Source organism: Aequorivita iocasae (assembly GCF_016757735.1).
GTDB lineage: Bacteria > Bacteroidota > Bacteroidia > Flavobacteriales > Flavobacteriaceae > Aequorivita > Aequorivita iocasae.
Map to the genome: position 1 here is coordinate 3,149,042 of NZ_CP068439.1, position 57,671 is coordinate 3,206,712.

At 43.3% G+C, this 57,671-nt stretch carries 37 protein-coding genes and 1 riboswitch (2 of these 38 running past the window's edge); of the genes, 24 read left to right on the plus strand and 13 right to left on the minus strand.

Translation table 11 applies throughout. From position 1 onward, the window contains the following. From JK629_RS14480 to JK629_RS14525, 10 genes are all read left to right on the plus strand, one after another. Positions 1-773, plus strand: the 3' portion of a protein-coding gene (locus tag JK629_RS14480) for a phage tail protein (protein WP_202336315.1). It extends 190 nt beyond the left edge of the window; only the last 773 of its 963 coding nucleotides appear in the window; its start codon lies beyond the left edge, outside the window; the stop codon is at positions 771-773. Further along, entirely contained in the window at positions 766-1,242 is a 477-nt protein-coding gene (locus JK629_RS14485) for a hypothetical protein (protein WP_202336316.1), read from the plus strand. Before JK629_RS14480 ends, JK629_RS14485 begins: the two co-directional genes overlap by 8 nt. A gap of 383 nt (positions 1,243-1,625) precedes the next feature. Further along, positions 1,626-1,982, plus strand: a complete 357-nt coding sequence (locus tag JK629_RS14490) for an OmpH family outer membrane protein (protein WP_202336317.1) — start codon at positions 1,626-1,628, stop codon at positions 1,980-1,982. Beyond that, positions 1,969-2,559 carry a hypothetical protein gene (locus JK629_RS14495; RefSeq protein ID WP_202336318.1) on the plus strand — a complete coding sequence of 197 codons (591 nt, stop codon included), beginning with the start codon at positions 1,969-1,971 and terminating at the stop codon, positions 2,557-2,559. Before JK629_RS14490 ends, JK629_RS14495 begins: the two co-directional genes overlap by 14 nt. A 12-nt stretch (positions 2,560-2,571) precedes the next feature. Beyond that, the gene (locus JK629_RS14500) at positions 2,572-8,517 is read left to right on the plus strand and encodes a hypothetical protein (RefSeq protein WP_202336319.1); all 5,946 of its coding nucleotides are present in this window, start codon (positions 2,572-2,574) and stop codon (positions 8,515-8,517) included. Between the two features lie 110 nt (positions 8,518-8,627). Further along, positions 8,628-9,101 (plus strand): hypothetical protein, encoded by a 474-nt coding sequence (locus tag JK629_RS14505; RefSeq protein WP_202336320.1) that lies wholly within the window; start codon positions 8,628-8,630, stop codon positions 9,099-9,101. Then, positions 9,098-9,820, plus strand: coding sequence for a hypothetical protein (locus JK629_RS14510; protein WP_202336321.1), 723 nt, complete (start codon positions 9,098-9,100; stop codon positions 9,818-9,820). Before JK629_RS14505 ends, JK629_RS14510 begins: the two co-directional genes overlap by 4 nt. Positions 9,821-9,822: 2 nt before the next feature. Continuing rightward, complete coding sequence (locus tag JK629_RS14515) at positions 9,823-19,563, plus strand: RHS repeat-associated core domain-containing protein (protein ID WP_202336322.1); 9,741 nt, start codon at positions 9,823-9,825, stop codon at positions 19,561-19,563. A gap of 20 nt (positions 19,564-19,583) precedes the next feature. Continuing rightward, complete coding sequence (locus tag JK629_RS14520; protein WP_202336323.1) at positions 19,584-20,267, plus strand: hypothetical protein; 684 nt, start codon at positions 19,584-19,586, stop codon at positions 20,265-20,267. 168 nt (positions 20,268-20,435) lie between these two features. Continuing rightward, the gene (locus JK629_RS14525) at positions 20,436-30,782 is read left to right on the plus strand and encodes an RHS repeat domain-containing protein (RefSeq protein WP_202336324.1); all 10,347 of its coding nucleotides are present in this window, start codon (positions 20,436-20,438) and stop codon (positions 30,780-30,782) included. Here the strand turns inward: JK629_RS14525 and JK629_RS14530 are convergent. Both JK629_RS14530 and JK629_RS14535 read right to left on the minus strand, forming a co-directional pair. After that, a complete protein-coding gene (locus tag JK629_RS14530) occupies positions 30,779-31,285 on the minus strand; it encodes a hypothetical protein (protein WP_202336325.1) in 507 nt (168 codons plus the stop codon). The genes JK629_RS14525 and JK629_RS14530 overlap by 4 nt on opposite strands. Before the next feature lie 39 nt (positions 31,286-31,324). Further along, entirely contained in the window at positions 31,325-31,579 is a 255-nt protein-coding gene (locus JK629_RS14535; RefSeq protein WP_225626057.1) for a hypothetical protein, read from the minus strand. 1,094 nt (positions 31,580-32,673) lie between these two features. Here JK629_RS14535 and JK629_RS14545 point away from each other — a divergent pair. The 5 genes from JK629_RS14545 (at position 32,674) to JK629_RS14570 (ending at position 37,282) form a co-directional block, all read left to right on the plus strand. Then, positions 32,674-32,838, plus strand: a complete 165-nt coding sequence (locus tag JK629_RS14545) for a Lacal_2735 family protein (RefSeq protein ID WP_202336328.1) — start codon at positions 32,674-32,676, stop codon at positions 32,836-32,838. 7 nt (positions 32,839-32,845) lie between these two features. After that, positions 32,846-33,256 carry a DUF2452 domain-containing protein gene (locus JK629_RS14550; RefSeq protein WP_202336329.1) on the plus strand — a complete coding sequence of 137 codons (411 nt, stop codon included), beginning with the start codon at positions 32,846-32,848 and terminating at the stop codon, positions 33,254-33,256. Further along, positions 33,253-33,537 carry a TIGR03643 family protein gene (locus tag JK629_RS14555; RefSeq protein WP_202336330.1) on the plus strand — a complete coding sequence of 95 codons (285 nt, stop codon included), beginning with the start codon at positions 33,253-33,255 and terminating at the stop codon, positions 33,535-33,537. Before JK629_RS14550 ends, JK629_RS14555 begins: the two co-directional genes overlap by 4 nt. 223 nt (positions 33,538-33,760) lie before the next feature. Beyond that, the gene (acs, locus tag JK629_RS14560; RefSeq protein WP_202336331.1) at positions 33,761-35,668 is read left to right on the plus strand and encodes an acetate--CoA ligase; all 1,908 of its coding nucleotides are present in this window, start codon (positions 33,761-33,763) and stop codon (positions 35,666-35,668) included. 594 nt (positions 35,669-36,262) lie between these two features. Then, the gene (locus JK629_RS14570; protein WP_202336333.1) at positions 36,263-37,282 is read left to right on the plus strand and encodes a helix-turn-helix domain-containing protein; all 1,020 of its coding nucleotides are present in this window, start codon (positions 36,263-36,265) and stop codon (positions 37,280-37,282) included. A gap of 212 nt (positions 37,283-37,494) precedes the next feature. Here the strand turns inward: JK629_RS14570 and JK629_RS14575 are convergent, their stop codons facing one another. Continuing rightward, the gene (locus JK629_RS14575; RefSeq protein WP_202336334.1) at positions 37,495-37,806 is read right to left on the minus strand and encodes a hypothetical protein; all 312 of its coding nucleotides are present in this window, start codon (positions 37,804-37,806) and stop codon (positions 37,495-37,497) included. A gap of 592 nt (positions 37,807-38,398) precedes the next feature. Between JK629_RS14575 and purB the strand changes: the two genes are divergently transcribed. Then, positions 38,399-39,742, plus strand: coding sequence for an adenylosuccinate lyase (gene purB, locus JK629_RS14580; protein WP_202336335.1), 1,344 nt, complete (start codon positions 38,399-38,401; stop codon positions 39,740-39,742). A gap of 70 nt (positions 39,743-39,812) precedes the next feature. On the opposite strand, the gene JK629_RS14585 is transcribed toward purB, so the two are convergent. The 4 genes from JK629_RS14585 to JK629_RS14600 are packed head-to-tail and all read right to left on the minus strand — an operon-like array spanning position 39,813 to position 41,871. Then, positions 39,813-40,352 carry a DUF4252 domain-containing protein gene (locus tag JK629_RS14585; RefSeq protein WP_202336336.1) on the minus strand — a complete coding sequence of 180 codons (540 nt, stop codon included), beginning with the start codon at positions 40,350-40,352 and terminating at the stop codon, positions 39,813-39,815. A gap of 2 nt (positions 40,353-40,354) precedes the next feature. After that, positions 40,355-40,894 carry a DUF4252 domain-containing protein gene (locus tag JK629_RS14590; protein WP_202336337.1) on the minus strand — a complete coding sequence of 180 codons (540 nt, stop codon included), beginning with the start codon at positions 40,892-40,894 and terminating at the stop codon, positions 40,355-40,357. Positions 40,895-40,937: 43 nt separating this feature from the next. Then, on the minus strand, positions 40,938-41,378 hold the full coding sequence (locus tag JK629_RS14595) for a hypothetical protein (protein ID WP_202336338.1): 441 nt from the start codon (positions 41,376-41,378) through the stop codon (positions 40,938-40,940). Further along, positions 41,365-41,871, minus strand: coding sequence for an RNA polymerase sigma factor (locus tag JK629_RS14600; RefSeq protein WP_202336339.1), 507 nt, complete (start codon positions 41,869-41,871; stop codon positions 41,365-41,367). Before JK629_RS14600 ends, JK629_RS14595 begins: the two co-directional genes overlap by 14 nt. A 208-nt stretch (positions 41,872-42,079) precedes the next feature. On the opposite strand from JK629_RS14600, the gene JK629_RS14605 reads away from it, so the two are divergent. Beyond that, positions 42,080-43,477 carry a S41 family peptidase gene (locus JK629_RS14605; protein WP_202336340.1) on the plus strand — a complete coding sequence of 466 codons (1,398 nt, stop codon included), beginning with the start codon at positions 42,080-42,082 and terminating at the stop codon, positions 43,475-43,477. A gap of 71 nt (positions 43,478-43,548) precedes the next feature. On the opposite strand, the gene JK629_RS14610 is transcribed toward JK629_RS14605, so the two are convergent. Both JK629_RS14610 and JK629_RS14615 read right to left on the minus strand, forming a co-directional pair. Then, complete coding sequence (locus JK629_RS14610) at positions 43,549-44,598, minus strand: YncE family protein (protein WP_202336341.1); 1,050 nt, start codon at positions 44,596-44,598, stop codon at positions 43,549-43,551. Positions 44,599-44,609: 11 nt separating this feature from the next. Further along, positions 44,610-46,442: a TonB-dependent receptor gene (locus tag JK629_RS14615; protein ID WP_202336342.1), complete on the minus strand. Its 1,833-nt coding sequence runs from the start codon at positions 46,440-46,442 to the stop codon at positions 44,610-44,612. Positions 46,443-46,471: 29 nt separating this feature from the next. Further along, positions 46,472-46,684, minus strand: a riboswitch (cobalamin riboswitch). A 150-nt stretch (positions 46,685-46,834) separates the two neighbouring features. Between JK629_RS14615 and JK629_RS14620 the strand changes: the two genes are divergently transcribed. From JK629_RS14620 to JK629_RS14640, 5 genes are read left to right on the plus strand one after another with little or no spacing between them, the layout of a single operon-like run. After that, positions 46,835-47,875 (plus strand): ABC transporter substrate-binding protein, encoded by a 1,041-nt coding sequence (locus tag JK629_RS14620; protein ID WP_317193647.1) that lies wholly within the window; start codon positions 46,835-46,837, stop codon positions 47,873-47,875. Further along, on the plus strand, positions 47,875-48,906 hold the full coding sequence (locus tag JK629_RS14625; protein ID WP_202336344.1) for a FecCD family ABC transporter permease: 1,032 nt from the start codon (positions 47,875-47,877) through the stop codon (positions 48,904-48,906). Before JK629_RS14620 ends, JK629_RS14625 begins: the two co-directional genes overlap by 1 nt. Next, positions 48,907-49,701 carry an ABC transporter ATP-binding protein gene (locus tag JK629_RS14630; RefSeq protein WP_202336345.1) on the plus strand — a complete coding sequence of 265 codons (795 nt, stop codon included), beginning with the start codon at positions 48,907-48,909 and terminating at the stop codon, positions 49,699-49,701. 26 nt (positions 49,702-49,727) lie between these two features. Then, positions 49,728-51,056 carry a DNA recombination protein RmuC gene (rmuC, locus tag JK629_RS14635; RefSeq protein ID WP_202336346.1) on the plus strand — a complete coding sequence of 443 codons (1,329 nt, stop codon included), beginning with the start codon at positions 49,728-49,730 and terminating at the stop codon, positions 51,054-51,056. Between the two features lie 3 nt (positions 51,057-51,059). Next, the gene (locus JK629_RS14640) at positions 51,060-51,428 is read left to right on the plus strand and encodes a 6-phosphogluconate dehydrogenase (protein WP_202336347.1); all 369 of its coding nucleotides are present in this window, start codon (positions 51,060-51,062) and stop codon (positions 51,426-51,428) included. A gap of 11 nt (positions 51,429-51,439) precedes the next feature. Here the strand turns inward: JK629_RS14640 and JK629_RS14645 are convergent, their stop codons facing one another. The 3 genes from JK629_RS14645 to rpmH form a co-directional block, all read right to left on the minus strand. Beyond that, on the minus strand, positions 51,440-52,021 hold the full coding sequence (locus JK629_RS14645) for a T9SS type A sorting domain-containing protein (RefSeq protein ID WP_202336348.1): 582 nt from the start codon (positions 52,019-52,021) through the stop codon (positions 51,440-51,442). Between the two features lie 81 nt (positions 52,022-52,102). Next, positions 52,103-54,955: a carbamoyl-phosphate synthase large subunit gene (gene carB, locus JK629_RS14650; RefSeq protein WP_202336349.1), complete on the minus strand. Its 2,853-nt coding sequence runs from the start codon at positions 54,953-54,955 to the stop codon at positions 52,103-52,105. 99 nt (positions 54,956-55,054) lie between these two features. Continuing rightward, positions 55,055-55,216 (minus strand): 50S ribosomal protein L34, encoded by a 162-nt coding sequence (gene rpmH, locus JK629_RS14655; RefSeq protein ID WP_202336350.1) that lies wholly within the window; start codon positions 55,214-55,216, stop codon positions 55,055-55,057. Between the two features lie 252 nt (positions 55,217-55,468). On the opposite strand from rpmH, the gene JK629_RS14660 reads away from it, so the two are divergent. Both JK629_RS14660 and JK629_RS14665 read left to right on the plus strand, forming a co-directional pair. Next, on the plus strand, positions 55,469-56,035 hold the full coding sequence (locus JK629_RS14660; RefSeq protein ID WP_202336351.1) for a DUF2892 domain-containing protein: 567 nt from the start codon (positions 55,469-55,471) through the stop codon (positions 56,033-56,035). A 118-nt stretch (positions 56,036-56,153) separates the two neighbouring features. Continuing rightward, positions 56,154-56,855, plus strand: coding sequence for a TlpA family protein disulfide reductase (locus tag JK629_RS14665; RefSeq protein ID WP_202336352.1), 702 nt, complete (start codon positions 56,154-56,156; stop codon positions 56,853-56,855). Between the two features lie 46 nt (positions 56,856-56,901). Here the strand turns inward: JK629_RS14665 and JK629_RS14670 are convergent, their stop codons facing one another. Further along, positions 56,902-57,671 carry the 3' portion of a lytic transglycosylase domain-containing protein gene (locus JK629_RS14670; protein WP_202336353.1) on the minus strand. 151 nt of this gene lie beyond the right edge of the window, so only the last 770 of its 921 coding nucleotides appear in the window; its start codon lies beyond the right edge, outside the window; it ends in the stop codon at positions 56,902-56,904.

Genomic DNA, 57,671 nt, shown 5'->3' on the forward strand with positions numbered 1-57,671 from the left:
TTCAGATCTACAATAATAATTTATTGGTGATGGACACGTTAATAAGCGCTCCACCATATATTGATGTTCTTGCCAGCGATTCATATCAATGGCGGATAAAAGGCGAAAATGAGGCCTATGAAACCCAATATAATTTCCCTATAAATTTTGAGGTGATTTCCTCAACGGATCTCACCAATCAAGCAGTAATTCTCAACAGCCCATCCGACAATGTTTACACGAATGAATCCTCGATAATATTCTCTTGGAGTTCAGTACCGTCCGCGGATTCTTATACTTTTGAACTATTGCGGAAATCATCTTCTGGAACCGTAACCGTAGATTTACAAGAAGGGCTCTTCACAACGACCGTTACATTGGACGAGAATGTGCTTGACCGCGATTCGGAGTATATTTGGCGCGTAAAGGCCGTAAATGAAACCAGCCAAACTATTTTTTTTTCCAGAACATTTTTTATCGATACTGTTCCCCCTCCCGTCCCCTCCCTTATCTCGCCCAAATTTGAGGAAGAATTTGATCTGACGGAGATAATAACCTTTTCTTGGGATTTTGGAAATGATCCTGGTATTATAGATTCAGCTATCAATAGCGTTTATGAAATTGCGACGAATTCGACCTTTTCGAATGTTATAGAGAGCGGCGTTTCCTTTCCTACGACTATTACCTATACATTTAATGAAAGTGGAACCTATTACTGGAGAGTTAGAGGTGAGGACGCTGCAGGTAATGTGGGTTCATTTAACTCAAACGGAAAATTGATTGTAAATGAATAAACAGTTACTCAATAAAATTTTGATTTTTTTCCTGATATTGATATGGTCGATCCTAGGATATAAACTCATTTCAAATTTTGTTGGGAAGGAAAAAGTAGTTGGCAAAACCATAAAATTAGCCAACTATGGTTCAGAAAAGCATGAAGAAAAAAAGAAGATTTTTGTATTTACTGAAATTGTGCGTGATCCTTTCTTGGGGAATATTATAGTTACGGACAATAAAAAACAGCCTTTGGTGATAAACAAAGAAAAATCTCCAAAACAAATAAATATTTGGCCTTCAATACAGTATTTTGGATTCGTCAGAGGAGAAATGAGCGACAATCCCTTGGCGCTGTTAAAGATTAATAACCAACTTGAACGTATTCGCCAAGGCAGCAGAATCGACGGACTGTATATTAAGGACATTTACAGCGATTCAATTCAGCTAGTTTTTGGGAAAGAAAAAAAAATATTCGTCAAAGAATAAGTTTAACCCCTTCAAATGCAATAAGTTAAAAGTGAAAAGATATTTTAAGTTAAAATTTTATTAAAAATATTTTTGAATTGTTAAATTAATTTTTTAATTTAGTCACTCCCCCAGTTAATTAGAAAATAATCAATTATAAATTTTATATAAAAAATTCCGAAGAAAACAACGTTTGTTGTCAATCTGTTGGATTCCATAAAATAAAGTAAATAATAATATTAACTAACTAACCAATACTCTTGACATTCAAACCATCAATGTTAGGAATAGCCAATTCGGTTATTCTTACTGCCATCGTCATTTTTTTATTTTTTGCTTTTCTCCATAAAAAAGAACCCCAAATTGTTTATGTAGACAATGTTAAGGTGTTCTCAACCTTTAATATGTCCAGGGATCTGAATAGAATTCATCAAGGAGATCTTAAAAAACAAAAGACCACCGTTGATAGCTTAATTGGAATTCTACAGAAGACCAATGCTCCATCCGAAAACCCTGAACTCCAGCAACTTTTTATCTACGAAAACAATCGCCTAAAAGAAATGGGCGACTACTTTTCCAATGAAGTGAGTCAGCAAGTATGGAGCCGCATAAATAGTTACATGGATAATTTTGGAAAAGAGAATGACTATCACATAATTCTTGGCACCCAAGGCAATGGCAATATTATGTATGCGAAAAAAGAAATAGACATCACCGAGGAATTCATAGAATATGCAAATAAAAAATATGAAGGGGAATAGAATCATACTGATCATATTTGCGCTTTCATTCCTAATGGCTTGCGAATCTGGTAATGGAAGTTCCACCACGGCATTTTCCCAAAAGCTGTTTGAATATGAAAATCAAGGATGGAAATCACAGCGCATAACACAGTTTGCCGATGGCATTCATTATAGGGCAACAGAAGTTCCCAACGAATACTATCTATTAAAGAGTGAGGGTAAAAATAATCTACACTTACTCGATTCCCTCTCCCGTAATTTTGAGCGTGAAAGAATTATCGAATTCGAATTTGAAGAAATCAATGAAGAGGATCTTTTAAAGGAGGAATTTACCCGAATGAATTACGATGAATCCGTCACCTATATGGCTTCGAGAATTCAAGGGGATTTTATCGCTGTCACTTCTGGAAATGATACAATTGCCTGTTCCGGCGTCCAATTTGAACGCCACTTTAAGGTAAGCCCCTTCAAGAGAATACTCATATATTTCAATAATATAGATCCTTCAGAAAATTTACAGCTTATATACAGGGACCGACTATTTGACAACGGTATCTTCAAATTTAAATTTAATGAACTGCCATTTAAGACATAAACCTATCCATTTATGATACAAAAAATAAGATCCAGTCGTATTTCGAAGATTGTTGCCAGCTATTTGGCGGTTCAGATGATAATCTCCATTGTCCAACCCAATAATCTATATGCTTTGACCGGGGGCCCCTCCCAACCGGAATTCAATGCATTTACACCTATCGGAACCTCCGATATGGTAAATCTTTCCTCGGGTGACTTTAATTACAACATTCCCATAATGGATGTTGGGGGGTATCCCCTAAACCTTGCATATGACTCGGGCGTTACGATGGATCAGGAGTCCTCATGGGTAGGACTGGGCTGGAACCTGAACGTGGGACAGATCGCAAGACAGGTTCGTGGAATTCCCGATGATTTTAATGGGGATATGATGGTATATGAGAATGATATGAAACAGAACATAACCGTAGGCACCAACGTTAGTGTTGGAGCAGCATTGGCAGGTTTCCCGGTAGATTTAGGGTTGTCAATGGGAATGGGTGTTCAATATAACAATTATGAAGGTATAACCTTCCATCCATCATTTGGAGCATCTTTTGGGATTAGTGATAATGTTCAGGTAGGTATGAATGTTTCTTCATCAACAGCCGAGGGTGCAACTGTTTCCCCTTCAGTAAGTTTTACTGCCCAAAAAGATAATGAAACTAAACAACATATAACAGAAATCACAGGGGGCGTTGGTTTAAGCTTAAATTCTAGAAGGGGACTAGAAAATTTAAGTTTATCTGTTTCAGCAAAAAGAACAGAGTATGCCAATATAAGATTATTTTTTCTTCCGTCCTTTAAAGTCCCTACCGGATCAAGTTCATTAGGAGGCGCAAGCGGCGTTCTTTCTTTCAATAACAATAATATTTATACTCCCACAAAGCGAGCTGGAACCGTGAGCGGCAATTTTTCATTTAATGCCTCTATTGGTGTTGAAGTTGTAAGTGTTGAACTCGACGGACACATTATGGGATATGGTTCTTACCAACAAATTAGGAACAGTGAGAAAATTAAGAATATTCCCTCATTCGGATATGACTTTACAGAATATGCAGACAAAGGCAATAGTGTACTTGATTTTAATAGAGAAAACGACAAATCCTTTAATAAAAATACGACTGTACTGCCTATAGCAAATCATACTTATGATATTTATTCCATGCAAGGACAGGGCCTATCGGGAATGTTCCGGCCACATCGTGGTCAAGTAAGTTACCTAATGGACAATAAGGTTTCTGATTTTGGTGATGGTTTTAATGTGGGCTTGGAGTTGGGAGTTGTATGGAATGTCCATGCTGGTGTCGACGTTAAGGTATCCCCATCTTATAGCTATACCGGAGGATGGGAAGATGGTAATTATGCCCGAAACCTTTTCAATGAAAGCAATACCGATAACAACCCCCTTCCCTACGAAAATGTATTTTATAAAACCGTTGGGGAGCTCAATGTGGATCCACAGCCAGAAATATTCGAAGATATGGTGCATGCCGACAACCCACTGCGGTTTTCTGTTGGCGGAAATAAATATAATAGAACTCTGTTACCAAAGTTTGACGTAAAGGAACCTTCAACTGGGATCCCTAACTATGAATATAATTCCTATAGTATCCCCCGAAAAATAAAAAGGAACACCAGGGATAAAAGAAACAGTGCAATACAAAAAGTAAACCATGCAGAGGCAGCAAATGATCCAATGGTCGAGGCTCGGATTAGTTCCCAGATTAAGCCACATCATACAGCGGGTATAAAGGTGCTAAAACCGGATGGGGCTACTTATATCTATGGGGCAACTGCCTATAATTGGACGAAAGATGAGATTACGGTGGATGTTTCTGGGGCGGAGGGAGATTGTGGGACGGGGTTGGTACCAAATAACGGACAGGTCGATGCCGAGAAAAGTGATGAATTTAAAAATATCATCAGAACTCCTGCCTATGCCCACACCTACCTGCTCAGTTCCGTACTATCTTCAGATTATGAGGACATTTCCCAGGATGGTCCTTCATTTGATGATTTAGGCTCCTATACTGTTTTTAATTATGGTGAGAGTGGTGATACAGAACATTATCTAAGTTCTTATAAATGGCGTACCCCATACCAAGGCGGTATGGCCAATTATAACGAAGGCTTGAAATCTGTAAATAATGATCAGAAGGGAAGCATTATACAGGGAACTAAGGAACTTCGCTATATCCGTACCATTGAAACTAAAACTCATGTTGCATATTTTGAACTATCCAATCGCAGGGATGGTAAGGAGGCTGGTGGCAATCAAGCCATGAAAAAAATTAACAGAATTTATCTTTTTACACAACCTGAGTTTGCACCAATAAAAGAAGCCTGGGAAAACAGCGACCCAAATGATGATCCCACACCCGAAGAGCTTCAGGCGGCGGCAATCAAGACAACACATTTCATATATAATTATGATTTATGTAAGGATATTCCCAACAACGGTGGAGGTTTCTCAGATAATGAATTGAGCAACGAGGGTGGTAAATTGACACTTAAGGAATTGTTCTTTACATATAGAGGATCAAATATGGGAAGGTATACGCCTTATCGATTTAATTATGACACTTTCAATCCTGATTATAACATTAAAGGTTATGACATTTGGGGTAACTATAAAGAAAATTTAGCTACGGATTGTACTATAAACAGCCCTCTTACAACTTCGGAATTTTCATTTGTAGAGCAGGATAAAACAACCGCCGATATAAATACCGCTGCCTGGACTTTAAGTTCCATAGATCTACCTTCAGGAGGCAAAATGGAAATTGAGACCGAATCAGATGATTATCAATTTGTACAGGATCGAAAGGCTATGCAGATGTTTAAAATACACGGATTTACTGATGGCGAGAATGGACCTCCAAATCCCAAGGATAGTGATGATATACTATACACTGGAGGAAATCACAAAGAATATATGAACATAAAAATTAGTGAAGATGAAATGGCGGGATATAACGGTTACAGGTTCGTGAATGACTATTTAAAGGAGAATGCAGAAAAACCCATATATTTTAGAGCCTTGTTGAATATGGTAAAGAATACGTCAACTAAGTATGATTTTGTAGAAGGCTACTTTGAAATTGAAGGAGGTAGTGATGGTGTGGATGGAGCTGATTTTCCCGTTGTCTCCGATGGAAGTGGAACGTACGTTTCCATTCCCTTACGTATGTTGGAAGCAGAGGGCGGTTGGGTTTCCGGCGGAGGTGATGTAAACCCAATAACCAAAGCTGGCTGGTATTTTGGTCGAAGTTATCTCAATCGGGTTGTTTATAGCATAAGCGGAGATAATACAAATGATGATTTCGGACCGATAGTCAATGACCTAGTATCAAGTATTGGTGCCGTATTCGAAATTTTTACTGGACCTAATATAAAATTACAGGAAAAGCAATGTGCCCGAAACATTAAGTTGGCCAAATCTTGGATCAGACTTGAAAACCCTAATGGCAGAAAATATGGTGGAGGATCAAGGGTTAAAAAGATACAGCTTCACGACAATTGGGCACTTATGGATCAAGACCCCTCAAATGATGAAAACCCTTTATATAAACAATTTTATGGACAAGAGTATAGCTATACCTTAGCGGATGAAGAAAGTACATCAAGCGGCGTTGCTGCCTTCGAGCCGAACGGAAGTAAGGAAAATCCGTTCGTGGAACCGTTTTATGACAATAAAGGATCAAAAAAGGATCAGTTAGTTGCCCCACAAGAGTCAAATTATACGGAAAGACCTTTGGGGGAATCATTTTTCCCAGCGGCTACTGTTACCTATAGTAGGGTTTCTGTTAAGAATCTTGAACGAAGAGATGGCGATGTTTTATTGACCAAGCATGCGACCGGAAAGGTAGTCACAGAGTTTTATACGACGAAAGATTTTCCGACAAAGACCAACCATACAGAAATAACCTCCCAATTTGATCCGCCGGGGAAACTGGCAAGTATTTTAAATATCTCAGTGAGAAATCATTTGACTTTTTCACAGGGTTTTGTTGTCGAGACCAACGACATGAATGGAAGAGAAAAGTCCCAGCGCGTATACCCCGAAGGTCAGGAGGCATTTATCTCTGGAGTGGATTACATCTATAATACCACTGGTGAGGGAGGACTTTCGAGCGAAGTGACAACAATTGACAAGGAAGGAGTAGTTACCCAGAATCAGGTAGGACTAACTTATGATGTCTATAATGATTTTAGGGAGAACTATTCAGAATCTACCACTTTTGGTTTTGACTTTAATGTGGCCGGTTTTGTAATATTTATTATACCAATAGTAATACCGATGCCTATCCCGGATTACGCCTATCACGAGACCAAACTTCGAACGGCATCTTCAACTAAGGTAGTTCACAGATCTGCGATCTTGAAAGAAAAAATTGCCTACGATGTCGGATCACGGGTTTCTACCAAAAATGTTGCCTGGGATGCGCATACGGGCCAAGTGATATTAACAGAGACAGTTAATGAATATGATGACCACTATTTCAATTTTACCTACCCTACCCATTGGTACTATAAGGGAATGGATATGGCCTCAAAAAATTTAGGGATCCAAGGTATATTGAGCAAGAGCATTAATCAGCATGATTTTGACATAGAGGGAGTCGATCTCAAAGAAATATTTGCACTCGGTGATGAGATTCAAACACCTGAGGGGCATTTTTGGGTTGTAAAGATACTAGAAAATAACGTGGTACTTATGGATAAGGATGGCGTATTGCTCAACGATGGGTGTGAGGAAATCGATCTGAATTTCAAAATAGTCCGGTCTGGTTACAGAAATCAACAGATGGCCTCCATGGGCTCCGTCACCAGCATGATAAACCCAATTGACATTGACGGCGTTGGAAGCTATAACAATATCGATGAGTTAACGTATTTGTATACAAATGGACAAGGAACTGATCACAGAATAGTAAATGCAAGTGCGGTATTATATAAAGAGGTGTGGCTTCCGCAATGGGAAAATGGTCTTCCCGGCTTCCCCGTTGCTCTTACCGAAAAATTCGCATTCACGGATTATGAGGTTACCGATTTAATCGAACCTTTTGATTATGGATTCAACCCATATCTGTATAATGTAATAGGTGAATGGCGCGCCAAACGTTCCTATGCATATCTTACTAGCAGGGTCTCCAATGTCACGAATTCCTCCTCACCAAGATATGAAGGGTTCTTTGGGCAATTCAGCCCCTTTTATATACTGGATGACACGGAAGGATGGCAAATAGATATTACCACCTATAGTTCTGAAAACCCTTGGACTTTTGCCAATGAAGTCTCCCAATATAGTCCTTATGGAGCGGAGCTTGAGAATATGGATGCATTGGGAAGACATTCCGCCGCCCAATACGGTTATAACTATACCCTCCCTACGGCAGTAGCATCGAATAGTCAATATAGGGAAATAGGGTTTGATGGCTTTGAAGACTATGATTATCATGGTAGCCAGAATGACAATGAACATTTTAGCCTATATGATACTACAAATAATAGTATAGAGATAGTCGAATCTACATCGCATACAGGGAGAAATAGTTTAAAAGTCCAAGGAACTAATACTATGAATGTTTCCTATATAGAGGACTGTCTTGAGATAGATCATACTATTGATCCTTGCGGTACAGGAGGTGGAGGAAATGAATGTGAAATAGGAGTTGGATTAGGTTTTAACGGTGTTGATGATCCACATTGGGTTTATACATATAATCTATTTTTTGCTGATTTAGGGGTCCCTCCACCGCCTGCAACACAATTCGAAATAATTAGTGTAACCCCGGTAGGAGCAAATTGTTTAATATTTGATTCTTTTAATAATTCTACTCAAATAATAGAATTCGATTTTAACTGTAGTAGTGGTGTTTTTGATAATACTTTCCACGTGGAGTTAACAGAAAGTTCTTTACCTGAAGATTGTTCTAATCCAATTATTGTTCAAATTTGCACTAGATGTTGATAAATTAACTAATCATAAATTTATATATGAAAAATTTTATTTGGCTATTCTTTTTATTGTTTTGCTGTAAATTAAGCGCACAGAATTGTATCACTAACTCCTTCGCTCCTTTGCCTGGAGAAAAATATGTTCTCAGTGCCTGGGTAAAAGATGAAACTTCCCCCCAACCTATAACATATACGGGGAAAATCCTTTTTAGCGATATTAGTGCGTCAGGAACTACGGTATATGAATTTTTACCCACAGGCCCCATTATAGATGGTTGGCAGCGAATTGTCGGGGAATTTAAGCTTCAACAGTTACCTGAGAGCATTCAAATACAGCTCATTTCTGCTAATGGGGGGAATGGTATCTCTTATTTTGACGATTTTCGAATCTTTCCCTATAATGGTAATCTAAAATCATTTGTCTACGATCCCGTTACCCAGCGTCTTATGGCGGAGCTGGATGAAAATAACTACGCTACATTATATGAATATGACAAAGAAGGTGGACTTATCAGAGTTAAAAAAGAAACTGAACGTGGAATCTATACGATACAGGAAACGAGATCAGGAAATTCTAAATTATATGCGCCTCAATGATGTTTAAAAAGCTCCTACTTGTTTTAATAATTTTTCAAACCTTTGCTTCAGGACTTTGTTGGGGACAAGAAGACCTCTCAGAGTTTAAGGAGATATTCTTTAAAACTGAAAAATTTTATAAAGAGCGCGATAACTATTCCTTTAATGTTACCTATGAATTTTATGATCCCCAAAGTCCCAAAATTGCAGCGGAAACCATGAACGGGAGAATTGAGAAAAAAGGAAGTAACTACTACACCCAAATCGGCCCGACGGAAATAATCTATTTAGATGAAATTTTTCTTAAAATAAACCATCAGGAAAAAGCGGTGCTATATTCAAAAGTACCCAACAAAAAAATGACAACTCCCGTCGACATCACTGCATTGGTCGATTATTTCCAAACGGTTAAAATCTCCGAAAAAGAGAATATTATTATTTGTGAAATGGTATTTAAAGAAAAATCAAATATTCCCTATACCCGAATGACAATGATCCTTGATTCAAAAAATTATTCAATCATTCGACAGGAACTTTATATGCGTCAAGGGGTAAACTATCCTTCGATGGCAGCTGGGAACAAAAAAACAACAGAAGGCAAAATGGCAATTAGCTTTTCACAGGATATCCAAATGCCAAAATCCGATGTCTTTAACAAGTTAAAATATTTAAGTAAGACCTCAAAGATATCCCTTTCAAAAGAGCTCTCTTCATACGACCTGTACAATCAAACCCAATAGATATGGAAAACGCCCGCCTCCCGAAGTCCCGTCCCCTTCGCCCGCTCCTCTCGCTGGCCCTTTTGCTGTGCCTGTGGCCCTGCCGCTCGCAGGAGTTCTCCACGGAGGTTGGCAAGACCTCTGTCCAGATCGATGCCGCGGTGGGGTCCCCCGCCCTGTTGATCGACCTCTACGACGACGACCAGATCGCGCTTCCCACACACGACGTCGGCCCGTTGGTGCTCATAACCGCGCAGTTCGACACGGACGCCGCCCCCTACGAGTGGCTCGCCTACCAGATCGTGCTTAACGTGGTCCCGGTGGACGCCAACGGGACCGGCGGGACTCCCTATAACGTGACCCTCAACATCGAGAACAACCCCCTTGCGGCCGGCGGCAACTACGTCGACAGGGCGGGCCATAAAATTTTGGGGAGCTACGGGGCAAAGATAAGGGTGGTCTCCAGGACCATCACAAGGCCGGGGGGCGGGATCCCGCCCGCAGCCACGCCCCCGAACGTCTCCCTTACCGCCAGGTTCGTGACCGACAGGTACTATGGGATACCCACCGCCGCCCCCACGGGCCTTACCGCCAGCATTCCCATGACCGGGGACAGCGGGGGCAACAGCGCCCCCAAGAGCGTGCTGATCGAATGGGACGCGGTCGAGGGCGCCCTGGGCTACGAGCTCGAGTATACCTGGGCCGACAACTATTCGCCCGATACCCAGAACCCGGCCCTCCCCGCCTCGGCGGTGCCCCTGGCCCTGCGGGAGTTCGAGCTCAACAACACGAGGATCTCGACGGGCGGCACCAGTTTCGAGGTGCCCGCCATCTATTCCGCGGGTTTCTTGGTCTATCGGGTCCGTGCCCTCAACAGGAACCTGGCCGCCATCTCCCAGAACTACTACACCGACTGGACCTCCGGCGACGGGAGCGAGGCCCATGTAAGCGACTGGGACCATATCGCGGTCGCCCCCCACGAGAATCTAATGAACTGGCAGTTCCAGGCCTCCTTTGCCGAGGACGGGAAGAAAAAGGAGGTGGCCAGCTATTTCGACGGCACCCTGCGCAACCGGCAGACCGTCACCAGCATCAACAGCGACGCCCACGCCATCGTGGGCGAGGTGGTCTACGACAACCAGGGGAGGCCCGCCATCGAGGCCCTGCCCGCGCCCGTCCTGGACAGCGATGCCATAAAGTACTACCCCGACTTCAACAACAATACCCTCAATGCGGCCTATACCCACCTCGATTTCGATTGGGAGGACCCCAGTGCGGACTGTGAGGTACTGGTCAACGGGATGTCCACGGGCACCGGGGCCAGCGGTTATTACGGGCCGATAGGCACGGCCACGGGCACCACGCGAGACCTGGTGCCCGATGCCCAGCTCTACCCGTTCTCCCAGGTGGAATATACCCCCGACAATACCGGGCGCATACGCCGCAAGGGCGGCGTGGGGCCCGCGCACCAGCTCGGGACGGGCCACGAGATGGAATACTTCTATACCGTGCCCACACAGGAGGAGCTCAACAGGCTCTTCGGGTACAGGGTGGGCAACGTGCAGCACTACAAGAAGAACATGGTCGTCGACCCCAACGGACAGGTGAGCATCAGCTACCTTGACCCGCAGGGAAGGACCATCGCGACCGCCCTGGCCGGGGACGCCCCCACGAACCTGGAGGGGCTCGACGACGAGGGCGCCGGTTCGGGGCTCCATAGCACCGTGACGGTCGACCTGTTGAACAAGGTGCCCCCTACCCAGACCGATACCGACCTGGACAACAACGACAGGTACAGCAGCGGCCGCTACGGACCGCTCGAGGACGGCCTCCGGGTGGCACGGCAGGTCTCGGTGTCCTCCAGCGGGACCAGCCTCGAGTTTGACTATACCGCCGGCCTGGGCAACTCCTTCACCGCCTGCAACGGCTTCCAGTACCCCTATGTGCTCGACCTTTCCTTCGACCTGCGGGACGACTGCGGCAACAAACTGGCGGGGCCCGTGAACGACACCATCGGTGTCCCCAGCACCGCCGGCACGAACATCCCTCTGGAGTACGGATGGGACGACCCCCTGTCCTCCGGGCCGCTGGGCGTGGGCACCTATGCCGTCCACAAGGACCTGCGCATAAACGAGGCCGCACTGGACCTCTACGCCCAGGACTACCTCCAGAAGCTAAAGGACTCCCTGAGCGCCTGCTACATCGATCCCTCCCTCTTCGCGCCAAGCGTCGATACCCTTATCTGCCTGCCCACCGACTGCTTGGAGTGCGCCGATGAGCTGGGGGAGAGCGATACCTATGTATTGGGTTCCTTGATAGCGTTCTATAACAATACTACCTTTGTTGAATTTGTTCCCTCCAGTACCATTGAGGATGTCGGGGACATTGACTTTACGGATTCCCCGACGGATATTAACGGCGAGCTCTTGATAGATAGGGACCCCGGAGGGGAATTGGATCTATTGGTACGGCGATTCATAAGGGAATGGGAACTCCTGATCGGGGCCTGCCAGGACGCCTGCACCGACAGCGTGGCATCCACCTGTGCCATCAACGGCTCCTTCCTGCTCCAGGACCTGGGACAGGAGGGCCAGTACGGCAATACCTCCGACCCGGACGACCCCCTGAGCGTGTTCAACGAGGACAACGCCCTGATCCGTTACGACGGAAACACGTGGATAACATCCGGCAACAACTGGAGGCACCCAGACCCGAACGTGCCCTATGCCGACGAGTACGGCACGCGCTCCGAGATAATAGTGGTCAGGGACGCCGATGGAAATCCCGCCCCCGAAATATCGATAACGCCCTACACCGGGACCAACCCCGACGGGAGCACCTATGAGTACGCCTACCCGCAGGACCTGGTAAACATCGGCGACTTCCTGGCGGCCTGGCAGCCCAGCTGGGCCAGTTCCCTGCTCCTGTACCACCCGGAGATCTGCTACCTGGAATATTCCCAGGCACTGTGCGCGATCAGCGTGGATGTCTATGGGGAGGACATGGACCCCGACGCCTTCGACGCATACCTCAGGTCCCTCTCCTATATCGCCGATGACATTCCCGAAAACGATATTACCCAAACCAACAAGGAACTGCTCACAAACACGATCCGTTTAAGGGATCCCTACTTCAATACGGCACTGATCAATGAATCCGGAACTTCCCTAAAGGATTATAGAAACGGCATAATCAATGATGCCCTCACCGTCCACTATGAAAGCTTTGAGGATGACGAACTATTGGTATATGCCTATAAGATATCGATGTGCAACGGCATATCCGAATGTGAAAACCCATCGTCACCAATTACCCTGAACGATGTGGTCTCCGATATGAACCCGGCCAGTTCTACCCTTACCGAGGAACAAAAGCAGAAGATCTGGAACAACTACGTCACCGCCTATATAAGCCTCAAGGAAAAGATCAAGTACGTCTTCCTGAACATCTACGCCAAGGAGGAGGGCTGCTACAACGGATGCATCGGCGGGGACGAGAGCACATCCATCACCAATGTGCTCGCCGCCTACGAGGGAACCATACTGGACGATATCGCGGACCATATCGCGGACGTGGAGGACGACGTCCCCCAGTTCTGCGACCAGGCGGGCGCGGGGGCCTATGCCGAAAAGACAAAGCGATTTATACCCATCGACCTACAGTACGACTCCGGGATGGACCCCGGCGACGCCATCGAGGACATGGAGGGGGACAATGATTACATTAACTGGATCCTCACCGGGAACTGCCCGCTGCTGGCAGACCTTGACGCGTTCCTCAAGGGGTACCTCACCGAGACCGGCGGGGCCGGGACCTTCCTGCCCCCCGTGGGCACCAGGGATGCCGGCAACTACCTCTCCCCGGACCTCTTTACCGCCCTGGGGGGAACCATCGACCCCCCTCCCGCATCCATCTCCTTTACGGGCGCGGTGGGCAGCGGCGCAAGTGTCCTGAACATAGACATCACCGAGGACGTCCTTCTCGACGACACCATCATTATCGATGCGGGCGCCTACAGCTGGTCCGACTACACCACGGGCATCGCCCCCACGGGAAGCCAGTGGAGGATCCTGGGAACCTCGCAGATGTTCTACCAAAGCTATGACGAAATTACACAGCGCTTCAGCTTCCAGTTCGTGGCCCAGCTCCAGACGGGGGCAAACGGCTTTCAGGAGGCGGTGTTCAGCGGAACCACCATCGCCCCAATCGGGGAGTGCGGGACCTTTGATGACGGACTGGGAGAGGTGCTCGACGAGCAGATGAGCGACCCGGACAGCGAGTACGGCTGTACCAGACAGGCAAGGTTCAACCGCGACTTCATCGCGCTGCTCAACGCACTTAGGGACGCGGGGCAGCTGAACAATACCTCCGGATATGTGCTGGCCAACCTGCCGGGGGGCGAGTACGGACAGAGCTTCCTGCCAGAGTTCCTGGACGACGACAGCGCCGGCTCCACAACCTGGACCTTCAACGGGACCGACACCTATACGATAGACTCAGCCCCAAACCCAGTGGTACTGATAACAGCGGCCGACCTGGCCGGGGCCTCCATCGCAAACTTCGAGACCTTCCACTTCGACCAGACGTCCACATCCTCGGACTCCGTGACACTGTACCATACCGATACCAACGGCGCACTAAAAGAGATGCAGGCAAACTTTACACCCGGACTGCCTTACTCCTGCTGTGATGGAATTCCTTTTGAATTATATTTTACTTTTTATAAACAAAATAATCGATTTTGTGCTTTACCAAATGGAGGCACTAGAAGTTGGTTTAACTATGTCTATTTTACTCCTAAAGTAAATTTTAATAAAAATCAACCAATTGAATTTAATTTCAGTGTTGATTTTGATCAAGGTTTTATTAGAGATCCTTCAGGATATAATCCAACGATTATTATTAATAATGTAGAATATTCATTTGATAATGAAAATTTACGATTTGATACCTATGATACGTGTAGTGATGCTAATAATACCCACTATCCTCCAAAAAACAGATTAAAATGGTTAAACTTTGGCTCCTATAATGCTGATTATAAAATTTTTAATTTAAATTATAATATAAATGGGACAACGAGAAATTTTGAGATGGACGAAGGGGTCGGAAATCCCGTCTCCACAGATCTTCAAAAATCCATGGTATTAAATGGATCAGCACAATGGATAACTGATCCTAATCTAGGAGTTGGGCTATCTCTTCAAAATAGAGGAGGATCTAACGTGGAATGGCATGATCATCCCGAACTCATATTTGAAGATGGAGGAACAGTAGCTATGTCCGCAACTATAATGCTTACTAGTGATAATCTGAATGGATACTATTATAACGATCCAGGTGCAACAATGATTCAGATTGACCACGAACCAGTAGCAGATCCTTCAAAAATGTACAGTATAGCTCTATTAACTCGGAGTATTCAACCACCCTGTGAGACATGTATACCTCAAACAGTTCCACCTGTTAGTTGTACTATTGAATACGATAATTTTATCAATTTTTTAGCATTAGAATCAGGAACAAGTAATTCCACAAGAATTGTTGGTTATACACTCCCTCCAACCTTAACCTTAGAAAATTTTTGCAAATTCAATTATGCATATTTAGTGGATTCGTATATAGAATATAATAATATTCTAAACATTCTGAATACTGATAATAATCATTTCTTATCTATTGCTGAGTTCGGTGATACTGATCTAAATTATGGATATAATGATATTGTTGCTGTTATTAATGCCTATCGTAATTCTCCTGAATTTCATACCCATACCTGGAAAGATTATGTTAATGACATTTATCTCTCAACCCGTTTTATCTGCCCGCCCGCTCCGTTGCTCCCCGGGGAGTATACGGTTGACCCGAACGACGGCTGCCTGGAGCAGCTGCTGAGCATCTCGGACACCTATGAGGAGGAGGCCTACAACAACTATCTGGGCCAGCTGGTGGAGGAGTTCCGCGAGGGGTACATCGACTCCGCGATTTCGGGCGTCATCGAGACCCTGGACATGTCCTATGCCGACAAGGAGTACCAGTACACCCTCTACTACTACGACCAGGCCGGCAACCTGGCCCAGACGGTGTCCCCCGAGGGGGCCGACCGCCTGGACATCAACGACCAGGCCACCAACGACGCCATTGACGCCTTCCGTGCGCAGCAGCAGGGGCCCGGCGAGGCCCCGGAGCTCCTGCCCGCCCACAAGCTAAAAACGACTTACAAGTACAATTCTTTGAACCAGCTCATCTGGCAGCAGACCCCCGACGGGGGGCGCAGCTGGTTCGCCTATGACGAGCTGGGCAGGATCATAGCCTCCCAGGACGAGCGGCAGAACACCGACGAGGGGATCCCCTTCCCCTACCTGACCTATGTGCTCGAGCCCAACGTACATGAGGACCCGGCCGGCACACTGGTTAAGATGAACACAGGGTGGAGCGGCGCCGGAGGCAAGAGCATCGAAAAGATCTCGGGCGACGGCTATGTCTCCAGGATGGTCCTGGGGGACCAGGGCGAGAGCAACGATGTCATCCTCGGGCTCAGCTACAGTGCCGCGATCGGCATAGAGCCCTCGGTGCTCAACAGGGTCAAGTACGGCATCTATACCTATAGCGCGCTGGGCGCCGACAGGGTCGCCGTGTACCAGCAGGGCACCAGCCTCCCGCTGATCCCAGGGGTCTCCGACCTCTACTCCGAGGGGGACATCCTCAAGGTGGAGCGCCTCGACGGGCAGATAAACTTCTACAGGAACTCCGAGCTCCTGAAGACCGTGGCCGAGAGCAACCCCACACTTCCCATGATCGCCGATTTTGGCCTCAGGAACAACGGCAACAAGATATTCGACATACGGCTGGTCCAGTACAACGGCGACGAGAAGAAAGAGTTCTTCAGCTATACAACCTACGACGGCCTGGGGCGCATCCGCGAGGCCGGGGAGTTCAGGGCCGACGTGGACCTCTACGAGATATCGGAGGAGGGAAGGCTGATTGGCTATAGCGGGGCCCCAGGGCCCGTGAACGGCTTCAACTTCGTGCACGGCTCCCGCTCGGAGATCACAAGGACCTATTACGACGGCAAGGTGGAGCTCCCCAGGTCCATCACGGGCATTTCCAACCCCCCGGAGTACTCCGATGCCCTGTTCGGGGACTTCTCCGCCCACAACGCCAGGAACAGGGTCACCGGGATCCTGTACTATAGCGACATCGTCGGGGACTCCGCCGGAACGGCGACCAGCAACGAGTTCGACCACGGCACCTTCTACAGCTATGACGCCCACGGGAACGTGCGCGAGCTCATCCATTATATTCCGGAACTGTACTTTCCCAACGCGGACGAGCTGCACGTAAAGCGGATAAGGTACCAGTACGACCTTATCAGCGGCAACGTCGAGCGGGTCGCCTACCAGGAGGGCAAGCCCGACCAGTTCTTCCACCGCTACTCCTATGACGCCGACAACAGGATCGTCACGGCACAGACCTCCTCCAGCGGGCTGATATGGGAGAACGAGGCGCAGTACGACTACTATGCCCACGGGCCCCTGGCACGCGCCCAGATCGGGGACAAAAAGGTACAGGGGCTCGACTACGTCTACACCCTCCAGGGGTGGCTCAAGAGCGTGAACGCCGAGGACCTCAGGTTCGTGGCCAACGACCCGGGCAAGGACGGCACCGTCCCCACCGCCAAGGACGCGATGGGCTACTCCCTGGCATACTATGACGGCGACTACACCGCGGCGCACCCGGCCTCCTACCTGGCGCTGTCCGTATCCACCGACCCGGCCGTGCCCGCCAGTACGAAAGATCTATACAACGGAAACATCAAGCAGATGGCCACCGCGCTCAGGGAGTCCCACACCCTGCTCAAGCCCCTACAGTCCAACCGCTACGGCTACGACCAACTGAACCGGATAAAGGCCATGGAATCCTCCTCCATTACGCCCGCCGCCATAAGGGAGAGCTACGGCACCAGCTACAGCTACGACAGGAACGGGAACCTGGACAGCCTCGTGCGCAGGGTACTGAACACCAACCCCGCCATCAACGGGGGACAGCCCGTGGTCATGGACGACCTCTCCTACAACTACAGGCCCCACAACAACCAGCTCACCATGGTCAACGATGCCAACAGGGGCATCGCCGAGCTCATCGACTACGGGACCGACCTCAAGGACCAGGACAGCCAGGTGCCGGGGACCTACAACGTGAACAACCCCGCCACGCACAACTATGTCTACGACAGGACCGGGCAGCTGGTCAAGGACCGCACCGAGAAACTGGACATCGCCTGGCGCAACGACGGAAAGGTGAAGGAGGTGTCAAAGGATGTAAGCCCGCCTACGGGCGCCAGGATCGTCCAGCTCACAAGGTTCGAGTACGACGGGCTGGGCAACAGGGTCGCCAAGAAGACGACCGTCACCGCGGACCCCACCGAGAGGGGCACCTACTATATCAGGGACGCACAGGGCAACGTGATGGCGGTATACGATGCCGAGCTCACACATAACGACGCCGTGTCCGGGGGGATAGCGCTCTCCGAGCACCACATCTACGGCAGCGCAAGGCTCGGCATGGAGCAGAAGGACCAGACCATATTCAGCACTGCCAACCTTCCCCCGGCCACCGACCTGCTACGGAAGACCGTGGGCGACAAGCGCTTCGAGCTCGCCAACCACCTGGGCAACGTGCTCGCCGTGGTCTCAGACAAGAAGATACCAACCGTGGCACTGGGAACGCTACAGTTCTTCAGCCCCGACGTAAAAGCGTACAATGATTACTACCCCTTCGGGATGCTAATGCCCGGAAGGCACGCGAATACCTCGGACTACCGATACGGGTTCCAGGGACAGGAAATGGACGACGAGATCAAGGGGGAGGGGAACTCTATCAACTACAAATACAGAATGCACGACCCGAGGGTCGGAAGGTTCTTTGCCATTGACCCATTGACGCATAATTATCCCCATTACTCTCCATATTCTTTTTCAGGAAATAAAGTAATAAATAGGATTGAACTTGAGGGTAAGGAAGATGTGAAGTTGGATTTGCCTTCTCAAGACCTTAACATTAGACTAATGGATCAAAGTAGAATTGATGCAATTAGTAAAGAAGAGTATTTAGATATAATGAATGCTCGCGCCACAGTCGCCAAACCTTTCTTTAGATACCTTACTCCTATTGAAGATATTTTTGGTCTTGTTTATGGAGGAGATTTTGATGGCTTAGAGTATAATAGATCAGAAGCTGGTTTGTGGGCAGTGCTTGGTGTCATTCCGGGATCAAAATTTGCAAAAGGAGCAACCATTATAACAAAAAATTCAAAAGTCGCCGTAAGTGCTGTCAAACTATATGACAAGTTACGCAAAGGAGCAAGCAGAGTTTTAAAGAAAAATATGAAAGAAGCTGGTAAAGTTGTTGAGAACCACGCACACCACATATTGCCGTTAGCTTTAATAAAAGAAAATAAAGCATTTAAAGAATTAGTAGAAAATGGTTGGGACATAAACCAAGCACTAAACGGAAAAGACCTACCTGCTGGCTTCCACTATAATCACCCTGCATATACGGATTATGTCAGTGAACAAATTAATGTTTATATCGAAAAGAATGGTTCAAAAAATCTGGAAAAATATATAGAAAAAACCTTAATTCCAGAATTAAATGAGGCCATTGATGAGGCTTATGATATTTATAAATCCTCAAAAGAGAACCTAAATACTCAATTCAAAGATGTTGTGAAAGCAGTAAAAGGAGCTGCTAAAAAGGAATAATTAAAGAATTAGTTAATAAGATGAACTTTTTTAGTTTTTTTAATGAGACAGATGTTGACAAAGTTGGAAATTTAGAAGGAAGCCAATCATACTTAGTGAATGATTCATATGAAACGTTACCACATAAAAACCTATATAAACCAGTCAACATTTCGAAAATAGAAGCAGTTATTGAAGAAAATGCAATTATTACGGATGTAATATCCTTAGGTAATTTGTCATTAAAAGGAATTATGGTGAACAAAAAATTTAAGGCTATTGTTGAAAAATATAAACTAAAAGACATTCAATTTGTTCCAGTAAATTTTTTAAACAAGACTGATGTCCAAGAATATTTTTTCATGTTTTTCAATTCGGATTTAACTCATTTTATTGATTATGATAAAACCAAATTTGTAATCCAAAAAAAGTCTTTATTTAAAGATAATGCAATCCAAACCTCAGTTGAAATCAATAAAAATAATCGTAATGACTTGATTGAATTAGATCGAGAATATGCAGGAAGTATAAAGTATTCAATATTAACAAAAAATGGCGAGTATTATTTTAATACTGCTTTTGATTATGACGTTTTTCGAATAGGTCATTTTAACTTAAGATTTTATTTTTCAGAAGGTTTAAAAGAAGTGTTAATAAATAGCGGTTTAACAGGTTTTTATTTCTCAGACTTACCAGTAGTAATTTACTCAAATAAAGGAGAATAAAATAGTGACCATATAGTTAATTAATATTTGAGACGTATTATTAAATCTTCAGATGAAAAACACACTGTTAATCAGATAACACTTTTAAGAATTTGTAAATTTATAAGAGTCTTATTATAAATAAGATAAGATAGTACTCCTTTTTCACCTTACAATCAAACCCAATATATGGAAAACGCCCGCCTCCCGAAGTCCCGTCCCCTTCGCCCGCTCCTCTCGCTGGCCCTTTTGCTGTGCCTGTGGCCCTGCCGCTCGCAGGAGTTCTCCACGGAGGTTGGCAAGACCTCTGTCCAGATCGATGCCGCGGTGGGGTCCCCCGCCCTGTTGATCGACCTCTACGACGACGACCAGATCGCGCTTCCCACACACGACGTCGGCCCGTTGGTGCTCATAACCGCGCAGTTCGACACGGACGCCGCCCCCTACGAGTGGCTCGCCTACCAGATCGTGCTTAACGTGGTCCCGGTGGACGCCAACGGGACCGGCGGGACTCCCTATAACGTGACCCTCAACATCGAGAACAACCCCCTTGCGGCCGGCGGCAACTACGTCGACAGGGCGGGCCATAAAATTTTGGGGAGCTACGGGGCAAAGATAAGGGTGGTCTCCAGGACCATCACAAGGCCGGGGGGCGGGATCCCGCCCGCAGCCACGCCCCCGAACGTCTCCCTTACCGCCAGGTTCGTGACCGACAGGTACTATGGGATACCCACCGCCGCCCCCACGGGCCTTACCGCCAGCATTCCCATGACCGGGGACAGCGGGGGCAACAGCGCCCCCAAGAGCGTGCTGATCGAATGGGACGCGGTCGAGGGCGCCCTGGGCTACGAGCTCGAGTATACCTGGGCCGACAACTATTCGCCCGATACCCAGAACCCGGCCCTCCCCGCCTCGGCGGTGCCCCTGGCCCTGCGGGAGTTCGAGCTCAACAACACGAGGATCTCGACGGGCGGCACCAGTTTCGAGGTGCCCGCCATCTATTCCGCGGGTTTCTTGGTCTATCGGGTCCGTGCCCTCAACAGGAACCTGGCCGCCATCTCCCAGAACTACTACACCGACTGGACCTCCGGCGACGGGAGCGAGGCCCATGTAAGCGACTGGGACCATATCGCGGTCGCCCCCCACGAGAATCTAATGAACTGGCAGTTCCAGGCCTCCTTTGCCGAGGACGGGAAGAAAAAGGAGGTGGCCAGCTATTTCGACGGCACCCTGCGCAACCGGCAGACCGTCACCAGCATCAACAGCGACGCCCACGCCATCGTGGGCGAGGTGGTCTACGACAACCAGGGGAGGCCCGCCATCGAGGCCCTGCCCGCGCCCGTCCTGGACAGCGATGCCATAAAGTACTACCCCGACTTCAACAACAATACCCTCAATGCGGCCTATACCCACCTCGATTTCGATTGGGAGGACCCCAGTGCGGACTGTGAGGTACTGGTCAACGGGATGTCCACGGGCACCGGGGCCAGCGGTTATTACGGGCCGATAGGCACGGCCACGGGCACCACGCGAGACCTGGTGCCCGATGCCCAGCTCTACCCGTTCTCCCAGGTGGAATATACCCCCGACAATACCGGGCGCATACGCCGCAAGGGCGGCGTGGGGCCCGCGCACCAGCTCGGGACGGGCCACGAGATGGAATACTTCTATACCGTGCCCACACAGGAGGAGCTCAACAGGCTCTTCGGGTACAGGGTGGGCAACGTGCAGCACTACAAGAAGAACATGGTCGTCGACCCCAACGGACAGGTGAGCATCAGCTACCTTGACCCGCAGGGAAGGACCATCGCGACCGCCCTGGCCGGGGACGCCCCCACGAACCTGGAGGGGCTCGACGACGAGGGCGCCGGTTCGGGGCTCCATAGCACCGTGACGGTCGACCTGTTGAACAAGGTGCCCCCTACCCAGACCGATACCGACCTGGACAACAACGACAGGTACAGCAGCGGCCGCTACGGACCGCTCGAGGACGGCCTCCGGGTGGCACGGCAGGTCTCGGTGTCCTCCAGCGGGACCAGCCTCGAGTTTGACTATACCGCCGGCCTGGGCAACTCCTTCACCGCCTGCAACGGCTTCCAGTACCCCTATGTGCTCGACCTTTCCTTCGACCTGCGGGACGACTGCGGCAACAAACTGGCGGGGCCCGTGAACGACACCATCGGTGTCCCCAGCACCGCCGGCACGAACATCCCTCTGGAGTACGGATGGGACGACCCCCTGTCCTCCGGGCCGCTGGGCGTGGGCACCTATGCCGTCCACAAGGACCTGCGCATAAACGAGGCCGCACTGGACCTCTACGCCCAGGACTACCTCCAGAAGCTAAAGGACTCCCTGAGCGCCTGCTACATCGATCCCTCCCTCTTCGCGCCAAGCGTCGATACCCTTATCTGCCTGCCCACCGACTGCTTGGAGTGCGCCGATGAGCTGGGGGAGAGCGATACCTATGTATTGGGTTCCTTGATAGCGTTCTATAACAATACTACCTTTGTTGAATTTGTTCCCTCCAGTACCATTGAGGATGTCGGGGACATTGACTTTACGGATTCCCCGACGGATATTAACGGCGAGCTCTTGATAGATAGGGACCCCGGAGGGGAATTGGATCTATTGGTACGGCGATTCATAAGGGAATGGGAACTCCTGATCGGGGCCTGCCAGGACGCCTGCACCGACAGCGTGGCATCCACCTGTGCCATCAACGGCTCCTTCCTGCTCCAGGACCTGGGACAGGAGGGCCAGTACGGCAATACCTCCGACCCGGACGACCCCCTGAGCGTGTTCAACGAGGACAACGCCCTGATCCGTTACGACGGAAACACGTGGATAACATCCGGCAACAACTGGAGGCACCCAGACCCGAACGTGCCCTATGCCGACGAGTACGGCACGCGCTCCGAGATAATAGTGGTCAGGGACGCCGATGGAAATCCCGCCCCCGAAATATCGATAACGCCCTACACCGGGACCAACCCCGACGGGAGCACCTATGAGTACGCCTACCCGCAGGACCTGGTAAACATCGGCGACTTCCTGGCGGCCTGGCAGCCCAGCTGGGCCAGTTCCCTGCTCCTGTACCACCCGGAGATCTGCTACCTGGAATATTCCCAGGCACTGTGCGCGATCAGCGTGGATGTCTATGGGGAGGACATGGACCCCGACGCCTTCGACGCATACCTCAGGTCCCTCTCCTATATCGCCGATGACATTCCCGAAAACGATATTACCCAAACCAACAAGGAACTGCTCACAAACACGATCCGTTTAAGGGATCCCTACTTCAATACGGCACTGATCAATGAATCCGGAACTTCCCTAAAGGATTATAGAAACGGCATAATCAATGATGCCCTCACCGTCCACTATGAAAGCTTTGAGGATGACGAACTATTGGTATATGCCTATAAGATATCGATGTGCAACGGCATATCCGAATGTGAAAACCCATCGTCACCAATTACCCTGAACGATGTGGTCTCCGATATGAACCCGGCCAGTTCTACCCTTACCGAGGAACAAAAGCAGAAGATCTGGAACAACTACGTCACCGCCTATATAAGCCTCAAGGAAAAGATCAAGTACGTCTTCCTGAACATCTACGCCAAGGAGGAGGGCTGCTACAACGGATGCATCGGCGGGGACGAGAGCACATCCATCACCAATGTGCTCGCCGCCTACGAGGGAACCATACTGGACGATATCGCGGACCATATCGCGGACGTGGAGGACGACGTCCCCCAGTTCTGCGACCAGGCGGGCGCGGGGGCCTATGCCGAAAAGACAAAGCGATTTATACCCATCGACCTACAGTACGACTCCGGGATGGACCCCGGCGACGCCATCGAGGACATGGAGGGGGACAATGATTACATTAACTGGATCCTCACCGGGAACTGCCCGCTGCTGGCAGACCTTGACGCGTTCCTCAAGGGGTACCTCACCGAGACCGGCGGGGCCGGGACCTTCCTGCCCCCCGTGGGCACCAGGGATGCCGGCAACTACCTCTCCCCGGACCTCTTTACCGCCCTGGGGGGAACCATCGACCCCCCTCCCGCATCCATCTCCTTTACGGGCGCGGTGGGCAGCGGCGCAAGTGTCCTGAACATAGACATCACCGAGGACGTCCTTCTCGACGACACCATCATTATCGATGCGGGCGCCTACAGCTGGTCCGACTACACCACGGGCATCGCCCCCACGGGAAGCCAGTGGAGGATCCTGGGAACCTCGCAGATGTTCTACCAAAGCTATGACGAAATTACACAGCGCTTCAGCTTCCAGTTCGTGGCCCAGCTCCAGACGGGGGCAAACGGCTTTCAGGAGGCGGTGTTCAGCGGAACCACCATCGCCCCAATCGGGGAGTGCGGGACCTTTGATGACGGACTGGGAGAGGTGCTCGACGAGCAGATGAGCGACCCGGACAGCGAGTACGGCTGTACCAGACAGGCAAGGTTCAACCGCGACTTCATCGCGCTGCTCAACGCACTTAGGGACGCGGGGCAGCTGAACAATACCTCCGGATATGTGCTGGCCAACCTGCCGGGGGGCGAGTACGGACAGAGCTTCCTGCCAGAGTTCCTGGACGACGACAGCGCCGGCTCCACAACCTGGACCTTCAACGGGACCGACACCTATACGATAGACTCAGCCCCAAACCCAGTGGTACTGATAACAGCGGCCGACCTGGCCGGGGCCTCCATCGCAAACTTCGAGACCTTCCACTTCGACCAGACGTCCACATCCTCGGACTCCGTGACACTGTACCATACCGATACCAACGGCGCACTAAAAGAGATGCAGGCAAACTTTACACCCGGACTGCCTTACTCCTGCTGTGCGGAAAGCGGAGATGATAAGGTACATTTTACATTCAATTTTAGCGCTAGATCACTTCCATCTTATGGAATTTCCTATACTGGTCAAGAAAACATTGCTAATGGAATAAGAGATTTTGTTAATGAAAATAAAAATAAAAATCTGTATATTACTTGTATTGACGATGATGCATCTGGTGTAAGATTTCGCTCTAGTCAAAAATATATAGACCAAGATTATCCTCTTGCAACCTGTTGTGAAGTTTATATTCCAGGATTGCTACAAATTCAAAATAGTCACTATACCTCTCCATTCAATACAATGGGAGAAGGTCTCTTAAACTCCTCTATTTCAGTTCCTATAGATATTAATTTTTATATATACACAGATGCAACTTATGAAATTAGTGATATTTCGAACATCCAACAACTTCATACCAATATTCTCAATTCAAAAGCCAAGAAAAGTTTTTTCATATTAAGAGAAAATGGACCTTATAAAAAATTACCTTCAAACAATTTAGTCACTCCAGTTGAATACATTGAAATGATTTTGGGTCGTTCTGCTATAGATTTTTCCACTACTGGTAGTATTTTAAACTCAGATTATATAATATTTAGCAAAACACAAATTGAAAGTGGAAGTTTTGTTAATGATTTGAGTGACTTTTTAAATAATGCCTACGATGAAACAAATCCTACGTTGTTATTTGCGGATGGCACATTTGAAAACATGCCTGGCTGTTTTAATAATTCGAGTTGTTATCTATATGGGGAAAATGACCCTACTTGTGAGTTAATAAATACTACCTTAATAGAAGGGGAATGGTTAGGTTCTTATTCATATATAACCCTTTCTTCAGACTATTATTCTTCTTTCGGTTGTACCCCTCCCTTTAATGGTCCAAATACGAGTTGTGGAAGCGGATATATAAATACTGATTTATGTCAAAAAGAAGCTACTGGAGTATTGAATGGAGGTCAATTTTTCTATACATCGTTGGCTCAAAACTCAACTGCGGACCAACGCAGAATTTCATTTCCCGCACAAATTGCAACCTTGATTAATGGATTAATAGTCGGGGAAGAATATATCGTAGAATTTGACCAAACCTCCATATTAGTAGGACCAAATAATCAAAATAGTATACAAGAATTTACTTCCGAAGTAAAATTTGGAAATCAAAGCGAAATCGGACATACCGTTCCACTTGACTTTTCAGGAGGAACCAATTCTTGGATACATAATAATATGTCCTTTATAGCAAATTCAACGAGTATCGAATTTCGCATATTTGGCTTATTGAATAATGAAGGAATTAGTAATGGACCTAATGACAATGCTTATTTTGGTCTTGACAATATTAAGGTATATAAATCAGCAGGGACAAATACTCAAATTTCCTGTGTACTACCCTGCATCCCCCAGCCCGTGGCGCCTGTGAGCTGCACGGAGAAGTATGACAAGTTCCTCCAGGACATAGAGCAGGTCACGGACTACACCCTGCCCGTGGCCCTGACCCAGGAGAACTTCTGCAACTTCAACTATGCCTATCTGGTGGATCCCTACAGCAAATATCTCTTGGACCTCGGGGTCACCACCACGGACGACTTCCACTTCCTCTCAATCGCCGAGTTCGGCGATACCGACCTCAATTACGGCTACTCGGATATCGATGCGGTGATCGAGGCTTATGACCTATACGAGGACACCCACCAATTGCCCTGGAAGGAATACGTCAACACGGTATATATGGTAGAGAACTCAGTGTGCCCCCCCGCGCCCTTGCTCCCCGGGGAGTATACGGTTGACCCGAACGACGGCTGCGTGGAGCAGCTGCTGAGCATCTCGGACACCTATGAGGAGGAGGCCTACAACAACTACCTGGGCCAGCTGGTGGAGGAGTTCCGCGAGGGGTACATCGACTCCGCGATTTCGGGCGTCATCGAGACCCTGGACATGTCCTATGCCGACAAGGAGTACCAGTACACCCTCTACTACTACGACCAGGCCGGCAACCTGGCCCAGACGGTGTCCCCCGAGGGGGCCGACCGCCTGGACATCAACGACCAGGCCACCAACGACGCCATTGACGCCTTCCGTGCGCAGCAGCAGGGGCCCGGCGAGGCCCCGGAGCTCCTGCCCGCCCACAAGCTAAAAACGACTTACAAGTACAATTCTTTGAACCAGCTCATCTGGCAGCAGACCCCCGACGGGGGGCGCAGCTGGTTCGCCTATGACGAGCTGGGCAGGATCATAGCCTCCCAGGACGAGCGGCAGAACACCGACGAGGGGATCCCCTTCCCCTACCTGACCTATGTGCTCGAGCCCAACGTACATGAGGACCCGGCCGGCACACTGGTTAAGATGAACACAGGGTGGAGCGGCGCCGGAGGCAAGAGCATCGAAAAGATCTCGGGCGACGGCTATGTCTCCAGGATGGTCCTGGGGGACCAGGGCGAGAGCAACGATGTCATCCTCGGGCTCAGCTACAGTGCCGCGATCGGCATAGAGCCCTCGGTGCTCAACAGGGTCAAGTACGGCATCTATACCTATAGCGCGCTGGGCGCCGACAGGGTCGCCGTGTACCAGCAGGGCACCAGCCTCCCGCTGATCCCAGGGGTCTCCGACCTCTACTCCGAGGGGGACATCCTCAAGGTGGAGCGCCTCGACGGGCAGATAAACTTCTACAGGAACTCCGAGCTCCTGAAGACCGTGGCCGAGAGCAACCCCACACTTCCCATGATCGCCGATTTTGGCCTCAGGAACAACGGCAACAAGATATTCGACATACGGCTGGTCCAGTACAACGGCGACGAGAAGAAAGAGTTCTTCAGCTATACAACCTACGACGGCCTGGGGCGCATCCGCGAGGCCGGGGAGTTCAGGGCCGACGTGGACCTCTACGAGATATCGGAGGAGGGAAGGCTGATTGGCTATAGCGGGGCCCCAGGGCCCGTGAACGGCTTCAACTTCGTGCACGGCTCCCGCTCGGAGATCACAAGGACCTATTACGACGGCAAGGTGGAGCTCCCCAGGTCCATCACGGGCATTTCCAACCCCCCGGAGTACTCCGATGCCCTGTTCGGGGACTTCTCCGCCCACAACGCCAGGAACAGGGTCACCGGGATCCTGTACTATAGCGACATCGTCGGGGACTCCGCCGGAACGGCGACCAGCAACGAGTTCGACCACGGCACCTTCTACAGCTATGACGCCCACGGGAACGTGCGCGAGCTCATCCATTATATTCCGGAACTGTACTTTCCCAACGCGGACGAGCTGCACGTAAAGCGGATAAGGTACCAGTACGACCTTATCAGCGGCAACGTCGAGCGGGTCGCCTACCAGGAGGGCAAGCCCGACCAGTTCTTCCACCGCTACTCCTATGACGCCGACAACAGGATCGTCACGGCACAGACCTCCTCCAGCGGGCTGATATGGGAGAACGAGGCGCAGTACGACTACTATGCCCACGGGCCCCTGGCACGCGCCCAGATCGGGGACAAAAAGGTACAGGGGCTCGACTACGTCTACACCCTCCAGGGGTGGCTCAAGAGCGTGAACGCCGAGGACCTCAGGTTCGTGGCCAACGACCCGGGCAAGGACGGCACCGTCCCCACCGCCAAGGACGCGATGGGCTACTCCCTGGCATACTATGACGGCGACTACACCGCGGCGCACCCGGCCTCCTACCTGGCGCTGTCCGTATCCACCGACCCGGCCGTGCCCGCCAGTACGAAAGATCTATACAACGGAAACATCAAGCAGATGGCCACCGCGCTCAGGGAGTCCCACACCCTGCTCAAGCCCCTACAGTCCAACCGCTACGGCTACGACCAACTGAACCGGATAAAGGCCATGGAATCCTCCTCCATTACGCCCGCCGCCATAAGGGAGAGCTACGGCACCAGCTACAGCTACGACAGGAACGGGAACCTGGACAGCCTCGTGCGCAGGGTACTGAACACCAACCCCGCCATCAACGGGGGACAGCCCGTGGTCATGGACGACCTCTCCTACAACTACAGGCCCCACAACAACCAGCTCACCATGGTCAACGATGCCAACAGGGGCATCGCCGAGCTCATCGACTACGGGACCGACCTCAAGGACCAGGACAGCCAGGTGCCGGGGACCTACAACGTGAACAACCCCGCCACGCACAACTATGTCTACGACAGGACCGGGCAGCTGGTCAAGGACCGCACCGAGAAACTGGACATCGCCTGGCGCAACGACGGAAAGGTGAAGGAGGTGTCAAAGGATGTAAGCCCGCCTACGGGCGCCAGGATCGTCCAGCTCACAAGGTTCGAGTACGACGGGCTGGGCAACAGGGTCGCCAAGAAGACGACCGTCACCGCGGACCCCACCGAGAGGGGCACCTACTATATCAGGGACGCACAGGGCAACGTGATGGCGGTATACGATGCCGAGCTCACACATAACGACGCCGTGTCCGGGGGGATAGCGCTCTCCGAGCACCACATCTACGGCAGCGCAAGGCTCGGCATGGAGCAGAAGGACCAGACCATATTCAGCACTGCCAACCTTCCCCCGGCCACCGACCTGCTACGGAAGACCGTGGGCGACAAGCGCTTCGAGCTCGCCAACCACCTGGGCAACGTGCTCGCCGTGGTCTCAGACAAGAAGATACCAACCGTGGCACTGGGAACGCTACAGTTCTTCAGCCCCGACGTAAAAGCGTACAATGATTACTACCCCTTCGGGATGCTAATGCCCGGAAGGCACGCGAATACCTCGGACTACCGATACGGGTTCCAGGGACAGGAAATGGACGACGAGATCAAGGGGGAGGGGAACTCTATCAACTACAAATACAGAATGCACGACCCGAGGGTCGGAAGGTTCTTTACTACTGATCCTCTCGCACCAGATTATCCGTGGAATAGTCCCTATGCTTTCAGTGAAAATAGGTTAATAGACGGAATTGAATTGGAAGGGTTAGAATTTCTTAAGAAAAAAGCAATGTTTACTACTACTCCAGTCTTAGATAAAATTAATCTCGTCGATATTGAAGAATCTGTTAATAGCGGTTTAACTCTACAAATAAATAAAGAGATTTTTCCTAAAATACTTCAAAGTTCAATTGGCGAATTAAATCAGAAAAACCCTAACGAACGAGGATCTTTCAGGATTCAACAGAACGCTACAAAAGAATACAATAATGGGATTGCAAAAGGGGGAGGGCTTACCATGCTGGCTAATTTGGCTAAATGGACGCATAATAATTATGGTCATGGTAAAGAAAAGACGCAAGCATTAGGAGAAGTTAAGCGCCAGGCTCAAACCTTAGTTAATACGCTAAACGCCGTTTCGGAAAATTATGAAAGACTGACCAACAAAACCATGCCAGTTGAATTCAGGGCTTCCCAAGAGTTCTTTAGTGATATAGTTAATTTTACCTATGATGGCACAATTCCTTATGGTGAAGGCGCAAAAGGCAAAGCCTATCAGAACATCGTAAAATCAATAGGCACTTCAATATATTTGAATTCTACAAATTATACAGATGAATACTCACCCATACCGGAGCACATTCAGAAAAATCTTGATGTTATATTAAATTCTGATGACGGGTGTTATGGAAGTGATTGTTTTAAAGTTGATGTGAATGACAGGGATATCAAAAGAACCGAAACAATTAAAATCGAAACTGAAGAAAAAAATGATAGAGATTAATTTTTGACCAACTTTTGAATAATTGTCAAAAGTTCACTTTTGGATATTGGGGAAGTGGATAGAGATTTAATACTAAGTATTTCATAATGTATATCTTTTTTTCTTTGATTTCCAAATATCTCTGGAATTCTCTCCGATTTTAAGTCAATCAGCTTAAAGTCCAATAAAAATTTATTTTCTGTTATAGTATCTAAAGATATTATCCTCAATACTCTTCCATTTAGCGTATCTAATATATAAGGGTTTCGTATGCTTATTTTTTTTGAAAATTTATTCGCCTCGTAAGTAAATTTTCTTTTTCCATTTTGAGAAATAAAACCCGATGGTCTGTTCTCAAGGTGCTGAAAAGTGTATTTTTCAGGAAAAAGCTTTTCTATTTCTTGTTCACTTATTGTGATTATTGCATCAACTTCGTCATTTTTACAACTAATCAAATAAGCTGTTATTATTGGAAGTACTATTGTGAGTATTCTTAGATAACTTTTTTTTGCTGTAAATATCATATATTTAAATACTATAAAGTAGACTCATACAGAAGTTTTTTAAGAGGCATACGCCTTTTTAGTCTTAGTATCCCCTATAAAGGCATCAATGATTTTATTGATGGTAGATCTGTAGTCATTGTTTAGGCGCTGTATTCCCTTCACACGGTTTAGCATATCCACATCAACCACTTCCAAATCATCTTGTTCAGAGACTAGATAATCAAGTGACACGCAAAGCGTTTTGGAAATCTTTTTGGCCACTCCCACGTAGGTGTTTAATATCGTCCCTTTCGTATTTAGAAACGGCATCATAGGAAACGCCCACGGCATTGGCAATGTCTATTTGTGACAGTTTTTTTCTCTTTTCTAATGGTTGATATTTTTTTCCTAAAGTTACAGAATCCTCTTAATTAAAGCTGAAAACGCAGTAACCTAGACAAATATAGTCCAAATAAAATAGTATTGTCTTGATTTTTTGGATAGTAATATCTAATATTTCAGAGTAAAGAATAAAAAATAGAAAACTCTGCTTTATATCTAAAAAATTTAATTCCAGCGATACAGAGAAGCTAATCCACATGAATGATTTATTGCAGCTCACGGGATTGGGTGGTATACGGCCAGAAGCGTCGGTGTTTCCAAAAGATTTTTTGGACATATTCTAGCATTAATTAAGTCACTTCATAATCATGTTTTTTCCTTTTTATTACAAATGGAAAATTATCTCTATTAAGCTTGGCCTTTGTTTCTTTTTTTTTCTTAGACCCTATTAAAGAAATAATAATCGGAACATATGTCTTTAGTAAGATTAGAAAAAAATAGAATATTACTTGATTACCTTTATTAAAGCTTTTCTGGTGTAATAATTTTGATACCCAAACGAAAATATGTTAAAAAGTCACCTATTCGGTGGGCATAAAATTTATACCTTTCTTAACCCCCGATTTCCAATACAGTGTAGTATAAGTTCTGTTCCCTCAGGCTTCCATCATTCTTCGCTTATTTGCACTAGTTAGAAAATCCAATTGGTAATACCCTAATAAAATAATTAAGTTTTGTAGAGGTGAGTAATTGGGTGCGTAGAAAATAATATCTGCTGCTCAACTCCTATAAAACTTGTATTTCAAGAACTTTAGACAGTTCCTCTTTCTCCGCAAAAAAACCCATGCTAAAAGTCGTGGGTTTTTTGTTTCTGAAAGTATTTTTGGATATAAATTTAAATTAAATACTTCTCACCTTAGAAACTGAGGTTATTATATACTTCTAGATTTTTTTTAACACAGCTTCCTTTTAACTATTATAGTATAATTAACGAAACTTTTTGTTTAACAAATTGTTTAATCATTTAAACATTTATTATTTTTACTACCAAAGAATTTGGTGCATAATCCTATAAATACAATAACATGTTTGGAATCTTCAAAAAGAAAACACAAAAAGAAAAATTACAGGAAAAATATCAGAAACTTCAAAAAGAGTCTTTTAATCTTTCGAGCACCAATAGAAAATTGAGCGACCAGAAAGCATACGAAGCCGAAGAAGTGATGAAACAGCTGGAAAGATTGAAATAATTTGACAATGATAGACGAGAAAAAACCAGATAACGTAGTTTTCAATACTGAAAAACAACGTTATGATGCAGCGCTAAAACCCTACGCAACTTCTCTGGGAGCTCCAGTAATTTCCATAACCCATACCACTTCTTGGAAAAATAGAAGCATCAATAAAGCCAATCATAAAATAAATGCCAAGTATTTAGAATTAAAAGCTGAGTACGAAAAGATGATATCAGAATTTGAGTATAACAGCCTCATTTTTAGCTCTGAATTTAGTTTTGAGCCTGTAATTGGTCAAGTCTATCACCTTTACAAAAGAAAGGAGGGTAACAGTTTTCTGTCCTTAATTGCCCCAGAACAATGTAATTTTAAACATATTGGTAGCTTTTATCTGAATGTGGACCAAACTTGGGAAAAAGTAAATGAACAATGACTGGAGAAATATTAACAGAAAGGCAATTGGATAGAATAATAGAAATGGCATGGGAAGACCGTACACCTTTTGAGGCTATCAAATTCCAATTTGGATTTCCGGAGAAGGAAGTAATTAAAATAATGCGTAGCAATCTAAAGCAAAGCAGTTTCAAACTTTGGCGCAAACGAATCAACAGTGGCGTAAGCACGAAGCACCTCAAAAAAAGGAGTTCAGAGATCAGCCGTTTCAAATGCTCGCGGCAACAAGCAATATCGGGAAATAAAATAAGTAAAAGATAATTTATCCCATCCTATAAAAAATGTATTATCGCAAAAAAGACATCGAAAATTTAGATCGCGTTTTCCGTTTAAAGATGATCTCTTCTTCAATCAGTATTTAAATTTTCCGTTTTGGAAAAGTTTGCAATAAAAATTACTTTTTATGTTTTAAGAGTCTTCATATTTCAATATATTTCTGAAAGAATTCCGTTGTTTCTGAATTATTCCACAAACTATTCTAATTATGAGCAATTACCACATCAAGAATTTAGAAGAATACTTTCAAGTCTACAGAAAATCGGTTCGCGATCCCGAAAGTTTTTGGGAAGAAATTGCAGAAGAAAATTTTATGTGGCGCAAACGGTGGAACAATGTACTCGAGTATGACCTTGCAAAACCTGAAGTTTCTTGGTATAAAGGGGCAAAACTTAACATAACCGAAAACTGCATCGACAGACATATTTATACACGTGGTGACAAAACAGCCATCATTTTTGAACCCAATGATCCTTCTGAGGCTGCAGAGCATATAACATTTAAAGAACTTCACGAGCGAGTTTGCAGGTTTGCAAATGTACTGTTGGAACAAGGTATAAAAAAGGGTGACAGAGTGTGCATATACCTACCCATGATTCCTGAATTGGCAGTTTCTTTGCTTGCCTGCGCGCGTATCGGCGCTATACACTCGGTGGTTTTTGCTGGTTTTTCTGCAACTGCACTTGCTACGCGCATTAATGATTCTGATTGTAAAATGATTATTACCAGTGACGGTTCTTACCGCGGCAATAAAACAATTGATTTAAAAGGTATCGTAGATGAGGCTTTGGAAAACTGCGAAGGCGTAAAAACTGTTTTGGTTGCAAAACGCATCAATAGTGAAATATGCATGAACCCAAATCGCGATAAATGGCTCCAACCATTATTAGATGAAGCCTATCATGACTGTGTAGCTGTGGTTATGGATGCCGAAGACCCCTTGTTTATATTATATACGTCGGGCTCTACCGGAAAACCCAAAGGAATGGTACACACCACAGCTGGTTATATGGTCTATACAGCTTATACTTTTAAAAATGTATTTCAATATCGCGAAAATGATGTGTATTGGTGCACGGCAGATATTGGTTGGATTACCGGCCACAGCTATATCGTTTACGGCCCTTTGGCAAATGGCGCTACAACACTAATGTTTGAAGGCGTACCTTCGTATCCAGATTTTGGAAGGTTTTGGCAAGTTGTAGAAAAACACAAAGTCAACCAGTTTTATACCGCTCCCACCGCCATTAGGGCATTAGCAAAAGAACGGTTGGATTTTTCTGAAAATTATGATCTTTCCTCCTTAAAAGTTTTGGGGAGTGTGGGTGAACCTATCAACGAAGAAGCTTGGCATTGGTATGATGAAAACATTGGGAAAAGAAAATGTCCCATTGTAGATACTTGGTGGCAAACTGAAACGGGCGGGATCATGATTTCGCCCATTCCTTACTCAACACCCACTATTCCCACATATGCCACCCTGCCATTGCCGGGAATACAACCTGCACTGCTGGATGAAAATGGCGAAGAGCTAAAAGGCAATTTGGTGAGTGGACGTTTGTGCATCAAATATCCGTGGCCCGGAATGGCAAGAACTATATGGGGCAATCATGAACGGTACCGTGAAACTTATTTTTCAACTTTTGAGAACAAATACTTTACAGGAGATGGCGCACTGCGTGACAGCACGGGCTATTACCGAATCACAGGCCGTGTGGATGATGTTATAATTGTTTCAGGACACAACTTGGGCACTGCGCCTATTGAAGACGCAATAAACGAACATCCGGCAGTGGCAGAAAGTGCCATTGTAGGTTTTCCGCACTATGTGAAGGGAAATGCGCTTTATGGATTTGTAATATTAAAAGAGGTTGGAGAAAGCCGCCTGCACGAAAACCTGAGGAAAGAGATAAATCAAATCATTACAGAACATATTGGACCCATTGCCAAATTGGACAAAATACAATTTACTACAGGTCTGCCAAAAACCCGAAGTGGAAAAATAATGCGCCGCATCCTTAGAAAAATTGCCGAAAGGGACACTGCAAATCTCGGCGATATCACTACGTTGCTAAACCCAGAGGTTGTACAGGAAATAATAGAAGGAGCGGTTTAATAATTTTCTTAAAGTCAACCAAAAAAATGCTCCACCAAAAAGAACTTTTAAATTAGATTTTCTCTGTTGGGTCTTAAAAAAGGCTTGACGTTTTTTAACTGTTTATGTTTTGTTTGTATAAATATGGTTCGAAATGGGTCAAAGAAAAGTGTATATAAATCAATGGAAAAATAATTGTTTGAATACCTTTAAAAATTGACAATTAATGAATTATAACCCATTTAACCTCTTCTTTATGCTCTGGACCGTCCTTTTCCTATTTTTATCAGTGGTGGCTGCCGTTCTTGGTTTTTTGGGATTGGGGTTTGGCCCAATTGAACCCGCCAAAACTGTCTTTTATGTTTTTGGCGCCTGCTTGTTGATTTCTCTCTTTATGCAAAGAAGAAAAAAAAAGCGCAAAAGCTATTATGAATAATTTTAAAGAGATTTTAAAAGACCGCTTAAAAAAGGCGGCTTTTTTATTAAATTCATCTCCCTAAAACGTTATTAAGCACTACCTTACCTAATGGAGAAGCATATAAGTTAAAAAAACTATTACTAAGCAATATTCCATTCCAATTGTAAATAGTATTTTGGCCTAAAAATAATTTCCAAATGAATTCTATTCAAGTAAATTCCCTGCCCTTAAAAGATGTAATTAGGGACATTGCCCAAGTTTTTAATATTTCACATACCGAAAATTGCGGAGAATATTTATTGCAATTGCCCCCTTCAGTTGGCGAGGGCACTATCCGCGGCATTAACTTTGATGGCGGCTTGGGTCTTATCCAGTACGATTGTATCTTTAATAAAGACTTTGAAATTCACTTTGTAGTAAACAATGTACACCCTCTTAAGTTCCTCTATACTGTTAATGGAATTCTTCATCATCGCTTTGAAAATGAGGAAGAACTGCACGAAATAAACCAATATCAGAACGCAATTGTAGCCAGCAGTAAACACAATGGGCACGTTTTGTTTTTTAAGGCTGAAGAAAAAATAAAGGTTAACAGTCTTGAAATAGACCGGGAGAAATTTCAAACTAAGATGGAATGTGATATAAACAGCCTGGACGATGAACTAGAAAAACTGTTCAAGGATATAGAAGCCAGCGGCGCTTTTTATTACAATGGAAATTATAGTTTAAATATTGCAGACATTTTAAACCAGATGATTGATTTTACTGCCGAAAATTTTACGCGAAAACTGTTTTTGGAAGGCATGGCGTACCAAATTTTAACCCATCAAATATTACAATATCAAGACGACAAAATGGATGAGGGCAACCGCACCTTGCTTCGCTCTTCAGAGTTAAAACAGATACATATGGCTTCCAGTTTAATCGAGAACAACATTTCCCAAATACCCACTGTGGAAAATCTGGCAAAAGAAGCTGGCTTAAATATCAATAAATTACAGGAAGGGTTTAAAAAGCTTTACGGTTCTACCGTAAACAACTATGTGCAGAAAAAAAGATTAGATGCCGCCTATAATTTATTAACCAAAACCGATTTAAGCATTTCAGAAATTGTAAACGCCATTGGGTTGAGCAGCAAAAGCTACTTCTCAAAAATTTTTAAGGAGAAATATGAAATCTCTCCATCAGATTTTCGGAAGAAACACAGAAATCAATAAAAAAAACCCCGAGCAAAATAGTTTTGCACGGGGCTTCTCTTCTTCATAGCAATTCTTATTGAGGCTAAAGTAGCAAAAGCATTTTAGTAGTTTTAACTCATATGAAGAAATCTTTGACCCAAAATATATTTTATTGAATAGTTAAAAAAGAAAACCCTTCCCTGCAGCGAGGTCGGGAAGGGTTGAACGGTTACTATTTGTAGGTGCAACCGCTATTTCCAATTTTTTATTTCTTTTTCAAGTTCTGCTTTTGAGTTTCCGGTTGTAGTTTCCAATCCTTTTAAAGTATCTGAAAATGATTCGTCCTTATATTCAGATGTATTTATATTGATCTTGTATTTTTTTTGAAAATCAGTCGCAATTTTTCGCCATTTTTTTTCCAAATAATCGCCACCACTGCCCGAATCTTCTTCATTACTATTTTCTGGATTTTTTACATAACTTTCTTCGTCGGAATGGTTATGGTGCTCACTTTGCGCACCTTTGCCCACACTATGTTTTGGATTTCCGCTTTGCTCACTCATAATTGAATATATCCTTGACACAATTGCCAAATTATTAAATATTACTATATTATATTAACGCATATTGTTTAAATAATACCACATTAAGCATAATTTTATCTAAATTTATCAACCACATTTCTATTTTATATCCCCGCAATTAGAAACCCCTTTCTCATTCTGGTGATTAAGGGGTTTCACATTATCCATTTGCACAGATAAAATTTTTTCAATTTTCTTAACCTATTCTTCCTCCTCTTCGGGATGACGCTGGTTTTGAGGTCTGTTTTGCGGATTCCTCTGTTGGTTTGGCTGTTGATTTTCAGGATTCCACTCTTGGTTTTGATTTTGTGTACTCATAGCAAACTTGTTTTAAATTAATAAATCATTTTCTTTTCACATTTAAATTTAGCTAACCAATAAACTTCTGAAAGCCAACAAAACCATAAAATTGAAATGGCATACGTTTTTTTAACTATACATTATCCTAAAAAACCAATTTGTTGGCAGTTCTTTAATAAAATAGCAAAACAGTTGTCGCATTTTAATAATCAAACCCTTTCGGTATAACTCAACGGTGTTTTTGTATCTTTGCGGTTTTAAATTTTGAACCATGTACACTAACGCTTTACAAGCCATTTCCCCGATAGACGGTAGATACGCCTCAAAAACGGCAAGCCTTATCCCTTATTTTTCTGAAGAAGCCCTCATACGTTACCGTGTACAGGTAGAAATTGAATATTTTATAGCTTTGGTAGAATTGGAACTTCCCCAATTAATTGATTTTGATCGAAGCATTTTTTCCCAATTAAGAGACCTCTACCTTGAATTTACCGTTCAAGATGCAGTTAAAATCAAGGAAACCGAAAAGGTAACAAACCACGATGTAAAAGCCGTTGAATACTTCATAAAGGAAAAGTTTGATTCTTTAAACCTTCAGAAATATAAAGAGTTTATCCATTTTGGCCTGACTTCACAGGATATAAACAACACTGCCATTCCACTTTCGCTTAAAGATGCCATAAACAACGTGTACGTTCCGCTTTTGGAGGAAGTTAAAAATAAATTGAAATCACTTTCCGAAGAATGGGCAAAAGTTTCCATGCTTGCGCGAACGCACGGCCAACCCGCTTCCCCAACACGTTTGGGTAAAGAAATAGAAGTTTTTGTGGTGCGAATTGAGGAACAGTTTGATTTGATGAATGATATTAAAAGTGCCGCGAAATTTGGTGGCGCCACAGGCAACTTCAATGCACACAAAGTAGCCTATCCCGATATTGATTGGAGAGCGTTCGGAAAGAAATTTGTGCAGGATAATTTAGGGCTGCACCACTCCTTTCCTACCACCCAGATTGAGCATTACGACCACATGGCAGCTCTTTTTGATTGTTTGAAACGAATCAACAATATTTTGATTGATCTGGACAGGGATATTTGGACCTATGTTTCAATGGATTATTTCAAACAAAAAATTAAAAAAGGTGAAGTAGGCTCCAGCGCCATGCCGCATAAGGTAAACCCTATAGATTTTGAAAACAGTGAAGGAAACTTGGGGATTGCGAATGCGCTTTTTGAGCATCTCTCGGGAAAACTTCCTATAAGTAGATTGCAACGCGATCTTACCGATAGCACGGTTTTAAGAAATATTGGCGTTCCCATTGGGCATACGCTTATAGCTTTTCACTCTACTTTGAAAGGTCTGAACAAGTTATTGTTGAACCAATCAAAATTTGATGAAGATCTGGAGAACAATTGGGCTGTTGTGGCAGAAGCCATCCAAACCATTTTAAGGAGAGAAGGCTATCCTAATCCTTATGAGGCGTTAAAAGGATTGACGCGAACCAATGAACGTATTAACCAAACTTCCATTGCAAATTTTATTGAAACGCTAGAAATACCTGAAAGTGTTAAACAGGAAATGCGAAACATCACCCCATCAAACTACACTGGAATTTAGATTCTTGAATATAAAAAAGGCTTCATCCAAATTTAAGGAAGAAGCCCTTTCTTACTATTAATCAACTACTTTAATCTTTAAAAATTTCTCCGAAACCTTTTAGTTTAGAGACGTCCAAATCACCCCGCTCTGCAGATTTCATAAGTTTTAGCATTTGATCTGGACGCATATTATCTCCCAACAATCTAAAAACCGCAAAGCCACGTGTATCATCAATTGCAAAAACAATTACCTCGTCTATGGCGTCTTCTTCACCCATATATTTTAAGGTAGCATTCCAATCGTTGCTTTTTATCCGGGTCAATTCTTTGTATTGCTCTTGATCCAAAATTGCCTTAAGTTCTTGGCGCTCTTTTACATAATCTGCAGTGTCACCTTCAATAATAGGGTAAGCCACCACATTTACTTTTTTTATAGTGTTCAGTATATCCTTTTCTTCTTGGGTGAAATTGCTGGTGTTTCCTTGAAGCAAACTAGCAGCGATGTCCATCTTTACGAACTTGTCATCATCCTGTTTTTCTACTAAATACTTCTGCAAAGACTTGTCGCTACAGGAAGTTAGGGCTATTGCAGTTAGCGCTAAGACCATACAATATTTTACCAGTATCATAATTATTGTTTTTTCTTTTTATCGATATTCTTCAGTTCTTCGCTACCGGGAACCTTCAGGTCCTCAGTAAGCTTTGAAATTTGTTTTAAATCGATATTTCCAGTGATGCTCATTATAATGGTTGTAGGTTTTCCGTCCACAATTCCGTCCATATGCATCAATAGTTCGCTTACAAAGTTTTCGTTCTTACCTTCTTTGCTGTAAAATTTAATATTTCTCCCATCCTCCTTTACGCGCATCAATTCACCCAAATTCTTAGAGGTTGAAATATATTTTGCTACCGCAGCATCCATTTTTGAAGACACTACAGGGTTATCTGTTGTAAAAATCTTGATGTTTTCTAAATCGTTCACCATTTTCAGATATGCTTGTGCTTCCGGGTCGGTGGAATTAAGGTCCATTTTGCTCAAAAGTTTGAACATATTTTTGGTAACTACCACAGCGGTTACGTCCTTTTCGTTTTCAAAGGAATCAAACGCGTTCTGTGACCAAGAAACCATTGGTGCTATTGCCAGTGCTATTATTATTGCTGCTTTTTTCATCGTTTATAAGGGTTATTAAGTTATTGTTTGTTTTTAAAGGTTATTATTCAAAAATTCTATCTTTTGTTTTTTCAAATTGACTTACATGTGTTAGCTGTTGTGTCCCTTTGTTTAAATTTTCAGAAAGCAATAACATTGCTTGCTTGCTTTTTTCAAACGCTGCCAAAGCTTCTTTTTCTTCTTGTGAATACTGCGGTTGCGAAAAGAAGAAAGTACCCACGCCAAACGCTACCACAAGCATTGCAGCTACTCCATACCACCAGGTCTTGATTATTTTCTGCTTGGATGTTTCGGGTAAATTAAAAGCTCGGGTGGATTGTTCTGCTTTTGCGGCTTTCAATCCTGCGAAAAGGGGTTGGTACTGAAGCAAGTCACCGGAAATCTTTTCATTATTGAAATAGTTCTCCAGCAATTTTTCTTCTGCAAGGGTGGTTTCGCCTTCAAAATAGGCTTCAAGTATTTGTTTTATATTAGCTGATTCCATAATTATAATTTTTTATCATTGCATCCCTAACTGCTTTTCGGGCCCGGGATAGTGCCACTCGTATTGCTGTTTCATTACTATCAAGCATCTGCGCAATTTCAGAAAACTCAAATTGTTCTACATCGCGCAGTTGGAGTACAATACGCTGCTGTTCTGGCAGAGTTTCCATTATCTTAAAAACCATTTCAACCCCATCATTTGCCTCAATTTTTTTTTCAATATTTTCGGAAGTCTGATAATTGCTGTGCACAATTTTAAGGTTTGAGGCCTGTTTCGATTTCAAACGATCCAAGCAGTAATTCTTCGTCATTGTGATTGCAAACGCTTCAGGATTATTATAGTTTTCAATATTTTGTTTTCCATTCCACAATTTCATAAATACTTCCTGCACGGCATCCTCAGCTTCATCTTTTGATATTAAAATTCGCTTTGCCAAACGGTACAATTTATCTTTAAAAGGTATTACTAAAGCAATAAATTCAGTCTTTTCCATTTTTTGGTTTGGTCATTGGTTTTGGTGCCGTCTATTTAAATGACGAACAGGTTCTATTTTTGTTACATTGAAATTTTATCCATGAATTTTCGACAAAATTTGATACTGAATAAAGACTCGGATTACTTTCCACTAAAAAGCATATTTTTACCTTTACAATATAATCCCTAATTTACCTGTTTAAAAGAATACTTAATAAAACCTATCTATGAAAAGAAAAATTTTCATTTCCCTTCTAACTATCTCGGTACTTTTTGTTTCTTGTTTTGAAGATGCGGACGATAATTTTCGATCGGCATCCACCCTTGATATTCAAAATTTTATTTACCGAGGGTTAAATTATTATTACCTCTATAAAGCCGACACTCCTGAACTTGCTAATGATGCCTTTGCAAACCAGGAGGAATTGGAGGATTTTTTAAACAATTATGACACCCCAGAATCCCTCTTTGATTATCTATTGTCGCCACAGGACCGCTTCAGTAACCTTTACAGTGATTTTAGGGTAATAGAAGATGCCCTAAGCGGAATTAGCCTAAGCAATGGAATGGAATTTGGCTTAGTATATTATCCCGACGGTAGTGGGAATGTGTTTGGTTACGTACGCTATGTTTTACCAAATACTGATGCCGAAGCGCAGGGGTTAGAGAGGGGCGATATTTTCACAACCATAGACAACCAACAATTAACCGAAAACAATTTTAATGATTTGTTAGCGCCAAATAGCTATACAATTGGACTTGCAACATATGATGGTTCAAATTTTGTTCCAACCGGTGAGACGGCCTTGCTAAACAAAACCCAATATAACGAGAATCCAGTTTACAAAGTAAAAACGCTGGATATTAACGGTGAAAAGATAGGATACATAATGTATAATGCATTTACCCGAGATTACGAGGTGGAACTCAACAATGCTTTTGCACAACTAAAATCTGAAGGCGTAACCAATTTGGTTCTGGATTTGAGATACAATGGTGGTGGCTCGGTAGAAACCGCAACCGACCTTGCCAGCATGATTACGGGGCAATTTAACGGACAAGTATTTTACAAAGAATTTTGGAATGAAGATCGGCAGGCCGAAAACGCACAGGATGGTCTGTTTGATAGTACCATTAGCAACGGATCAGCCATAAACAGTCTTAACTTGGCCAATGTATATATTCTTACTACCCAAAGAACAGCTTCTGCAAGTGAGTTAGTCATAAACGGTCTCGATCCTTATATCAATACTGTCCAAGTGGGTGATACAACTACTGGAAAATTCCAAGCCTCGTTTTTGCTTTATGATGCTCCAGCACCTGCTTTTAGTAGACAATATGCAGACCCATCTCATTATTACGCCATGCTTCCTTTGGTTTTCAAGACTGCAAACGTGGCAGGGAATACTGATTACGTAGAGGGTTTATTTCCAGAGATTCCATTACAGGAAAATTATTTTAATTTGGGTGAATTAGGAGATGAAAACGAGCCTTTATTGGCCGCGGCCCTATTTGAAATAGCAGGAAAACCCTTTCCAGTAAAAAGAGAAGTTCCAAAACTTAAAGAGTTTACAGATAGTAATGCAAACTCCCCTATCGATGGAAAAATGATTGCTAATCAATAATATTATAATTAATTAGCGCCCATTAACCGTCGGTTAATGGGCGCTTTAAATTTATTTTATTCTAATGAATATTATTCATTAAAATAAATTCCTCCCGGCACAATTCCCGTTTGGAAATCTTGAATCTGTTGGTTGGTAGAAAGGTCATATATTTTTAAAGACCCTCTACTCGCAAAATCGTCTGCATCTGTAACATACAGTAATCCATCCTTTGCTTCCAAAGCATAGAAAAAGCCATTGACAATATCGTTTCCGGGTAAGGTTATAGAACCCATGTTTAGCTTATATACTTTTCCGTTTAAAGAGTAAAAAAGATTGCTTCCATCCATTGTTAAACTCGATGGATGGTCTGTATTTCCAAAAGTGTATGTATTTAAAACTTGGTTGTTTGAAAGGTTTATTTCCACAAGAGAACCGGCCGTTTCATTACCAGTATAACTTGGGTTTCCTCCACACAAAACAAACAAGGAATTACCTGAAACCCCCATGGAGTTTGGAGCATCACCTACCGTAATTGTACCTTCAAGTGTATTGCCAGAAATTATGGAAATTAAATTGTTCTGTCCAAATCCTCCGTGATGGGCTACATAAATTTTATTATTATAGGATACTATACGCTCTGGCCCAAAAGAAACTGGAATAGTGGATGACACTGTATTGTTACGCAAATCTACCACAGCAACAAAATCATCAGCGTTGTCGTTGGGATCTCCCCAGTTTGTTATATACCCTCTACTTCCATCGGCCCCCATAAAGTAACGTGGATTATTAATTCCGGTTTTTATTGAATCAACAGCTTCAAAGGAATACCTGTTAGCAATCATAATTTTGTTTGAATTGTTTACAACAATATAAGCGTTGTCATCCTGAAACCCCATGGATTGGACTACATTGCCCAATTCGGTACCATTTACAGTTCTGTAAATATTTTGCGTGACAGTACTGTAATCTTCAGAAATGAATGTGATATTTCCACTTCCGTTTCCAAAGGGCCCCTCATTGGTTACTAAAATTCCCTTTTCAAAAGCCGCGGGTACGTATTCTGCCTGGCCATCATCGTCATTGCTACAAGACACAAAAAATAGAGCTGTAATAGCTAAAAAAAGTATTTTATTCATCATTTTCATTTTAATTATATTTTAAAGTTTAAGAATATTTCGAAATTTCGCGAAGGCATGGGTCTAAAAGAAACATTTTCATAATAGGTGTTGAAAACATTTTTAAGTCTTCCTCCAAAAGTGATATTTGGTTCAAAAGGTAATTTATATTCTGCGCCAAAGTTGAAAACAGTATAACCCGCAACACTATCACTATTGTCGGTTGTGGTATAAGCTTTACCATTACACAAACCTTGAGCGTAAACAGCAAGCTTTTTATAATTATATTGTAACATTCCACTGGCTTTATGGAAGGGCACGTAGATTAGCTGTTTTTTCTTTTCCAAATCTTCCGCCTGCGTATAGGAATAATTTGCGTTGAAATCCAATGTTTGGTCTTTGCTTAATTTAATAAAATAACCAACAACTGCCTCAAGACCATAATTGGTTGTTTTTTGGATATTCACAGGTTGCCAATGGCCTCCATTTCCGGGGATCCATTTTATTAAATCCTCGGAAAAAATATAATAAGCCGCAACATCGACATTAAAATTTCCAAATGAAAATTCCTGTCCAAATTCCCCTTGATACGAAGTTTCCGGTTGCAATTCAAGATTTCCGCCTGCGTACCAATACAAATCGTTGAATGTAGGAACACGGTAGTTTTTTGAACCATTTAATCGAATTCCATAACGTGGAGAGATTTTCCACTTTGCATCTGCAGAAAAGAGCCACGGATTTTCAAAATCATTCAAAAACTCTTTCCGTAGATTCAATCCATAACTGAAATTCTTAGATACCCTATGATTCAACAAAAGTACTGTAGCCAGCGTTTTTCGGTCATTTTTTCCCACATTAGTCCCTTCAGCAGTGATATAATTATACTCCAACTTTCCATTAACGCGTAACTTCTTCAGAAGAAAAACCTCTGCTTGAAGGTAACTGACAAATGTATTGGCGCTTCCTTCGTCATAAAATGATTCTTCACTATCGGGGAAGTAACGGAACTGTTCAAAGAGATGTGCCGCAGCAATTTTTGTCTGAAATGCTCCCAATTTTTGCTGTATCTGCCAAAGATTCCGCGTAGCGATGTCTATATAGGCATCTTTCCCAACCGTATTTAAACTTCCTGAAAAGTTTCGATCGTTATAGATATATTCCGAATTCCAGGTTGCCACGCCATTCTCCAGTTTTCGGGCTTCATTTATTTTTGCTGAAAAACGTAAAAATTCTCCGTGATTGTTTTTTTGATTTTTTCCCACATAATCGTAATCGTTATCTGAACTGATAAAATCCACACCTACATTCAAATAATGATTGCCCCAGGTATGTGTAGTACTGACACTGCCCCCCAAAGTTGCAAAACTTCCAAAGCGAAGGCCAAGCTCCGTGGTATCTATTTTTTTAAAAGAAAAAGTATTATTTAAATGAATACTGCCACCCACGGCACCACTGCCGTATTGTACCCCACCACCGCCACTTCTTATTGAAATTTCATCATAGTTTAATGGAGAAATTATATTAAAATCGGTCTGCCCGGTGAAGACCGAATTTATATTGATTCCGTTCCAAATTATGGCAGTCTGGGCGGCATTTGTTCCTCGAAAGGAAGGAGAGGAAACCATACCATATCCGTTCTCCTTAAAATAAATTGTAGAATTATACTGAAGTGTTTCTGTTAGTGAACTAGCATTTCTCCCCACAATGGAATCATCAAGTTTTTCAAGTTTAAAACCTTTTGAAAAATGTACGAGTTTAGAATCGGTCAGCATAACTTCGAGCAAATGCTGAATACTATCCAATTGTGCATTCGCAGAAATGGAACACAGAAAAATAATCAAAATAATATGGAAACCTATTTGCTTCATAATTCAACCTTTATCCCGAAAGTTTGATATTTTATGTTATGAATAAGGCAGGTCTCCTGGCTTGTCTTTTGTGCAACCTTCCCATCCGCCAAATGCGAACAGTGGTGTTTGAAGCATGCACGCCCAAAAAAATCTTTGGGACGACTTACAGTTGCGGGAACAGCTTCGGATTTTAACCGAATTCCCTTTTAAGAGCTTTTCCCAATACGAAAAACAGCTCACCAAAATTCATTGCAAAAATAGGTTTTAAAAATTAGTTCGCCCAAACAAAACCATTATTTTTGAAGATGCAAAAATTTGTTTTCCTCTTAAGTTTTTTACTTTTTTTCGCGGCTTGTAGAAACAACAGCGACGCTCCCAAATTATCAAAAAGCGAATCTCAAAACCAAAGAATGGTTGAGGTTATATATGCAAAGGGATTTGAAATTGAAGATCAGGGAAATATAAAAGTAATAACATTGAAAAACCCTTGGCCGGGAACTGACAAAACATTTAAATATGCTTTAGTTAAAAAAAACAGTCCCCTAAAAAACCCTGAAAATTATGACGCCGTGGTTGAAGTTCCCGTGAAACGAATAGTGGTCACCTCTACTACCCACATCCCCTCTTTGGAAATGCTCAATGAATTGGAAACCATAATCGGTTTTCCAAATCTGAATTATATTTCTTCAGAAAAAACACGAACAAAAATTTCTGAAGGAAAAATTTCTGAGATTGGTAAAAACGAAGATTTAAACAAAGAGATTTTAATAGATTTGAACCCCGATGCAGTGATTGGTTTTGCCGTGGAAGGAAACAATTCTGCCTATTCAACCCTTCGAAAAGCGGGGATTCCCGTGCTTTACAATTCAGATTGGACGGAAACTTCACCATTGGGAAAAGCAGAATGGATCAAGTTTTTTGGCGCTCTTTTCGACAAAGAAAATGAAGCAGACAGTATTTTTAAAAATATTGAAACTGAATATCTTTCTGCAAAAAAAATAGCTTCCGAAGCCAAGGAAACACCTACTGTAATAAGTGGCGCAATGTATAAAGATGTGTGGTATATGCCCCAGGGCGGCAGTTGGGGAGCACAGTTTATAGCTGACGCAAATGGCGATTACCTTTGGAAAGACTCTGAAGGTACCGGTAGTTTATCATTAAATTTGGAGTCTGTTTTAGAAAAAGGCCACAACGCCGACATTTGGATTGGGCCGGGACAATTTACCAGTCTGGGTGAGATGAAAAACGCAAGTCAGGCCTATTCTCAGTTTAAAGCCTATAAAAATGGAAAAGTGTATTCATATAGCATGAAAAAAGGTGAATCGGGTGGAATTGTTTATTATGAACTGGCGCCCAACCGCCCAGATTTGGTATTGAAAGACCTCATTAAAATTTTACATCCACAATTGTTGCCCGATCACGATATTTTCTTTTTTGACCAACTTCAATAATGCAAACAACAGCAGCATATCGGGTTCAGTTTATGTTACTATTGTTAGTGCTCATTGCAGCTTTTTTGCTGAATTTAAGCATGGGCTCGGTCTCTATTCCATTAGATGAAATAATTTCAGTTTTTATAGGAAATGGAACCTCAAAAGAAACTTGGCGCTATATTTTAATGGACTATCGCTTACCAAAAGCAATTATGGCAATGATTGCCGGCGGTGGCTTGGCAATTTCTGGATTATTGATGCAAACCTTATTCAGAAATCCTTTGGCTGGCCCTTTTGTTTTAGGATTGAGTAGCGGCGCAAGTTTAGGCGTCGCATTTTTAATTTTGGGAGCCAGTGCATTTGGAGGTTTTTTTGGAACATTACTATTAAGTCAGTGGAGCTTGGTAATCGCTTCCGCATTGGGGAGTTTTTTGGTGCTGCTTGCTGTGCTTGCTGTAACTTTCAGAATAAAGGATACTATGGCAATATTGATCATCGGGTTGATGTTTGGCAGCGTAACAACTGCTGTGGTTTCTGTTCTGTCCTATTTCAGCAATGCAGAACAGCTGCAACAATACATTTTTTGGAGTTTTGGAAGTTTGGGAAACCAATCATGGCAAGGTGTTATGACTTTAGCAATTTGTTTTTTGGCAGGTTTGGGGTTAAGTATTTTTAGCAGTAAATCATTGAACGCATTACTTTTAGGTGAAAATTATGCAAAAAGCATGGGGCTTCATATTAAAAAAACCACTTTTATAATAATTCTCGCTACGAGTATTCTTGCCGGAAGCATTACGGCCTTTGTGGGACCCATTGCCTTTGTTGGGCTAGCGGTACCTCATTTGGTACGGCAATTTTACAAAACCTCAAACCATTTGGTCTTAATGCCGGCCGTATTGGTCTGTGGTGCTTTATTAATGTTAATTTGTGACACGGTGGCGCAATTGCCGTTCAGTGAATTTACATTGCCTATAAACGCTATCACTTCGCTTATTGGCGCACCAGTTGTGATTTGGCTTTTGGTCCGTAAACGAAAACTTTTCTTCTAAATGGATCCAAAGGAAAAAAATATAATTCTGGAAGCACGAAACCTTTCTGTGGGGTATGTGAAAAAAGCAGGCAATCTGATAGTTGCCGATACAATCGATTTTTCAATTGAAAAAGGAGAATTAGTCGGTTTGGTAGGAGCGAACGGAATTGGCAAATCTACATTACTGCGAACCTTAACGGGAATGCAAAACCCATTAAAAGGTGAAATATTTTTAAATGGAAAAAATTTAAACGAATATCCCTCATTTCAATTGGCGACACAATTAAGTGTGGTTTTAACGGAAGCGCCAGCCTCCAAAAATCTGTCAGTTTTGGAAATGGTCTCGTTGGGAAGACAACCTTATACCAATTGGATTGGCTCACTTTCTGAAAAAGATAAAAACGCAATTCAATTTGCGTTAAATGCAACGGAAACTGAAGTTTTGGTTAATAGAAAATGTTTTGAACTGAGCGACGGCCAAATGCAACGTGTGGCAATAGCGCGGGCATTGGCACAGGACACGCCAATAATTATATTGGACGAACCTACAACGCATCTGGACATTTATCACCGTGCCTATATTTTAAAATTACTGAAGAAGTTAGCTTCCGAAACACAAAAAACAATTCTATTTTCAACCCACGAAATAGATCTGGCCATTCAACTCACCGATAAAATGTTGATAATGGCAAAAGAAAAAACATATTTTGACGACCCCTGCAAACTGATTGAATCAGGTAGATTTGACTCACTTTTCCCGAAAGAAACCATAGATTTTGATGCAAAAACCGGACGGTTTACCATTCGGAAATAAGTATCTTTACTTTAAAATTTATTGCAATGAACGAAACATTTCTTTTCCTATTACTCGCCGCTATTTGCATTTTAATTGGTGCATTTTTGGGTAATTATTTTGCGCGTTTAAAAAGCAAAACCGAAACAAGTAAACTTGAGGAGCGCCTTGAGAATGCACAACTGCAAGCGGAAAAACTCAATGAACGTTTTGAAACCACTCTACGCGAAAAAGACGAAATAAGGCACGAAAAAGAGCAAATTAATATGTTGCTCACGCGCCGCAATTCAGAATTTGAAAATCTTGAAATCCGCAACCGTGAACAAAAGGAAGAAGTGGAAAAACTTCAGAAGAAGTTTACAAAGGAATTTGAAAACCTTGCCAATAAAATTTTGGATGAAAAATCGACCAAATTTTCAAAGCAAAACAAAGAAAGTCTTGAGATAATTCTGAATCCACTTCAGGAAAAAATAAAGAGCTTTGAAAAGCGCGTGGAAGACACCCACAAAGAAAGTATTGATCGCCATGCGATGCTTCGCCAGCAGATTATTGGGCTAAAAGAACTAAATGAGCAAATGAGCAAAGAGGCTACCAACCTGACCAAAGCACTTAAAGGTGACAGCAAAATACAAGGAAATTGGGGCGAACTGGTTTTGGAACGTGTACTCGAAAAAAGTGGTTTGGAAAAAGACCGTGAATATTTTGTGCAAAACAGTTTTACTACTGATGAAGGGCGCCGTGTTTTACCGGATGTGGTATTGCATTTGCCCGATAACAAAAAAATGATTATTGACTCCAAAGTGTCATTAGTTGCTTATGAACGCTTTGTAAATGAAGATGACGAAGACCAAAGAGCTCGTTTTTTAAAAGAACACGTTAACTCACTTAAAAAGCACATTGAGCAATTGAGCGGCAAAAACTATCATACTCTCTATGAAATAGAAAGCCCTGATTTTGTTTTGCTCTTCGTACCCATCGAGCCCGCATTTGCGGTCGCGATTAACCAGGACAACAATCTTTACAATTGGGCTTTTGAAAAAAATATTGTAATTGTTACTCCATCCACGTTATTGGCAACCTTGCGTACAGTAGATAGCATGTGGACCAACGAGAAACAACAACAGAATGCTATTGAAATCGCAACACAAGCTGGTAGATTGTATGATCAATTCGTAAATTTAACTGAAGACCTCATAAAAGTGGGCAACCAGTTAAATACGGTCAAAGGCAGTTATGATAGTACGATGGTAAAGCTTACGGGAAAAGGAAATTTAATTTCTAAAGTAGAACGATTAAAAAAATTGGGATCCAAAGCGAGCAAACAAGTAAATGAGAAACTACTTAAAAAGGCAGAGGAAAATTTTGACAACAAATAATTTATGAAAAAAATATTATTCATTATCCTCGGCAGCCTTTTAGCGCTTTATTTGCTTTATTTCGCTTTTGTGTACTTTGTTCCTTATAGTGAAGGAACCAGGGCTGGAGAACTTATTAAGTTTAGTCATAAAGGCGTAGTGGTAAAAACCTGGGAAGGAGAAATCAGTCAGGGCATTAGTGGTGCTCAGATTTTTTCGTTTTCAGTTTTGGATCAAGAAAAAGATGTAATTGAAAAACTAAAAGAGTATCAAGGCAATTATGTTAAAGTAAGTTATGTGGAACGCTTTACCACTTTCTTTTTTTGGGGCGACACTAAATATTTTATTAACGATGTTGTAAAAGAACAATCCCCACATTTTAATCGTCAATAGAATCTAAAATTTTATTTTTTTGCTATTTTCAGCGTAGTCTGCAGATTATTTGAAGTGACTTTTACAAAATACAACCCGCTGTTCATGCGGCTCATATCTACTTGGGTTATATTCCCAGAGCCTTTTCCTTCTATGACCAAACTTCCCAACACGTTATATATTTGGTAGCTATCCACTTTAAACAATGAAGAAATAGTAAATTCATTCTTTACTGGATTGGGATAGAAATTGAGGTTTTTTACAAACTTATCAGAAATTGACATTGTCGGCTCCACACTAATCGTCCCAAACATAGACCCTGGATGAAAGTTGCATCTGTATTCATTGGCTCCCACAACGCTAAATGTAAAAGAATACTGAGTACCCATACCGCTCAGGGTGCCACTATCAAAAGTTTGAACACTACTGCCCGGTACGCTGCTGACTGTATGAGAGACATTATCTGTTAAAGTCCATCTAACAGTATCACCCGTTTCAATAGTTACACTTGCAGCGGAACCATTTATACCTATTGCCCAATCCAGGTCGAATGTGGCTTGGGAGTACAAACAATTAATTACAAAAAAAGCAATCAAGGTTGTAATTTTATTCATAATTGATAGTATTAGCAGGTTATAGTATAAATTTACAAAAAAAATTAACGACTTATAGGCAATATTCGCAAAAACAGTCTATTACTTGCTAAGATACATTTTTCTTCTGGCGTAAAGATCATAAAAAGCATCATCCTTAAGGCTATCTATAAAAAGGATACTTTCGCCCGTACTTTTCATTTCGGGGCCTAATTGCTTGTTTACATTTGGAAATTTATTGAAGCTGAAAACCGGTTGCTTTATGGCAAAACCCTCCAATTTTGGATTAAAGTCAAAATCTGTAACCTTGTTATGTCCCAGCATTACTTTTGTGGCGTAATTCACATAGGGCTCGCCGTATGCTTTCGCTATAAATGGAACCGTTCGCGAGGCACGTGGGTTGGCTTCAATAATGTAAACCTTATCGTCTTTTATAGCGAATTGAATATTGATTAGTCCAACAGTATTTAAGGCTTTTGCAATTTTCTGTGTATGGTCTTTAATCTGTTGCATCACAAATTCACCAATATTGAAGGGAGGCAAAGTTGCATTCGAATCACCCGAATGTATTCCGCAGGGCTCAATATGTTCCATTATTCCTATAATATACACATTTTCACCATCGCAGATAGCATCGGCTTCCGCTTCAATGGCGCCATCGAGATAATGGTCAAGTAATAATTTGTTATTTGGAATTTTACGAAGCAAATCAACAACATGCTCCTCCAATTCCTTTTTGTTAATCACGATTTTCATTCCCTGTCCGCCCAAAACATAGGAAGGACGAATCAAAAGAGGGAAATCCAATTGGTCTGCGAGCGCCAAAGCCTCCTCGGTTGATTCAGCTACGCCAAATTCCGGATAAGGAATGTCGTTCTCTTTCAAAAGTGTGGAAAAACTTCCGCGGTCTTCTGCTAAATCCAGTGATTTATAGGTTGTTCCAATTATATTTATTCCGTAACGATCTAGCTTTTCAGCAAGCTTTAAAGCCGTTTGGCCACCCAACTGAACGATTACCCCTTCGGGCTTTTCGTGGCGGATGATGTCGTAAATATGCTCCCAGAAAACGGGCTCAAAATAAAGTTTGTCGGCAACGTCAAAATCGGTGGAAACAGTTTCTGGGTTACAGTTTATCATTATGGTTTCGTAACCGCACTCCGCAGCGGCAAGTACGCCGTGCACACAGCAATAATCAAACTCGATGCCCTGACCAATTCTGTTCGGGCCCGAACCGAGGACAATTATTTTTTTCTTATCGGTTACTACGCTGTCGTTTTCCGAATAGGCTTTTTCGCCTTCTTTTTGCATTTCATTTTCAAAAGTGGAATAATAATACGGTGTTTCCGCCTTAAATTCCGCAGCGCAGGTATCCACCAATTTATACACGCGCTGAATATTCATTTCCTCACGTTTTTTGTAAACTTGGCTTTCCAAACATTTCAGCATATGTGCAATCTGGCGATCTCCGTAGCCTTTTTGCTTTGCTTCAAGCAATAATTCCCGAGGTAGTGTTTCAAGGGTATATTTTGAAATTTCCTTTTCCAATAGAAACAGCTCTTCATATTGACGAAGGAACCACATATCTATTTTTGTGATTTCGTGAATTCTACTTAGCGGAATTCCAATCTGTATCGCATCATAAATTACGAAAACGCGGTCCCAACTTGCGTTTTTCAGTTTATCGAGAATCTGCTCGTAATTCGTGTAACTTTTTCCGTCGGCACCAATTCCGTTTCTTTTGATTTCAAGAGATTGCGTGGCTTTGTGAAGCGCTTCCTGAAAGGATCGACCAATACCCATCACTTCCCCCACCGATTTCATTTGAAGTCCTAAAGTACGGTCGGAACCTTCGAATTTATCAAAATTCCAACGCGGTATTTTTACGATTACATAATCTAAAGTTGGCTCAAATAAAGCCGAGGTTGATTTTGTAATCTGGTTGCTTAATTCATCCAATCTATAACCAATTGCCAATTTCGTGGCGATTTTGGCAATAGGATATCCCGTTGCTTTTGAAGCCAAAGCCGAAGAGCGCGACACACGAGGGTTAATCTCAATTGCGATAATATCTTCTTCTTCATCGGGGCTAACTGCAAACTGAACATTACAGCCACCAGCAAAATCCCCTATACTCCGCATCATATGTATTGCCATATCACGCATTTTTTGATACGTACGGTCGCTTAAGGTCATTGCTGGCGCAACTGTTATAGAGTCGCCCGTATGTATTCCCATCGGGTCCATATTTTCTATTGCGCAAATAATAACAACGTTATCATTATTATCACGGAGAAGTTCAAGTTCATATTCCTTCCACCCCATCATCGCTTTGTCGATCATCACTTCATGTATGGGTGAAATTTCCAATCCGTAAGATAGCAACTCGTCAAAATCTTCTTCTTTATAAACAATTGAAGCTCCCGCACCGCCTAAGGTGTAAGACGCCCTGATTACTAATGGAAAGCCAAACTCCTGAGCAATTTCCTTTCCTTGAAGATAAGAATTGGCTGTTGCCTGTGGCGCCATTTTTACCCCTATTTTTTCCATTAACCCTCTAAATTCCTCTCTGTCTTCTGTAATGTTAATTGCGTTGATGTCAACACCTATTAACTTTACTCCAAAATCTTTCCAAATTCCTTTTTCATCCGCTTCAATACATAAATTGAGTGCTGTTTGCCCGCCCATCGTTGGAAGTACTGCATCAATCTGCGGGTGTTCTTTTAAAATTTTTACAATTGATTTTGTGGTAAGCGGCAAGAGGTAAATATGATCAGCCATTGATGGATCCGTCATAATTGTTGCCGGGTTGCTATTTATCAAAATGGTTTCAATTCCATCTTCACGTAAGGATCGCAATGATTGTGAACCAGAGTAGTCAAACTCACATGCTTGCCCAATAACAATAGGGCCTGAGCCAATAATAAGTACAGATTTAATGGAGGGATTTTTCGGCATTTTTTTTATTTTTTCAGTGTTGCGAAATTACGAACCAATAGGGTATAAAAAAAGGTGTTGCTCAGTTAAACAACACCTTTTATATATAACTTATCAACATTATTTTTTGTGACGGGATTCAGAAGATACAGAAAGTCTCTTTCTACCTTTCGCTCTGCGGGCAGCCAATACTTTTCTTCCGTTTACAGAAGCCATACGCTCTCTAAAACCGTGTTTGTTTCTTCTTTTTCTTTTTGATGGCTGAAATGTTCTTTTGCTCATTTTAGTATTCTTTAACTTCCGTAATATCCTTTTTAAGAACCTTTGGGTACTACCTCAAAAGTCGGGTGCAAAAATACAACAAGTTTTTACTTAGGCAAACCTTTTTTTGAAAAATATCTAGATTTTTTTTTGGTCTCAAAATTAATTTTAGCCCATCTCTTTTAGTTTTGAAATTATTTCTTGCAGAAGTCACAAAACCTTAAAAAAAGTCTTTAGATTTCATACCTTTGCAGCCCATTATAAAGATGAGACATGTTCAATAAAAATATAAAATTAGTATTGGCTGCATTAGTTATTGGCGCAGCGGTCTGGCAATTCATCGAGACAAATATTGGCAATGGCATTATGCTAATTCTGCTTTCTTTAATTTTTGTTTTCCTCTATTTTAAGAATGAAATAATATTGCTCGCTTTTCTGCGCCTTCGGAAACAGGATTTTCCCGGAGCTAAAAAATGGCTAGATAAAATAAAGAACCCGAGTGCGGCATTGGTCCCAAAACAGGAAGGTTATTACAACTACTTAAATGGTTTGATGATTTCGCAAACCAATATGGTAGAAGCTGAGAAATATTTCAAAAAAGCCGAAAAATTAGGTTTAAACATGTCTGCAGATATGGCAATGACAAAATTGAACCTTGCCGGAATCGCAATGACCAAAAACCGCAAGCGTGAGGCGGAACAGCTTATGGGCGAAGCTAAAAAACTGGATAAGCACAATATGTTGGACGACCAGATAAAAATGATGAAGCAGCAAATGAAAAAGATGGGGCAGCCCAGACAGCAATTTGGAAAAGGCGGTCGTGGAGGCAGAAGGTTTTAATGAATTTCTCAAAAGGCTTATTTTGCTTTCATACACTTAAACGATTTTAGAGAGCCTTTTATCGAATACAACACTGTTAATCAACTAAATAGACTACCTTTGCCCAAAGCTTTTGCTTATGGGTATAAAACTACTTTATCTCTTCTTATTGGTTTCCTTCTCAGCACAATCACAGATTGGGCAAGAAAGCTATTTCTCCGAAGCGATTGGAAAAAACATAAGAAAATATACGAAAAATTCACAAATGGCCTATGCCGAACAGGATTTTGAACGTGCAGAGTTTTTATTTGATTCCCTTATAAATAATGTAATTAATGGAAGTTATCTGGACAATTTTAAAGTTCGAAAACTTTCCGGCAGAAAGATTGAGCTTTATAAATTTGAGAAGCCAATTTTTTTGATGACGTATGCTTCTTGGTGTACCCCTGGGGTGGGTGAAATTCCAGCCTTGAACGAAATAGCTGAAAAACATTATAAAGACATTGACTTTGTGGTGCTTTTTTGGGACTCAAAAGAAAATGTTCGAAAATCTACCCGCGACTACTCCAAGAGGATCAATATAATTTACGTGGATGAAAAGGAAAATACCAATGACCACATTGTGGAAATAATGAAGCACAGTCTTGGCTTTCCCACTTCGTTTTTTATTGATGAAAATAAACGCATTGTAGATGTAAGGCGTGGCGTATTGCATCCATATAATGAAAAATATGAAATTTCATTTGAACTTAACTACAATTCGTTTTTAAATGGCATTTCGCTTCTGAAGAACTTAGGAGACGAAGAGAAAGAGCACTTCGCTTCAAAACAAAACCCATAAAAGAATAAAACTTTTATGGGTTTCGATTATTGCAATAAAATACTGTTTATTGATAATATCCTTTCTCTGGAATTTCGATAAAATATTCCTTCCCCGAAGCATTTTTCAAATAAGTGTCCCTAAGCCATGGATTGTGAAGTTTTAAAATTTTATAATTTATTCCGTAAGGCTTTACCCATTCAGACCAATCCTCTACCGGCGTATCTACTTTTACGGTGTAGGTTGGGATATTTGTGTACAAATCCTTTTCCCTAAAGTTGAAACCATATTTTTGGGGGTTGCTCATGATTTCTTTCAAGGCCAAAATCCTAAAAACGTATCTACTAGTTTCGGTATTCAACAATAAGTCGTAATAGCTTGTTTCTTTCTGTCGGTCGATCTGCTTATTCATACCACCAACACCTGCATTATATGAAGCTGCGGCCATAGTCCAACTTCCAAATTTCTCTTTTGATTTTTTTAAATATTCAGCTGCTACCATCGTGGCTTTTTCTAGGTTGTAGCGTTCATCCACATAATCATTGATTTCTAGGCCATACTCCAATCCAGTTCCTTTCATAAAATGCCAAATTCCTGAAGCTCCAGCTGGAGAACTTTGGTATTCCAAACCGCTTTCTGCTACCGCAAGGTATTTGAAATCGTCCGGCAGTCCGTATTTTTTCAATAACGGTTCTATCTGTGGGAAATATTTATGGGCGCGCTTAAATAGCAGCAATCCATTAGATTGCCAATATGTATTTACCAATAATTCCCTATCAAAACGCTCCCGAATATCGGGATTATTAAGCGGTACCGGTTCACCTGCGAAATCTAGCT

Bases quoted from the DNA above. Each gene is read 5' to 3' on its own strand.
- JK629_RS14485 (WP_202336316.1), top strand. From the start codon at position 766: ATGAATAAACAGTTACTCAATAAAATTTTGATTTTTTTCCTGATATTG.
- JK629_RS14490 (WP_202336317.1), top strand. From the start codon at position 1,626: ATGTCCAGGGATCTGAATAGAATTCATCAAGGAGATCTTAAAAAACAA.
- JK629_RS14495 (WP_202336318.1), top strand. From the start codon at position 1,969: ATGAAGGGGAATAGAATCATACTGATCATATTTGCGCTTTCATTCCTA.
- JK629_RS14500 (WP_202336319.1), top strand. From the start codon at position 2,572: ATGATACAAAAAATAAGATCCAGTCGTATTTCGAAGATTGTTGCCAGC.
- JK629_RS14510 (WP_202336321.1), top strand. From the start codon at position 9,098: ATGATGTTTAAAAAGCTCCTACTTGTTTTAATAATTTTTCAAACCTTT.
- JK629_RS14515 (WP_202336322.1), top strand. From the start codon at position 9,823: ATGGAAAACGCCCGCCTCCCGAAGTCCCGTCCCCTTCGCCCGCTCCTC.
- JK629_RS14520 (WP_202336323.1), top strand. From the start codon at position 19,584: ATGAACTTTTTTAGTTTTTTTAATGAGACAGATGTTGACAAAGTTGGA.
- JK629_RS14525 (WP_202336324.1), top strand. From the start codon at position 20,436: ATGGAAAACGCCCGCCTCCCGAAGTCCCGTCCCCTTCGCCCGCTCCTC.
- JK629_RS14530 (WP_202336325.1), bottom strand. From the start codon at position 31,285: ATGATATTTACAGCAAAAAAAAGTTATCTAAGAATACTCACAATAGTA.
- JK629_RS14535 (WP_225626057.1), bottom strand. From the start codon at position 31,579: ATGATGCCGTTTCTAAATACGAAAGGGACGATATTAAACACCTACGTG.
- JK629_RS14545 (WP_202336328.1), top strand. From the start codon at position 32,674: ATGTTTGGAATCTTCAAAAAGAAAACACAAAAAGAAAAATTACAGGAA.
- JK629_RS14550 (WP_202336329.1), top strand. From the start codon at position 32,846: ATGATAGACGAGAAAAAACCAGATAACGTAGTTTTCAATACTGAAAAA.
- JK629_RS14555 (WP_202336330.1), top strand. From the start codon at position 33,253: ATGACTGGAGAAATATTAACAGAAAGGCAATTGGATAGAATAATAGAA.
- acs (WP_202336331.1), top strand. From the start codon at position 33,761: ATGAGCAATTACCACATCAAGAATTTAGAAGAATACTTTCAAGTCTAC.
- JK629_RS14570 (WP_202336333.1), top strand. From the start codon at position 36,263: ATGAATTCTATTCAAGTAAATTCCCTGCCCTTAAAAGATGTAATTAGG.
- JK629_RS14575 (WP_202336334.1), bottom strand. From the start codon at position 37,806: ATGAGTGAGCAAAGCGGAAATCCAAAACATAGTGTGGGCAAAGGTGCG.
- purB (WP_202336335.1), top strand. From the start codon at position 38,399: ATGTACACTAACGCTTTACAAGCCATTTCCCCGATAGACGGTAGATAC.
- JK629_RS14585 (WP_202336336.1), bottom strand. From the start codon at position 40,352: ATGATACTGGTAAAATATTGTATGGTCTTAGCGCTAACTGCAATAGCC.
- JK629_RS14590 (WP_202336337.1), bottom strand. From the start codon at position 40,894: ATGAAAAAAGCAGCAATAATAATAGCACTGGCAATAGCACCAATGGTT.
- JK629_RS14595 (WP_202336338.1), bottom strand. From the start codon at position 41,378: ATGGAATCAGCTAATATAAAACAAATACTTGAAGCCTATTTTGAAGGC.
- JK629_RS14600 (WP_202336339.1), bottom strand. From the start codon at position 41,871: ATGGAAAAGACTGAATTTATTGCTTTAGTAATACCTTTTAAAGATAAA.
- JK629_RS14605 (WP_202336340.1), top strand. From the start codon at position 42,080: ATGAAAAGAAAAATTTTCATTTCCCTTCTAACTATCTCGGTACTTTTT.
- JK629_RS14610 (WP_202336341.1), bottom strand. From the start codon at position 44,598: ATGATGAATAAAATACTTTTTTTAGCTATTACAGCTCTATTTTTTGTG.
- JK629_RS14615 (WP_202336342.1), bottom strand. From the start codon at position 46,442: ATGAAGCAAATAGGTTTCCATATTATTTTGATTATTTTTCTGTGTTCC.
- JK629_RS14620 (WP_317193647.1), top strand. From the start codon at position 46,835: ATGGTTGAGGTTATATATGCAAAGGGATTTGAAATTGAAGATCAGGGA.
- JK629_RS14625 (WP_202336344.1), top strand. From the start codon at position 47,875: ATGCAAACAACAGCAGCATATCGGGTTCAGTTTATGTTACTATTGTTA.
- JK629_RS14630 (WP_202336345.1), top strand. From the start codon at position 48,907: ATGGATCCAAAGGAAAAAAATATAATTCTGGAAGCACGAAACCTTTCT.
- rmuC (WP_202336346.1), top strand. From the start codon at position 49,728: ATGAACGAAACATTTCTTTTCCTATTACTCGCCGCTATTTGCATTTTA.
- JK629_RS14640 (WP_202336347.1), top strand. From the start codon at position 51,060: ATGAAAAAAATATTATTCATTATCCTCGGCAGCCTTTTAGCGCTTTAT.
- JK629_RS14645 (WP_202336348.1), bottom strand. From the start codon at position 52,021: ATGAATAAAATTACAACCTTGATTGCTTTTTTTGTAATTAATTGTTTG.
- carB (WP_202336349.1), bottom strand. From the start codon at position 54,955: ATGCCGAAAAATCCCTCCATTAAATCTGTACTTATTATTGGCTCAGGC.
- rpmH (WP_202336350.1), bottom strand. From the start codon at position 55,216: ATGAGCAAAAGAACATTTCAGCCATCAAAAAGAAAAAGAAGAAACAAA.
- JK629_RS14660 (WP_202336351.1), top strand. From the start codon at position 55,469: ATGTTCAATAAAAATATAAAATTAGTATTGGCTGCATTAGTTATTGGC.
- JK629_RS14665 (WP_202336352.1), top strand. From the start codon at position 56,154: ATGGGTATAAAACTACTTTATCTCTTCTTATTGGTTTCCTTCTCAGCA.